The sequence below is a fragment of the Alteromonas infernus genome (genome assembly GCF_902705815.1).
Genome location: NZ_CACSIG010000033.1, coordinates 1 through 57,671, shown reverse-complemented (window position 1 = coordinate 57,671; position 57,671 = coordinate 1). Strand labels below are relative to the sequence as shown.

At 40.4% G+C, this 57,671-nt stretch carries 37 protein-coding genes and 1 pseudogene; 27 read left to right on the top strand and 11 right to left on the bottom strand.

Going from position 1 to position 57,671, the window contains the following annotated elements; all coding sequences use genetic code 11:
* Window positions 1-142: 142 nt before the first annotated feature.
* The 6 genes and pseudogenes from ACX5J7_RS09080 (at window position 143) to ACX5J7_RS09055 (ending at window position 8,936) form a co-directional block, all read left to right on the top strand.
* Window positions 143-1,607 (top strand): annotated as a pseudogene (locus ACX5J7_RS09080) (phosphohexomutase domain-containing protein).
* Window positions 1,608-1,785: 178 nt separating this feature from the next.
* Window positions 1,786-3,192, top strand: a complete 1,407-nt coding sequence (locus ACX5J7_RS09075; RefSeq protein WP_202941813.1) for a mannose-1-phosphate guanylyltransferase/mannose-6-phosphate isomerase — start codon at window positions 1,786-1,788, stop codon at window positions 3,190-3,192.
* Window positions 3,193-3,402: 210 nt separating this feature from the next.
* On the top strand, window positions 3,403-5,685 hold the full coding sequence (locus tag ACX5J7_RS09070; protein ID WP_498706912.1) for a glycosyltransferase family 2 protein: 2,283 nt from the start codon (window positions 3,403-3,405) through the stop codon (window positions 5,683-5,685).
* 22 nt (window positions 5,686-5,707) lie between these two features.
* On the top strand, window positions 5,708-6,670 hold the full coding sequence (locus tag ACX5J7_RS09065) for a hypothetical protein (protein WP_287150732.1): 963 nt from the start codon (window positions 5,708-5,710) through the stop codon (window positions 6,668-6,670).
* A gap of 45 nt (window positions 6,671-6,715) precedes the next feature.
* Window positions 6,716-8,011 carry a glycosyltransferase family 2 protein gene (locus ACX5J7_RS09060; protein WP_498706910.1) on the top strand — a complete coding sequence of 432 codons (1,296 nt, stop codon included), beginning with the start codon at window positions 6,716-6,718 and terminating at the stop codon, window positions 8,009-8,011.
* A 133-nt stretch (window positions 8,012-8,144) separates the two neighbouring features.
* Window positions 8,145-8,936: a hypothetical protein gene (locus ACX5J7_RS09055; RefSeq protein WP_498706908.1), complete on the top strand. Its 792-nt coding sequence runs from the start codon at window positions 8,145-8,147 to the stop codon at window positions 8,934-8,936.
* Between the two features lie 234 nt (window positions 8,937-9,170).
* On the opposite strand, the gene ACX5J7_RS09050 is transcribed toward ACX5J7_RS09055, so the two are convergent.
* From ACX5J7_RS09050 to ACX5J7_RS09010, 9 genes are all read right to left on the bottom strand, one after another.
* Entirely contained in the window at window positions 9,171-10,097 is a 927-nt protein-coding gene (locus ACX5J7_RS09050; RefSeq protein ID WP_024017070.1) for a GSCFA domain-containing protein, read from the bottom strand.
* A 71-nt stretch (window positions 10,098-10,168) separates the two neighbouring features.
* Window positions 10,169-10,816 (bottom strand): HAD family hydrolase, encoded by a 648-nt coding sequence (locus ACX5J7_RS09045; protein WP_024017069.1) that lies wholly within the window; start codon window positions 10,814-10,816, stop codon window positions 10,169-10,171.
* A complete protein-coding gene (locus ACX5J7_RS09040) occupies window positions 10,803-11,564 on the bottom strand; it encodes a 3-deoxy-manno-octulosonate cytidylyltransferase (protein ID WP_043960543.1) in 762 nt (253 codons plus the stop codon). The genes ACX5J7_RS09045 and ACX5J7_RS09040 overlap by 14 nt, the downstream gene beginning before the upstream one ends.
* A gap of 1 nt (window position 11,565) precedes the next feature.
* On the bottom strand, window positions 11,566-13,161 hold the full coding sequence (locus tag ACX5J7_RS09035; RefSeq protein ID WP_024017067.1) for an aldolase catalytic domain-containing protein: 1,596 nt from the start codon (window positions 13,159-13,161) through the stop codon (window positions 11,566-11,568).
* Window positions 13,162-13,198: 37 nt separating this feature from the next.
* Window positions 13,199-14,056, bottom strand: coding sequence for a hypothetical protein (locus tag ACX5J7_RS09030; protein WP_024017066.1), 858 nt, complete (start codon window positions 14,054-14,056; stop codon window positions 13,199-13,201).
* Between the two features lie 3 nt (window positions 14,057-14,059).
* Window positions 14,060-15,202 (bottom strand): polysaccharide pyruvyl transferase family protein, encoded by a 1,143-nt coding sequence (locus ACX5J7_RS09025; protein ID WP_024017065.1) that lies wholly within the window; start codon window positions 15,200-15,202, stop codon window positions 14,060-14,062.
* Between the two features lie 33 nt (window positions 15,203-15,235).
* Window positions 15,236-16,480 carry a glycosyltransferase family 4 protein gene (locus ACX5J7_RS09020; RefSeq protein WP_024017064.1) on the bottom strand — a complete coding sequence of 415 codons (1,245 nt, stop codon included), beginning with the start codon at window positions 16,478-16,480 and terminating at the stop codon, window positions 15,236-15,238.
* An 18-nt stretch (window positions 16,481-16,498) separates the two neighbouring features.
* The gene (locus tag ACX5J7_RS09015) at window positions 16,499-17,341 is read right to left on the bottom strand and encodes a glycosyltransferase family 2 protein (protein WP_498706901.1); all 843 of its coding nucleotides are present in this window, start codon (window positions 17,339-17,341) and stop codon (window positions 16,499-16,501) included.
* Window positions 17,342-17,354: 13 nt separating this feature from the next.
* Window positions 17,355-18,281, bottom strand: coding sequence for a hypothetical protein (locus tag ACX5J7_RS09010; protein WP_498706899.1), 927 nt, complete (start codon window positions 18,279-18,281; stop codon window positions 17,355-17,357).
* Between the two features lie 175 nt (window positions 18,282-18,456).
* Here ACX5J7_RS09010 and ACX5J7_RS09005 point away from each other — a divergent pair, with 175 nt between their 5' ends.
* The 4 genes from ACX5J7_RS09005 (at window position 18,457) to ACX5J7_RS08990 (ending at window position 29,716) form a co-directional block, all read left to right on the top strand.
* Complete coding sequence (locus tag ACX5J7_RS09005) at window positions 18,457-21,213, top strand: glycosyltransferase (RefSeq protein WP_232362879.1); 2,757 nt, start codon at window positions 18,457-18,459, stop codon at window positions 21,211-21,213.
* A 201-nt stretch (window positions 21,214-21,414) separates the two neighbouring features.
* Window positions 21,415-24,486 carry an FG-GAP repeat domain-containing protein gene (locus ACX5J7_RS09000; protein ID WP_024017061.1) on the top strand — a complete coding sequence of 1,024 codons (3,072 nt, stop codon included), beginning with the start codon at window positions 21,415-21,417 and terminating at the stop codon, window positions 24,484-24,486.
* 94 nt (window positions 24,487-24,580) lie between these two features.
* Window positions 24,581-25,312 carry a DUF7948 domain-containing protein gene (locus ACX5J7_RS08995; RefSeq protein WP_498706897.1) on the top strand — a complete coding sequence of 244 codons (732 nt, stop codon included), beginning with the start codon at window positions 24,581-24,583 and terminating at the stop codon, window positions 25,310-25,312.
* Window positions 25,313-25,327: 15 nt separating this feature from the next.
* The gene (locus ACX5J7_RS08990; RefSeq protein WP_498706895.1) at window positions 25,328-29,716 is read left to right on the top strand and encodes a VWA domain-containing protein; all 4,389 of its coding nucleotides are present in this window, start codon (window positions 25,328-25,330) and stop codon (window positions 29,714-29,716) included.
* A gap of 208 nt (window positions 29,717-29,924) precedes the next feature.
* On the opposite strand, the gene ACX5J7_RS08985 is transcribed toward ACX5J7_RS08990, so the two are convergent.
* A complete protein-coding gene (locus ACX5J7_RS08985) occupies window positions 29,925-32,030 on the bottom strand; it encodes a tetratricopeptide repeat protein (RefSeq protein ID WP_287150913.1) in 2,106 nt (701 codons plus the stop codon).
* Window positions 32,031-32,288: 258 nt separating this feature from the next.
* Here ACX5J7_RS08985 and ACX5J7_RS08980 point away from each other — a divergent pair, with 258 nt between their 5' ends.
* Both ACX5J7_RS08980 and ACX5J7_RS08975 read left to right on the top strand, forming a co-directional pair.
* Window positions 32,289-36,890 (top strand): FG-GAP-like repeat-containing protein, encoded by a 4,602-nt coding sequence (locus tag ACX5J7_RS08980; protein WP_498706892.1) that lies wholly within the window; start codon window positions 32,289-32,291, stop codon window positions 36,888-36,890.
* A 172-nt stretch (window positions 36,891-37,062) separates the two neighbouring features.
* Window positions 37,063-37,842 (top strand): CatB-related O-acetyltransferase, encoded by a 780-nt coding sequence (locus tag ACX5J7_RS08975; RefSeq protein ID WP_287150916.1) that lies wholly within the window; start codon window positions 37,063-37,065, stop codon window positions 37,840-37,842.
* An 8-nt stretch (window positions 37,843-37,850) separates the two neighbouring features.
* Here ACX5J7_RS08975 and ACX5J7_RS08970 read toward each other — a convergent pair whose 3' ends face one another.
* Window positions 37,851-39,032, bottom strand: coding sequence for a hypothetical protein (locus ACX5J7_RS08970; RefSeq protein WP_498706890.1), 1,182 nt, complete (start codon window positions 39,030-39,032; stop codon window positions 37,851-37,853).
* Window positions 39,033-39,135: 103 nt separating this feature from the next.
* Here ACX5J7_RS08970 and ACX5J7_RS08965 point away from each other — a divergent pair, with 103 nt between their 5' ends.
* From ACX5J7_RS08965 to gmd, 15 genes are all read left to right on the top strand, one after another.
* Window positions 39,136-39,615, top strand: a complete 480-nt coding sequence (locus tag ACX5J7_RS08965; protein WP_498706888.1) for a hypothetical protein — start codon at window positions 39,136-39,138, stop codon at window positions 39,613-39,615.
* A gap of 114 nt (window positions 39,616-39,729) precedes the next feature.
* Complete coding sequence (locus ACX5J7_RS08960; protein WP_498706885.1) at window positions 39,730-40,599, top strand: WcbI family polysaccharide biosynthesis putative acetyltransferase; 870 nt, start codon at window positions 39,730-39,732, stop codon at window positions 40,597-40,599.
* Window positions 40,589-42,112, top strand: coding sequence for a glycosyltransferase family 32 protein (locus tag ACX5J7_RS08955; RefSeq protein WP_498706883.1), 1,524 nt, complete (start codon window positions 40,589-40,591; stop codon window positions 42,110-42,112). The genes ACX5J7_RS08960 and ACX5J7_RS08955 overlap by 11 nt, the downstream gene beginning before the upstream one ends.
* A 58-nt stretch (window positions 42,113-42,170) precedes the next feature.
* Window positions 42,171-44,675, top strand: coding sequence for a hypothetical protein (locus ACX5J7_RS08950; RefSeq protein ID WP_498706881.1), 2,505 nt, complete (start codon window positions 42,171-42,173; stop codon window positions 44,673-44,675).
* Between the two features lie 19 nt (window positions 44,676-44,694).
* Complete coding sequence (locus tag ACX5J7_RS08945) at window positions 44,695-45,846, top strand: hypothetical protein (protein WP_498706879.1); 1,152 nt, start codon at window positions 44,695-44,697, stop codon at window positions 45,844-45,846.
* Window positions 45,847-46,065: 219 nt separating this feature from the next.
* Window positions 46,066-46,266, top strand: coding sequence for a hypothetical protein (locus tag ACX5J7_RS08940; protein ID WP_498706876.1), 201 nt, complete (start codon window positions 46,066-46,068; stop codon window positions 46,264-46,266).
* Window positions 46,266-47,192 carry a sulfotransferase family protein gene (locus ACX5J7_RS08935; protein ID WP_498706875.1) on the top strand — a complete coding sequence of 309 codons (927 nt, stop codon included), beginning with the start codon at window positions 46,266-46,268 and terminating at the stop codon, window positions 47,190-47,192. The genes ACX5J7_RS08940 and ACX5J7_RS08935 overlap by 1 nt, the downstream gene beginning before the upstream one ends.
* A gap of 13 nt (window positions 47,193-47,205) precedes the next feature.
* Entirely contained in the window at window positions 47,206-49,968 is a 2,763-nt protein-coding gene (locus ACX5J7_RS08930) for a glycosyltransferase (RefSeq protein ID WP_498706873.1), read from the top strand.
* Between the two features lie 219 nt (window positions 49,969-50,187).
* Window positions 50,188-51,099 carry a hypothetical protein gene (locus ACX5J7_RS08925; protein WP_498706870.1) on the top strand — a complete coding sequence of 304 codons (912 nt, stop codon included), beginning with the start codon at window positions 50,188-50,190 and terminating at the stop codon, window positions 51,097-51,099.
* A gap of 233 nt (window positions 51,100-51,332) precedes the next feature.
* Window positions 51,333-51,752 (top strand): hypothetical protein, encoded by a 420-nt coding sequence (locus tag ACX5J7_RS08920; RefSeq protein WP_498706868.1) that lies wholly within the window; start codon window positions 51,333-51,335, stop codon window positions 51,750-51,752.
* A gap of 26 nt (window positions 51,753-51,778) precedes the next feature.
* Window positions 51,779-52,807 carry a glycosyltransferase 61 family protein gene (locus ACX5J7_RS08915; protein ID WP_498706865.1) on the top strand — a complete coding sequence of 343 codons (1,029 nt, stop codon included), beginning with the start codon at window positions 51,779-51,781 and terminating at the stop codon, window positions 52,805-52,807.
* Window positions 52,808-52,809: 2 nt separating this feature from the next.
* Window positions 52,810-53,205 carry an HAD-IIIC family phosphatase gene (locus ACX5J7_RS08910; protein WP_498706863.1) on the top strand — a complete coding sequence of 132 codons (396 nt, stop codon included), beginning with the start codon at window positions 52,810-52,812 and terminating at the stop codon, window positions 53,203-53,205.
* Window positions 53,202-54,812, top strand: coding sequence for a hypothetical protein (locus ACX5J7_RS08905; protein ID WP_498706862.1), 1,611 nt, complete (start codon window positions 53,202-53,204; stop codon window positions 54,810-54,812). Before ACX5J7_RS08910 ends, ACX5J7_RS08905 begins: the two co-directional genes overlap by 4 nt.
* Before the next feature lie 6 nt (window positions 54,813-54,818).
* On the top strand, window positions 54,819-55,550 hold the full coding sequence (locus ACX5J7_RS08900) for a glycosyltransferase family protein (RefSeq protein ID WP_498706860.1): 732 nt from the start codon (window positions 54,819-54,821) through the stop codon (window positions 55,548-55,550).
* A gap of 544 nt (window positions 55,551-56,094) precedes the next feature.
* A complete protein-coding gene (gmd, locus tag ACX5J7_RS08895; RefSeq protein ID WP_498706858.1) occupies window positions 56,095-57,210 on the top strand; it encodes a GDP-mannose 4,6-dehydratase in 1,116 nt (371 codons plus the stop codon).
* Window positions 57,211-57,671: the final 461 nt, after the last annotated feature.

The following is a 57,671-nucleotide window of genomic DNA, read 5'->3' as shown; positions in this document are numbered from 1 at the left end:
GCGCAATTCATTTCGACAGAGCAGGCGTTATATACTTTACACTCGGGATTTATAGTAGAATCAATGTATGCTTTTCAACGTAAAAACGCGTTAAAAGCTTTGTAAATCTATCCACAATCAAAAACCAAGGAAAATACGAGAGATGGGAAGCCAGATTACGTGCTTTAAGGCCTATGACATTCGAGGTGAACTGAACACGCAACTTAATGAAGAAGTAGCATACAGAATTGGCTACGCGTTTGCTGCAGAATTGAGTGCAAAAACGGTAGTGGTTGGCAGTGACGTTCGTTTAACCTCTACACCCTTAAAGCTAGCGCTAAGCGCTGGTTTGATTGATGCCGGTGCTAAAGTGACTGACATTGGAATGGCTGGTACTGAAGAAATATATTTTGCAACTAAACATCTTGGTGTCGACGGTGGTATAGAAGTTACCGCAAGTCATAATCCAATAAACTACAATGGTATGAAGCTTGTAAAAGCCGGTTCTGTGCCTATAAGTGGTGATACAGGTTTAAAGGCGATTAAAGTTCGAGCCGAGGCATTAAGCGATGAGTTCGTTTCAGGTCGTCTATCTCATTATACTTCGGGGGCGGTTATAGATACAGATGCTTTTTTCAACGGCCAAGCGCACGTACAGCTAGAAAAGCTAGAAGAAACTGACCAGTACCTCAAACAATCGTGCATGAAAGAGTATGTTGATCACATGCTTTCTTACGTTGAGTTTAATAACTTTACCCCCCTGAAAATTGTGGTTAACGCAGGTAATGGTGCGGCTGGTCCAGCCCTCGATGCCATTGAGCATGAGATGCACAGACAAAACGTGCCTATAGAATTTGTTAAAGTTCACCACAACGCAGATGGCACCTTCCCAAATGGTATTCCTAATCCGCTGTTACCAGAAAACCGTGCCGACACTGCCGATGCAGTAAAAGCCTCAGGTGCCGATTTTGGTATAGCTTGGGATGGCGATTTCGACCGCTGCTTTCTATTCGATGCCGACGGCGAATTTATAGAGGGGTATTACATAGTTGGCCTTCTTGCTGAGGCGTTTATTGAAAAGAATAAAGATAGCAAAAAAAATCATTTACGACCCTCGCGTATACTGGAACACAGAAGACATTGTGGCAAACGCTGGCGGCACGCCAATTAAGTCTAAAACTGGCCATGCATTCATTAAAGAAAGAATGCGCAAGGAAGATGCTGTATACGGCGGCGAAATGAGTGCACATCATTACTTTCGCGACTTTGCCTACTGCGATTCAGGGATGATCCCATGGCTATTGATTGCAGAACTTGTGTGCGTGAAACAGCAAACTCTAGCCAGCATGGTGAAAGAGCGAATAAAAGCCTTTCCTTCTTCAGGCGAGATAAACAGTAAACTTAAAGACGCTGACGCAGCGCTGGACCGTGTGACTAAAAAATATCAACCCCTAGCTAACCTTGTTGATACTACTGATGGTCTAGGCCTAGAGTTTGAAAGTTGGCGCTTTAATCTACGTAAATCGAATACTGAGCCAGTAATTCGTCTTAATGTCGAAAGTAAGGGCGATATTTCATTAATGGAAGAAAAAACTAAAGAGGTGTTAGCCCTCATACGTGCTGAGTAAGTAGCTGCCTAACGCTAAAATATACGATAAAAATAGGGCAAAAGTGCGGAACTTGGCCCTATTTTTATTTCTTCCTAGTTTTTGCCATTTAATCGCAATATAAACCTTTGTATACTATTCGCTTAATATAAAACTATTAGGACGTGGGAACAGCACCCACACATCAAGGATATTTCAAATGAAACCAGTAGTATTAGCTGGCGGCTCAGGCAGTCGCTTATGGCCAAAGTCTCGTGCGGCACTTCCAAAGCAGTTTCTGTCTCTCACATCAGACAGCACCATGCTGCAAGACACAATAACTCGCTTAAAAGGCACACCAGCTCAAAACCCAATATTCATTTGTAATGATGCACACCGCTTCCTAGTAGCTGAACAGCTTCGTCAAAAAGATATCCAACATGGTGGTATTCTTCTTGAACCTGTTGGACGCAATACGGCACCGGCAATCGCTTTAGCAGCGCTACACGCCACAATTAATGGCGAAGACCCTGTTCTTCTTGTATTGGCCGCTGACCACCTTATTAAAGATGAGCAAGCATTTCACACTGCTATTGCTAAAGCCGAAAAGCTTGCAGAGCAGGGTAAACTTGTTACTTTCGGTATTGTTCCTGACCAGCCGCATACTGGGTATGGCTATATTAAAGCTGGTGAGCAAGCAGGCGATGGTTTTGAAGTAGCACAGTTTGTAGAAAAGCCTGCTTTAGAAACTGCAAAAGAGTATGTAGATTCTGGCAGCTACTACTGGAATAGCGGCATGTTTATGTTTAAAGCAAGCCGTTATTTGGAAGAACTAGAAAAACATAACCCTGAAATGCTAGACGTGTGTAAGCGTGCTATCGACACAGAAACACCAGACTTAGATTTTATCCGTGTTGACCATGATATTTTTGCGACTTGCCCCGACGATTCAATCGACTATGCAGTAATGGAAAAAACGGATAGCGCAGCTATGGTTCCACTAGACGCAGGTTGGAGCGATGTAGGTAGCTGGTCTTCACTGTGGGAAACTGCAGAGAAGGATGAAAACGGCAACGCTACTGTAGGCGATACTATCCTAGAAAACACAAAGAACAGTTACGTAAATGCTGAGCAGCGCCTGGTATCTGTAATTGGGCTAGAGGACGTTATCGTAGTAGAAACCAAAGATGCCGTTATGGTGGCACACAAGAACGATGCGCAAAGCATTAAAACGGTAGTGAACAAGCTTAAAGCAGAACACCGCCCAGAGTTTGAGTTCCACCGTGAAGTATTCCGCCCATGGGGGAGTTATGACTCTATCGATAGCGGCGCGCGCTTCCAAGTAAAACGCATTACGGTTAAGCCAGGTGAAAAACTATCGGTTCAAATGCACCATCATCGCGCCGAACACTGGATTGTGGTATCGGGTAGTGCAAACGTAACTATTGATGAAGAAACACAGCTAGTTACAGAAAACGAGTCGGTTTACATTCCAATCGGCGCCGTTCATGCACTAGAAAACCCAGGAAAGATTCCACTAGAGCTTATCGAAGTGCAGTCAGGCGCATATCTAGGTGAAGACGATATTGTGCGTTTTTCTGATAGATATGGGCGGGTTGCCAAATAATTTAGAATAAGATTTCAAAAAAGCACCGTAAGGTGCTTTTTTCTTATCCAAGGCTCTCTCTAGAAGCTAAAATGACGAATATCCTGTGTTGCCACTATTTGAAATAGGTTATTATTAGCGGCAATAGCTGGTTTGCATGCTCAGTAGCTGAACCATGCAATATTAAGGAAAGCAGTTTAGCATTGCATAGGAATAGGGTGTTTACGCATTTTGTTATCAAAAGTACTAAAGCCATCTAATCTAAAACGGTTAGCGTATCGGCTAGCCAAAAAGTTAATCATAGTCCCTCACCACCAGTTGACTGAAGCCACCTCTGAAAGTAATGGCTCAAGCTGGGTGACAACCGGTGATGACCCACAGTTTATTATTCATCCTGCCCGCCGAATACCTTCACGAAACTTTAAAAAAGGGTGGTATCTTCTGCGCGTAAAGATGACAGAGAAAAACCATCAGTCACACGTTGCCAAGTTATATTCAAATTTACAAAAAGGTGAGCTGACCACCGTTGACGTACCGTGGCATAGTACTAAATTTGTAAACCGCCTTTTCTACCTAGAAAGTAATAATGCTATCCTTCGGTTTGACCCTTGTGAAGCAGAAACTGAGTTTACTCTGGACACTTTCATGATTTCGAAAGTGCCATCTTTCATTGCCATGCGACACATGAAGCAAAGGCTATATAAGCTGCTCAGTCATGTCGATGATGTAGAAGAATATCTTGATACAAACCGCAAGCTTAACGGTGGAAAGTTAATAGAGACAGTATACGAAGAATATAACAAGACTTTTACCACAGGAGTCATGGAAAAAAGCTATCCGTTTTGGGTAGAGTTTGACGAGCCGCGCGCGTTACAGAAAATGCAGCAAACCTTCACCCCAGAACAGTTAGAAGTGAAATTTTCTATTATCCTTCCTACTTACAATACTGACCCTATTTATTTAAAAGAGTGTATCGATTCTGTTCTGCAGCAAACTCACAAAAATTGGGAACTATGTATTGCCGATGATGCGTCGACCAACGCCGATACTATCAGCACATTGAAGTCGTACGCACAAAAGCACGCCAACATAAAGTTGAATCTGTTGAGCGAAAACGGGCATATATCCAAATCAAGTAACGCCGCTTTAAGCATGGTGTCTAGCGACTACGTTTTACTGCTAGACCATGACGATACGTTGCCAGCTCACACGTTATCCTTCTTTGCGAAAGCTGTAACTGATAACGCAAACGCGAAAGTGCTATATGGGGACGAAGATAAAATAGACGAACAGGGCAATCGCCATCAGCCACACTTCAAGCCTGATTGGAACCCTGATTTACTATTAAGCCAAAACTACATATGTCACCCGGTAGTTTACAAAACAAGTGTGCTTAAAAAGATAGGCGGCTTTAGGGTAGGCGTTGAAGGTTCGCAAGACCACGACTTACTTTTGCGGGCAACTGCTGGCCTTAAGCATGATGAAGTTGTTCATCTACCTTTCATTCTTTATCACTGGCGTGTTATTGAGAACTCTACAGCCTCGAATGCTTCAGCTAAGTCATACACGACCGATGCGGGAATTGAAGCAATAAAGTTTTTCCTAGAGCAATCAGGTCAAAATGCCTCAGTTGACAAAGGCAAGTACCCAAACACATATAAAGTGAACTGGGCGCTGCCAGATGAGCAACCGCTCGTTAGCTTGGTCATTCCGACAAGAGATGGTTATGACATTTTAAAGCAGTGTTTAGAGTCTATTTATGACAAGACGTCATACAAAAACTTCGAAATTATTGTTGTGGATAACCAAACGACCTGTGATAAAACATTGGGCCTCTTCAGTGAGTACACCAATGCTAAAGCTAATTTCAGAGTTTTAAAATGGGATAAGCCATTTAACTATTCTGCTATTAACAACTTTGCAGTCTCGCAAGCCAATGGGGAAGTAGTTGGCTTAATAAACAATGATATTGAAGTTATTAATGAGGGCTGGTTAACAGAAATGGTGTCGCATGCCCTTAGGCCTGAAATCGGCTGTGTAGGTGCTAAGCTTTACTACCCTAATGATACAATCCAACACGCTGGCGTAATACTAGGTATTGGAGGGGTTGCCGGTCATTCTCACAAATATTTTCATAAGAGCGAACCGGGGTATTTCACCCGTTTGCATCTTGTTCAAAATATGTCTGCGGTTACAGCTGCATGCTTATTAGTTCGAAAGTCTGTATTTGAAGAAGTAGGCGGGTTAAACGAACAAGATCTAACAGTAGCTTTTAATGATGTAGATTTTTGCCTGAAGGTACATAGTGCAGGCTATAGAAACCTATTTACCCCGTGGGCTGAACTTTACCATCATGAGTCAATAAGCCGCGGTGAAGAAGATACGCCAGAGAAAGTGGCGCGATTTAATAAAGAAAGCGAGTATATGAAGGATAAGTGGAAAAAACTACTGTGCAATGACACCGCTTATAACCCTAATTTGTCCAATACACATGAAAACTTTTCGCTACGTTAGGCACTGAACAACTAGAAGTATTATGAACAACTTTCCTCTATTTTTTATCCATATCCCTAAAACCGCTGGTTCAAGCTTTCGTGTGGCGGCAGAACAATATTTTGGGTCGGAAGCTACTTATTTTGACTACGGTAAAGGCTCAAAAGAAACTCATCCTGATATTTTGAAGTTTGAATACGAGTCTAAAGACAGGTATCTGGTGGCAAAGAGCATAAAGAAAAATGCAAAGTTTTTGTCAGGGCATGTTATTTACCCCAAATACGCTCCCTTCTTTCCGGCAAAGAGTGTAGTAACGTTTGTTCGTGACCCAGCCCAACAAGTGCGTTCACACTATGAGCATTTTTCAAGACTTCACGGTTATAATGGTAGTTTCGAAGACTTTATAAAGGAAAACCGCTTTGCCAATATGCAGTCTAAAGCATTAAATGGCATCTGGACTGATGCTATTGGATTTATTGGTATTACAGAGCGCTATAATGAGTCTATAGCCCTGTTTAATAAATACTATGGAACTGATATTAAAGTACTAGATATAAACAAAAACACAGCCAAAGCATCTGGTACTTATACTTTCACAGAAAGTGAAAGTTCACTTATCAAAAAAATGAACGCGAAAGACTATGCGCTTTACGATTATGCGCTAATTCGATTTGAGCTACACAAAGAACTTTTAGAAAAAGAACTTCCTTTAGTTAGATTTGGACAGATGAATATTTTGCCGAAAGATAAAGGGAAGCAACTTAATATATGGGCGTGTTGCTACGAGCAAGAAGAAGCATTAGAAGCCGATATCATAGTCGACGGCCAAGTTGTCGAACATGTCAAGTTATCTGACTATCGGGCTTTGGCCTCAGAAAGAAATATTCATCGCGAAGGGTATATAGGGAAGTCTTACAAATATCCAGATACTTTTAGAGAAGGCCAGGCAGTTAAAGTTGTAGAAAAGCAAACGCAGATAGTGATTTTTGAAGATGTTGTTAGCTAAAAAGCAAGCTTCCGATACTGTTAGGCCTATTAAAATAGTCTCAAAATGAAAAAGAAATTACAGCAAAAACAACTTCAAAATCGGGCCGTTGCAACTAAGCAATACGCCAAACGTTACGTTAAAGCTATACGTAATAAGGTTACTGGCAAGAAGCCAACTCAAGGTCACGTTAAGGTAAACAGGTTTTGCTTAACCGATACTGAGTTGGCCTTCATCCAACAGGAAACAGAAAAAGGGAATAAAAAATTCGAGAAGCTTATCGGTTTTAAAAGTGATGAATTTAATAATCGCAGTGAATTAAGAGTTTCGCTAGATACTGCCAAGGCGTTAATTACGAATAGTTCGCCTTCTACAGATATAACCACGTTAGTTACTTTTATACTGAATCATGCAGACTTCCCTGTTAGCCAATTCATAATGAATGTAAGCCTGTCTCCAGAGGTTTTTAGGGATCTTGCAATACTTTTTAGAAAGGTTAGTAAAAGTACAAGCTTTTGGTTGATAGCCAGAGCCAAGATGATACGCCCTAATGGCCCTATAATCTCTAACCTTTTTGATTCGATAGCAGACGAATACATAGCTACTTTAAATGTAGGTATTGGAGTTATCACATACAACAGAAAAGACCACTTAGCAAAAACTGTCGAAGCCATCAAAGCGTTCACAACAGGTGATTATCAACTTGTTGTAGCTGACGATGGTAGTAACGACGATACAGTAGAATGGTGTGGACAAAATAAAGTACCTCATACTAACTGCCCGAATAAAGGCGTTGTGCGAAACAAAAACAGGGCTTTGTATTATCTCAACGAAGTCAAAAAAGTTGATGTTTTAATTCTGTTAGAGGACGACTGTCGACCAAACAAAGAAAGTTGGCAAAAAGAGTGGGTCATAGCGGCACTTTTATGGGGTCACATTAATTATGCGCATAAGCGAATAATTAAAAAAGAAGGTGCAGTGGTTTCTGGTACAGGGGCGAGTACTTTACCGTATCTTTGCAAGTTGGTTACAGGGCAATGTACAGCTTGCAGTAAAGATGCGATGGAGAATATAGGATACCTAGACCCAAGGTTTAGTGGTTACGGTGCAGGGCATGTTGAGTGGACTGAAAGATTCATTCGACAGGGATATAACGGCAGTACGGAAAAGCACTGGGTGTACCCTGCAATTAACACGGGCTTAAATTCTGATGATGCGCCTACGTTTAAAAACCCTGAGCAGTTAGAAAAAAATAGAGCGCTTAAAAAGAAAATAAGTAAAGATTCTCATAAGCGCGAAGCTTGGGTCGATACCAGAGATAAAAGTGAGTTTTTAAAAGAAGTTGAATCAATCAATACTTAGCATTATACCTGTGGGTGTTTGCAGCTAAACGGCTTTCATCATTGCGGTTGTCAGTAGAACTGCAAATGTTAATATGAGCCAGTAAAAAAAAACCTTGAATGCCCACCGAACTTTTTCTATTAGATAGGACAAAATGGAAGCAGCAAATTACCCATTATTTTTTATTCATATATCTAAAACTGCAGGTTCTAGTTTCCGTGTTGCCGCAGAGCGCTACTTTGGAAAAGAACATGTCTTTTATGATTATGGGCCTAAAGCTAATGAAACCAATCCAGACATACGAACGTTAGACTACGAACAACGTGACCGCTATGCCGCTGGAATGAAGATAGTAGAAAAAGCTAAGTTTCTTACAGGGCATATAAATCACCCTAAATATGCGCCATTTATTCCGGCTAAGAATGCAATTACTTTCGTTCGCGATCCCATCCAACAAGTTCGTTCTCATTACGAGCATTTTACCCGCCACCACCGTTATAAGCGTTCGTTCACCGAATTCGTAAATGAACCACGATTTAAAAACGTACAATACAAAGCGTTTCAAGGCACGTGGCCTGATGCTATTGGTTTTATAGGTTTGACAGAACGTTACAATGAATCATTAGCACTCATAAATACGATGTATTCCATTGATATTCAAGGGTTGGATATAAATAAAAATACAGAGAAAAAATCTTCAAGCTATGAATTATCAGACGAAGAGATTGCGCTGATCAAAAAGCACAATAAAGAAGATTTTAAGCTTTATGAATATGCACTTACACGTTTTGAACGGCAAAAGCTGGCTATAGAATCTGATGCTCCTTTTATTCGCTTTGGTAAGACAAATATGGCTAAAAGTGATGAAGGCAAAATGATGAAAGGTTGGGCTGCTGATTACGAAAGTCAGTCACCAGTAGTTTTAGAAGTGCGTGTTGGTAAGTAAAAAAATAGCTGAAATACTAGCCAGTGAATACAGAAGTACTGCTAATGAAAGAAATATTCATCGCAATGGTTTTGTTGGGTTTAGTTTTGTTTATCCTAAGAAGCTTACAGAATTTTTTAAAACTCGAAAGAAGTTCACGTTGAACGACGCAGAAATAAGTTTAAGCGCTCTACTATTCAGCTATCAACGTGAACTTAAATAATTAAGGTTTAATTCGGGTAGATATTATATAGCTTAGCTGAAATAGGATTTAAAAAAGCAATCCATTACCCTTGAAACCACTTCTCCTTTCACATGAATATTGTCGTCCTCAAATGCAAGTTTGCGCTCTGACAATGAAACTATTTCGTAACTAGGAAAATAATCAACGAAATCGTATTCCCGCCAGAGGTGTTGGGCTACACAGTGTAGCGTAGATTTAGAGCGTTGATTGGCTACTAATATATGCTCTTCTGTAAAAGTACTTCCAAGAGGTACAGGCGAAACGGTGAAGATAAATTGTAAAGAAGGATTGATTTTACGAAAGTTATCAATTGCCTCTTCTACAATAGCTAGCGTTTTTGTTTCATCTAAAACCTCGAAAGAAAATTCATCTGCTATTTTTCTTAACTTTGGATCAGCAGGCGATTGATTGACCCAAACACGCGATGGCTTGTGGTACCAAGCCTCAATGAAGCCTAAAGTTATGATAACTACATCGCTTTTTTCTAAATTTTTATATGTGTCGATTAAGCCTTGTCTGATATCTCTTGCTATTTCTGCCTCAAGACCTTTTAGACCATGGGTGAGTAAGTCGTAACTTAATCCACCAACCTCTGTTATTCCAACATAGGGATCATCCTGTAAGATGAGACGACTGGCTTCTAGGACAGCACCAGGGGTGTATACGTTCTGATATCCAGCGCGTGCACTGCCCCCCATCTTGAAATACTCACCATCAACTAAAGGTACTTGACTGAGATAAGGAATTTTTTTTCTGTTCATATAGAACTCTATATTTCGAGCGAAACAAGAGCCTATTGTAAAAAAGTTAGTGTTAGTAGTAAGTTTAAACTTGGGAGAGTGAGTAAGTGTGGCAAAACCGTCGTATTCTTTATAGTATTTACTCGTAGCACGATCTTTATTTATTTTCGCGTTATTAAGTGCTTCACTTGCGTCCATATTTAACTCCTGAGTATTTCCATATTGAATGTATAGCGCTTTAAATAACGCTTGCTTTGAATGAGTGTCTTTTAGCTAATCGATCTAAGAAAATCAATATGGTTTATGTTGTTGTCTTTACAAAATGATTTCCAGTCATTCACTTCAGTCCATTGGCTAAGGAATACGAAGTCTAATCCATGTTTATTTGAGGAAAAGTAGTCATATTTACTATCGCCAATAAATAATGCCGGAAGAGTTATATTGTCTCTGACGAGTTCTCGTTCAAAGATTACTTCTTTTGAATCAGGGCTTCCGTATATCCCACCCTCAAAAAGATTAGCCAAATCACGCTTTTCAAAGAGGGCTCGCAATTCACACTGTGAGCCGCCAGATACAATCAGCCAGTTAGTGTTAGGGGTTTTCTCCTTTAGCTCGTAAAGATCTTCATTAAATTCACAGTTCAATAGACCTTTTTCAACAATGTCTGCGTAACGCGTCAATAATTGCTCATAGGCTTCATTCCTTAGAGTCTGTTCAACAAAACTGTCTACAAACCATTGAAACTTTTTAAAGCGAGAGACTCCACCATTTTGCGTATGATAGTTTTTAAGCGCTTCAGCATTTTTTTCACCATAGGGTAATGCTGCGTCATAAAAAGCGTTTGTTTTGACCTTGTTTGAATTTAATATCACGCCATCACAATCAAAAGCGATAGTTGAATAATCAGAGAGTTTCATTCTTAAATCCTCTAGATTTCATAGCTTCTTCAACTATCGCAACGTCAGAAGGGGCGTCAACGGCATAGCTTCCTGGCTTGGTTTCAATCATCTTAATGGTTTTACCGAACTCCAGAAATCTCAGTATTTCTATGTCTTCTGAATGCTCTAATGAACTTTTTCTTCCGAAACTACCAAAAGCACTTAACTCTTGTTTGCTAAAAGCGTAAATACATACCTGCTTCTTGTATTTCTTTGGCGCGTTTTCCTGGTCCTTGAAACCTGGTATCTGGGCGCGAGACATATATACTAATTTGTCGTCTTCAGTTGTAATAACTTTTGGAATATTAACGTTTGAAGGGTTTTCATCTTCATTTAAATAGCTAAAGCCGTTAATAATAAATTCAGGGTGAATGCGTTTGTGCTCTAGAACTTTTAGAATATCTGAAGGGTCAGCTAAAGGCTCATCGCCCTGAACATTTACAAAAATCTCTGCGTCAATTTGTTCTGCTGCTTGAGCTAGCCTATCCGTGCCAGTCAACGCCGGCCCTGTCATGACTATATTAAACCCAGCATTTTCTACAACGTCCTTAATGCGGCAATCGTCTGTTGCAATGTATACGTTCTCTCGGCCTATTGCTTTTTCTGCGAGTTCCGCAACCCACAAGATCATCGGTTTGCCAAGAAGATTAACAAGTGGCTTTCCAGGGTACCTACTAGAAGCGAATCTAGCAGGTATTATCACTACAGCTCTTTCATTATGTGACATGTCAGACACCATAAACTGAAATAGATGGAATATCGTATTCTGTATAGGTAATAGAGGTAACGGGTAATTTTACTTGTTCAGCAAACGCATTTAACACTTTTTGCATTTCTTGAGTTCTGTTGTCGCCTGAGCCAAAACCATCAAACCCAGCTAAATAAATGTGTTTTGCAGAGCCTGCAGCAGCAACCGCCAGCGCATAGCTAATAGCCAGTGAATTTGGTATTGACGCGGAGGTTTCACCTATTGTGAAGTTGTTTTCTGTAACTTCCAGTGCAAAGTCATAAAGAACTTTGTCTTGTAGTGAATCAGTTACATCATCAGGTAATGCTGACGCAGGTGTAATCAACGGTTGAGGTAAGTTCAAGTGGTGCTGACAATCTGCAAGTAAACGAACAGGGTGGCTAGCAATTCTTAAGTCAACTAAATCTTCGACAAGAGAACTTTGTGCGTTCATTGCTATTACTACAGGTGAGTACTTTCTAATGAACGCCTGTACCGCAGCTTTGTGTTCTGTAAGCCCCGGGCCAGCGCCAAGTATAAGTACAGATTTTCCAAGAATTTGACTCTTAGGTGACCAATTGCCGGTGCCTTTTTCTTTAAAAAAGTTTCTCGTAGCATCTAACGTATTGAAACTAAATTTCGAACCACCTTCTACCCGCAGGTGTTCAATGGCGGCTAAAATATCTTCTTCGCTGTAACGAGGGTCACTCAGCATTTCCTGAATAAAAGTGGGATGAATTCCGTATTTACCAGAAAGGAAATAAAAAGGGTTTGAACCCCAACCACATTTATTCTTAAGAGGTTGGAAGTACGACCGAATTACTGCCATCAATGGAACAAGATTAACGCTTTTGTTCTGTAGAGCTGCAACTTCTATAACTAACTCTTCTGTTCTTGCGTTACCAGGACCACGCCCCATGCCGGTGACGGTGGCGTCTAACCATGTCACCCCTTCCTCAATGGCTGTAAGGGTATTCTGTAAAGCCTTACCCATATTATCATGGGTATGAATGCCGATAGCGCCATTCCAGTGTTTTTTAAACCATGTGATGATTTTTTTACACTGCTCAGGCCCCATACTTCCCATTGAATCTGCAAAATATAGCGCGTCAATATCATATTTTGAAGCTGCCAGTGCTAACGCTTCAACTTCGTCTCGAGAGCGTTCTGCTACCTGCATCAAGTTAAAACCGACTAAAAAGCCTCTGTCTTTTAACCATTTGCAAGAAGGCAACGCTTGCTCGAATTCATGTACGTGGCAGGCAATTCTAACTAAATCAACTTTTGATTCGTCAGCATTCTTCGGGAAAAGAGAAACGAGTGCTTCTTCGAGTGATGAAGCAGTGACTAACTCAGAAGCATTTACCATCACCCCAACCTTTAAAGAAGGTGGTAGAGGCAGCGTATCTAGGTATTCATCTGTAGTAAAACCGGCTGCGCCTTTAAACCCTTCGTTTTTTAAAGAGCGCATGCCTAATTCAACAATATCAACGTTAGCTGCATCCATTGCCTGTAAATATTGTTCCACTACGCGCTGTGGGAAATTCCAATTATTATAATATCCGCCATCACGTAGCGTACAATCTAATACTAACATTCTAATTCTCCATGTCCCTTATCTTACTTATCTGAAGCTAGGGATTTAACTTTTCGTTTGCAAACTTTGCCGCAGGGTCACTCAAATTCCGAGAAAACCATTTCATCGCGATACATGCGTCGTTTGAGCCGATGTCTAAAGTTTGCTTTATGTCTTCAATATTTACACAGTTTTCAGAAATATCCCGCGGATTTACACCCCTAGGGGCTGGCTTCAATGGTTTTGTGACTACAATATTTTTTACTTTAGGAGCAAAATCAGGGTAAGCATTACCTATTAACTTTGAAGCTATAGTAGGTACGATACCTTCTTCTATCGGCCATAAAAGGGCTTGGTTTGAAAAAAACTCTTCGTGATAGAACTTTTCAAAAAGTGCTGTCATTTCAGCCCACAGTTCAATAGGGAAAAATGAGCCTTCTTGCCGCCCAGTAATTATCTCTTCAGGCTTGATGCCTAAGTAGTCTCTTAATGCACTAAAGCATGGGTCTTCCATCATTTTTTTGTAATGCGGCCAGTTAACAGAAGGCTTTTGTTTTAAAAAACCACACTGATACTTATTTACATACTCAGCTAAATTGCCTTGAACTATAAGGTCGGCATCGGTGTGAATATAAACATAGTCAAATTGTTCTGCGCTAATAAGTAAGCGTTTACTGTTAGCAATTTGCCCACCGAAGTTACAGAGATTACTTGTACGATATGAAGAGGTGGCAGCGTCTACATCAATATTACCTAGGCTCAATAATTCTTGAGCATCAATATCGCCGTCTGAGGCCACATGCAAAAAGTGCTTAGCTTGATTGCCGTGGCTGGCTTGATAGTTAATCAATTGCCTTTTAACTAGTTGTGAATTAAAGCTGACGCAAGAAAGTACAGCAACACGTTTACTTGTCATTTATTACATTCCAGCAATTTGATCTAACCAATGATTGTATTTAACGCCATTGCCATCAAAGAAATTGCAGAACTTTGTAGCTAGCTTTGTTCTGTTTTCAGTGAACTCTTGCGCATCAAATTGGACTTTCGACCATAGCTGTTCCAATGAAAAACCCTTTATTACTTCCCCTGCCATAACGTACGGCACCTTCAATGTTTGGCATAATTCCAACGTTCTAGAGTCATGTACAATACATAAACTTGGAATTCCAACCTGAAGACCTAAGACTGCTCCGTGAATTCTAGGCCCTACAATGAAGTCATATTTTCTGTAATGTTCCATCCAGTTAGGAATGTCAAAGAAAAGGTTACCATGGCGGTTACACCAACGTATAAAATACTCGTCGCTGGCGAAAGGCATAATGTAGTTTTTACATTCTTTGAAGTGTTCAGCTTCAAGTTGAGTTACCTCGCCTCTAGTAAGCTTAAACATTTCAAATGGGCTTTGCCCTATGTAACTACCATCTGTTTCGGTAACAATGTGAGCTAAAGACTGTTCAATCCTAGCCAAATGGTGCCATTTCTGATGCCCACTGGGAACAGCTACTCTTTTTGGGAAAGTGGCCATCTTCTCTGCGATTTTAAAGCCTAAGTCTTTATCTGGGTTGAGGAATAATGTCGGGCAACCTAGAACTTCTACTTTTTCATCGACGCCATAATGTTCTAGAACTTTCTTTGTAAAATCACCTCTTACGCCAATATTGCTTTTCGAACCTAGTGATTTAGAACCCATTGCCTTAATCCAGTTCAGCGTTCCTTCTGGGACTTCTGGAATGTTCCCAGTTGTGCCAGATTGTGCACCTAGGCCCAAGGCTATTACATTGGATGGTAGCTTATCGACTTTATCAGATAGCCAACCATAATTAGCATGAGCGCCAACTTGGTTTGCACAGGGTAATATTGCAGTGCCAGACTTTGTTGCCAATTCTGATGGTTCGCTGCCCCAGCCAATAGAACTTTGGTTGGTATGTACCATTTGCTCAACGGCGAAATGAAATGCGAGGTTACCAGAATTTTGACCGGTAGCGTTATACAGTTTTTCTGTAGGAAGTAGAGAAGAGTTCTTGATACTAGAATCTAATCCGAAAATAAATGAATCTGTCATTTTAGTCCTGTCATGCTTTTTAAAAGCGCAAGGCTAGGCCTTGTTGAAAAATGTTAAGTGCAATCCTGCACTATCGGAATAAGTCAAAGGGGCGACGATGCCATTCAATAATGTTTGCCAAGTATTAGGGGAGATAGCGTTAAGCATAACTTTCGCCAACGACTGCGGGTTTCTAGCACTAAAGTGAAGACCATTCACCCCATCGTCTACTTTTTCTGCCATGCCACCAATGTTCGAAACAATTAAAGGTCTACCAGCAGTAAATGCTTCCTGAATCACCATAGGGGAATTTTCCCACCAAATAGAAGGTACTACAACCCAGTCAACTTCTTGAAGCCTATTTCGCTGTTCATCTGGCCTGTAAGGCCCTACCCAGCGTAAACAGCCCTCGGCAATCAGTTTTTTGGCCAGCTTTTTAATCTTCGTTTGAAACTCACCAGACTGTGCTTCTATATTCGCACCGTGTATCTCAACAAGAACCTGCTTTCTTTCTTCTTTTGTCATGCTGCGAAGCGCTTCTAAAAGAATGTCTATTCCTTTATACGGGTTAACTTGTCCAAAGAAACCGAAAACATTTCTGGTTTCGTCTTCTTGAATAGCGCGAGGTTCTAATGGAGGTAAATTGCTTTGACCATTTTCAATAACTACTATTTCGTTTTCGTTAATTCCCCAGTTTATATATCGCTGGCGTAGAAATTCAGATGGAGAAATAAAGCCATCGGCAAGGTCAAACGTAGATTTAAACGTGTGCTTGCGAAGCCAAAAGTCTTCGGCTGTATGTTCTGGAAAACAACCTCTGCACTCATCAAAACTTTCGCTGCTGCATAACTTCATCCCTTCACCTGTTTTAACCATTTGACCATTGTGCTTACAAATGGCCATATACTCATGAAGGGTTAAATAAACTTTAATGCTGCTATCGTATTTTTTAATAGCGCGTATGAACTCCAGTCCAATATGCGCGTAATGATGAATGTGCACAACAGTAGGCTTTAGCGACTTAAGTAAATCAACAAACCACGTTGTTATCGACTCTTGATGTGCCGACTTCATTAAATGCCAGTCAGCGATACCTTGTTCCCACAAGTATTCATTGTCTCGGCGTTTATGAATTTGACCCGTAACACCTCTTCCCCGGTCGGCGCGCGCTAAAAACCAGGTGTCTTCAACGTCGTCATTGTTTTTGAATGCTTCAAACAAGTTATAAGCTGCAATTTCAGCACCGCCCAAACTAAAGTCTGGGTGACCATGAGATACCACTAAAATTCTTTGTTTCATGTGCTTAGTTGCTTCCTTTTAACCTTTGCTAACGCTTTGTTGTAGTAGTGATGACCATTTATTTTGATGGCGGGTGGCATTGTATATTACCACTTTGGTTCTAAAATCGGGAGCGCCAGTTAAGTTAAACGATTGACGCTCTAGGTGCGTTAACTCAACAGTGGGAACGTATACACAATGCTTACCTTGCTCTCGTATCTTGAAGCACAAGTCAGAATCTTCGAAGTCGCCTATCAAGTAACCGTTATCCCAGCCCCTTACAGAATCAAACAGAGCTCGAGTCATAAGCATACATGCGCCCGTTACCGCAGGAACAATGGTTGCTTCAGAATGTGAGTCTAAACTCGGATCAGTGCCCATATTAGGGTGGTGGTTAGTCCAAATAGACAACTCATTTCTATATACGAATTCCATACCTGCGTGCTGAATAGAGCCGTCTGCGAACAATAGGCGAGGGGAGACCACGCCATAGTCAGAGTTACTGTTTAAAGCTTCCGTAAGCGCTTCAACCCAGCCAGGATTCGTTGGAAACGCATCGCTATTTAAAAATAGAAGATAATGGGCGGTAGCGTATTCAACGCCTAAATTATTTGCCCCTGAAAAACCTCTGTTCAATCCACCCCATACAACCTTAAACGGTATGCCGTAAAGTGCATAAATATCACTAGATAGTTTCTTAAAAGGTTCAACCAATGAAGGGTCGTCGATAACGTAAATCAACTCACAATGTTTTTGCACAAATACATCTTGCGAGAAACACTGCATTTGCGCTTCTACAAAATCTACTCTGCCGTATAACGGAATGACTATGCTAGCTTCTGGGCTATTACATTCACCAAAGCTATATACTTCGTGTGGCATAGCGGCGATGGCTTTATTTTTTTTGCGCTATAGCACTAGAAATCAAAGGTTCATCAATTTTGCTAATGCGCTTGGGTAGTTCTGATAGGGGCGTGTTTATAGTTGCTAAAAATTCAGCTATTTTCTTAGGGGTAGATTCAAGACGCTCGACTTCACCTTGCGCGATCTCGTGGGCCCCGTCTGAGGATAACGCGTAAATTTTGAGAACTGTCCCTGGGTTACATGCCGTCAATGCTTGAACAAAACCAGTGAGCGGTAGTGCCTCGGTCATTTCATCTTCAAACGCATTGTAAACATCTTGGCGATACTGAAAAAATGCAGAGCGCATTGGCAGAATTTGGCCTTGATTTGTCTCAAACCAGATAAATGAATTCTTCTTTCGTATAACCCAACCCGATGCGATTGCTTCATTTCCACTTCCTGTAGCTTTCACTGAGTCAATAAAAGCTTTAACGTGTGGGTGAGGGCTAGTTGCTTTGGGTACTACTTTTGTCCAGTTTGCAAAGCGTTCGAAATCGTTAGAATCAAATTCAGTGTCAGTGCCAAGTATGTCACATGCTTCTTTAAAATATTTAGAGTTTTCGTACTCTGAATCGTCGAAGTTATTTGTTCTGACTAGAGAGCGCAGGTCGTCATCACCTTTTGTGACTAGACCTCCATTGCGACCCTCGGCTTTTCCATAGTGCAGATAATGGAAAAATGGGTTGACTCCAGATGCTGCTACGTCAGGATAGGCGGTCAAGTATTGGCTTGTTGAAAACCAGTCACAGGGGTCTAGTCCCTCTTTCCAGCCTTCTTTTAAGAAGTGGGAAAGGTAGTCATCAGTCTGCAAAAATTTATATTTTTCTGCATAGAACTCAGCATCAAATTCATTTTCTATGAGGCTTTTAATTGTGGCTTCTGTAATGTTGCCTTTATTTTTTTTGAAAACGCTAAGCACCTACTTCTCCATGTGAGCATTGTCATCATTCGATAATTTGTATGAGATATTACTACAACCTCATTATCTGGTGCAAAGCTTAGCCAAACCAACATTGTTGATTCTGTTATTTGAAGTCTCAAAGTACTTTGATTGAGAACTTACAGATATCAGGTAATATTGGAATAAAATTAAAATGAATCGTATTCGATTGTGCTCAGAGGAAGTTGAGGAAAATATGTCGGACTTAGAATCGACCTTAAAAGGCCATATTGACCGTTTTGAAGGTGGCGTGATAGAGGGGTGGGCTGCGAGAGTAGGCGACGAATCTCCAGTCAAGTTAGCTGTATACGATGACCAAGGTATATTGTTAGGTGAAGGTGAAGCGGACCTTTATCGCAAAGACCTCGAATCTGGTGGAATTAACAAAGGGAATCATGCATTTTCTTTTGAAGTTAACACCTTACTCATGGAAGAAGGGCGCTCAATTATTATTAAGTGCAAGCAAACTAATAAAACAATAGCAAAATCGCGTTTTGAAATTGAACGCATAGCGCCTTCCGCAAGTGTTGTAATTGAAAATCTGTTGGGCAACAAGCTTTCGTTTTCAATATACAACCATAGCATTGCCGATGAGAGCAAAATCCTTACTTTTAGTGTAGGCAAAGAAAAAATTGCGACCTACGAGTTTAGCAGTAAAGAGAAAATGCACTCATCACACATTTGGGTGCCAGCGAAATTTCTTGATAATGCATATCACGTCATAAACGTTGGCGTACAAGGCGAAGTTGCAAGTTATGGGAAGTTGGAAATAAAAGGTGACCCAATCCTTACGCCTTGGGACTTTTTAAATCATAGTAGAAAAGAAGCAAACTACATTTCCAAACCTCCAAGTGCCGATGGTCGCTATGAGTCACTAACACTTCATCTAAGTGATACAAATCGAGTTGTCGATATCGAAGATTTGTCTATCGCTCATTCGGTGCTGGTTGAGGGTTATCAAGGAAGAAAAGTATACCCACCATTCTCTCTTCCGAAGTCTGAAAGTCCTGTAGTGTCTATAATAATTCCAGCGTATAACAAGTTCGAGCTTACTTATCATTGTATTGCTTCTGTTCTTCTTGCATACAACAAAACGTCTTTCGAAGTCATATTGGCCGATGATTGCTCTACTGATGAGACAGCAAAAGCTGAAGAAATGATAGGCAATCTTGTCGTATCTAGAAACGAGGAAAACTTACGTTTTCTCAAGAGTTGCAATAAAGCATCTGAGCTCGCAAAAGGCGATTATATTGTTTTCTTAAACAATGACACCGAGGTGAAAAGTTACTGGCTTGATGAGCTTGTTGCGCAACATAGATCAGATGAGCGAGTGGGGCTTACAGGTTCTAAGTTACTAAATCTAGACGGAACACTACAAGAAGCGGGCGGAATAGTATGGGCAACAGGAGAACCTTGGAACGCAGGCCGCGACGGAAATCCGTTTGACCCTGCTTGGAACTATGTGCGTCAAGTAGATTATGTTACTGGTGCAGCAATGTGTGTAACAAAATCAGTTTGGGAGAAAGTCGGCAGGTTCAGTGAAGAATATGCACCATGTTATTACGAAGATACTGACCTCTCATTTAAAGTACGAGACGCGGGTTATAAAGTGCTCTATGTACCACATTCTGAAGTTATCCATTTCGAAGGCCAGTCCCATGGTACAGATATAACGAAAGGCTTGAAGCATTATCAAGTAATAAACGAAACAACATTTAGGAGAAAATGGTTTAACACTTATAAAAAAGGTTCTAAGCCATCTCTTAGTACCATGCACCTAGAAAAGGATAGAAATATCGAACAGCGTGTAATGGTTATTGATTATGCCACACCTATGCAAGGCATGGATGCTGGCAGTCATGCGGCACTACAAGAAATGAAAATGATGCTAGCGTTGGGTTTTAAGGTGACTTTTGTGCCAGCGAATTTAGCACCTATGGGTAAATACACCAGTGCTTTGCAAAAAATGGGCGTAGAAGTCTTGTATGTGCCTTTTTATTATTCACTAGACGACGTACTTCAGCGCCGCTTAGGTGAGATGGATGCTGTTTATATCACCCGTTATGATGTCGCACAAAAGTATGTCGACGTAATAAAAGAATCAGGCAAACCAATCCTATTTAATAATGCTGACCTTCATTTCCTCAGAGAAATTCGTGCAGCTTTGGTTAAGAATGATGAGGAGGCAATGGACTTGGCTCTATTAACAAGAAATGAAGAGTTAGAGGTTTGTCAGAAGGTAGACGCTATCCTTACCTACAATACTACAGAGCAGGCAGTGATTTCGAGCCATATAGCGCAAGAAGCTAATATGCATATTACCCCCTGGATAGTCGAACCAAAAGATAGTGGACCCCACTTCCACGAGAGAGAAGGCATTGCATTTCTTGGTGGATACAACCATAAGCCGAACACGGAAGCCGTTGAATATATGGTTAAAGAGGTGATGCCGAAGCTGAAAGCTCAACGACCTGACATTACCTTTTTCATTTACGGCAGCAAAATGCCCGAACATTTCAAGGACTTTGAAAGTGAAAATGTAAAGGTAAAAGGGTTTGCAAAAACATTGGATGGCGTATACCACGACCACAAAATTTTTATAGCACCTTTACTATCAGGGGCGGGTATTAAAGGTAAGGTTTTAGATGCTTTAGCGTTTGCTACACCTACAATCCTTACTTCCATCGCTGCGGAAGGTACTGGTCTAACGAATGGAATTAATACATTAATTGCCGACGACGTGGACGAGTGGGTTGAGGCTATTATAAAACTTTACGATGATGAAAAATTATGGAAACAGTTTAGTGAAAATAGTGAAATACTGGCGAAGGAGAATTTTTCTTACCTAAATGGGGTTAAGAAAATGAGAAAAATTTTTGAATCAGTTGGTGTTTTTACTTCTCTACAATAAGGTTCGTAACAGCCAATAGCAGTTCCTAAAAAAGCCACTCACCGAAGTGGCTTTTCTATCATCTATGGGGGCAAAAAACGTTTGAAGTGAAATGTATATGAGAAATATATGAATTTTGGCTGTTGAAAAATCAGGCAGCGTGATCTAGTGTAATTGAGAAAGATGGCTTATTTACATTTTAAATATTGACAGGGACGCCTTATGAAGACCATACGCATGGCTCTTACTAGATGCTTTTTGCTAGCACTAGCTTTACTTTCTACCCACCTAAATGCATCAACCTACCAAACTTTTCAAGAGTTATTGGACAATGAGTCACTAATTCTCTCTGTTGACAAAACTTCGCTTGATGAATACGGAATTATAGTCGAAGGAATATTAGTTAAGTCAGGCTCTGGCGGATGGAGTTTTTCAGATAAAACACAAACTCAAATTGTTCCTTCCTACGATGTTATTTTCTCTGCTAGTGGTAATCAGCTCACTCAGACTTATCTAGACAAGTCCCATGGAAGCACCTCATTTCAAACTCACGATGTTTATACTGATACATACCGGGAGCGATGGGGAGATCAAGTTGCTGATCAGCTCATTGCCGCGTTCGAGCAAGGTTTAATAACTCAAACACCATCCTTACAATGGACAAGTGTGACTGACAATGTTGTTTATACTATAGCCACCGCATCTGATGGCTATTTAGACGTTACCGCCAGTGTTACAGTAGAGGATATACTTTACATCCCTGAAAATGTTGTTAACGGAATTGCGGGGGGCTGGCAAGGCGAAACGGAAGTTTCTGCGTTTTCAACAAACGTATATGACGGAGTACGTTTTGAGTTTGGGATAGAAGATAGAGGACTTACGTTTGACAGCTTAGAGGGTATGAGTGCTGCTATTCCAGTAGTCGATGAAATCGACTTCCACTTCGGTGATGAAGTAAATTCGATTGTGCATGACATTTTCGAGTTATCGAGCACGCCTGTAACATCAATAAGTCAAATTCTTGAAGACGCATACACAACTGAGCTCAAAAGTAACGAAATTTTGGTTAATATGAATGGAGTTCTGTTTGTCATCACCCCCATCCAGAAGGTTAATGAGTCGGTGTGGACTGTTCTCGTTGAAGTAAGCGCTGAGGGGGAAACGTATCGCTTTGCTCGTGAGTTGGTGGCGATTGATGGCTCGGCTAAAAATTTTGGTACTGGGTTAGTCTCAAACTTTCCCTTTGTTTATAACGCTAATATTAACGGTCGTATTGACGCTTGGGCGAATGACAAAGGTTGGCCTATTTGCGACATGTTATATGCTTACTCCTTCAGCAATGACGGTACTTTCAATCGAGGTGTTCACTGCACCAATGACACGATCCTAATGGGAACTTCAGGTTGGACATGGACAGTGTTAGATGGGAAGGTCTCGTTAAACTTCGACTCTAGTTATGCTATACGAGAGAGAAATTGGATTCCCCTAACGACCAACGATAATGGCTTAACGTTTGTATTGGAGTATAGTACATATGAAGACGTTTTTAGTGGCACAAGTGGTGTATTCATTGCTCCTCGTATTAATTACTTGGAACTAGTAGATCTTAGTCACTACAAAGATGAATACATCGCTGGAGGGTTTGACGGTGATAATGACGGTGATGGCATATCTGATTCTGATGACAACGATGATGACAACGATGGAATGGAAGACTATTTCGAGGAAAGCTACGGGTTAAATCACTTAGATAGTAATGATGCTAATCAAGATGCCGACAACGATGGATTAACAAACCTTGAAGAGTTCGTGCTAGGAACAGACCCAACAAATTCAGACAGCGATGGAGACAGAGTTCCAGACATAGCTGACGAGTTTCCTACAGACGCACTAAGAACGGATGCTTCAACTCAGCTCTTTTCATTTTCATACTCATTTGATGCCAATGCTCGAGGTACAGCAGGTCACGAACTGACCGCTATCATAGAGGGAATGTTACTTGCTGATAACGACACGGTTGTCATCTCAAATGTTGTAAGTGCCTCTTTATCAGGAATCGAGTACGACATCACTAGTGGCTTAGCAATAAGAGCCGCTGATCCTTCGCACGCCGCTAGGATGAGTATTTCTGGTAATACATTAGATTTTTGGGTCTGTGTACAAGGGTTTACATTTTTAGATAATGGGGGCGATTGTTCCTTTGGGCTAGAGGGCGGATTTTTGATTTCTCCTTACCTAGATTTTAATTCTTTAGACTGTATTACTTTTGACCAACAAGGTGACTGTATAACATGGGCGTGGGCTGGTATTCCGGAGTTGGGAGGTGATTACCGCGATGGGGACGTTCCTTTTAATCCCGCTAACTGGTCAGCACAAGAAATAAGAACCTACACGCCAGTGAATGATCTCAATGCAGATGGTAAATCTGACCTGCTATGGCGTAGTTTCAACAAAGGTTGGAACTTTCTGTGGACAATGGATGGGACTCAAACTTCTGCTGCTACCCCAATCAATGTTGTACAGGAGTATACATGGACAATGGATGGTCTTGGTGATTACGACGGTGATGGTAAGTCGGATATTCTGTGGAGAAATAGCGCGACAGGTATGAACTTCATGTATTTAATGGATGGAGCAAGTATTAAGAGTCGATATGCGCTAAATGTAGTAACCGCTGGTAGGTGGGAGTTAGTCGGTAACGGTGACTTCAATGGTGATGGAATTGGAGACGTAATGTGGCGCAATGTAGAACGAGGAGATACGTGGTTTTACATGATGAAAGACGGGCTTATTGAAACAAGTCGACCGGCTTTATGGGTCACAGATTTAGATTTCAAAGTGGCTGCGACAGGCGACGTAAATGGTGACGGTTCTGATGACATCATTTGGCGTCACAATGGCACTGGACGCAATTATATTTGGATAATGGAAAACGGTGCTATAGCTAGCAGATATACTCTTAACATCATCAATACAGACTGGTCTATTGTGGGGGCGGGAGATCTGGATGGTGATGGAACCGATGATATAGTTCTGCGCAATCAAGTTGACGGTAGAAATTGGGCATATTTAATGAAAGATGGCCAAATTGAAACCAGTACTCTTATTAACCAAGTTGCGGATTTAAACTGGGAAATAGGCAACATTGGGGATTATGACGGCGATGGCAAAGTAGATTTCATGTGGCGAAACGAAACGACAACTCGTAATCTTATCCACTTAATGAACGGAACTGCAATAAAAGATCGCGGAGTGTTACGACCAACAGATAATACATGGAAAGTAGCCAAGTAGGTTTACTGACTAAAAAGGCGGATCAAAAACCGCCTTTTTTTTATATAAGTTCTATGCTATTTTGAAAAAATAATTAAGGAAAGGAACTCCGTAAATGAAGCGTATTTCATTTATATCAGGGATGGTCGTCATAAGCGTTGCTAGTGGTGTACTGTACCTAAACACTATTAACGACGAAGAATTATCCCTTCAAAATACCCACACTCTCATCAAACACGATGAAAAAGAACTAGATATTGAATACGGCAACAGTGACTCGCCACAAGCACCTAGCAGTACATCAAAGAGTGTTTCTGAACCTGAAAAAATGAGGCTGAAAGAACAGCAGGTGGAGCAGGACGAACTCCTGACTACTGATGTTTTTTCATCTACCAGCCGTGACGGGAACAGCCAATCACGTATTAAAGTACAGTTACTAGATGCTAATAAAAACGCTCAAATAGTGACCACAGGCGATATCCATAAGCAACCAACTTCACTACTGAATTACGGCTTTAAAAGAACAAAAGACGTTTATTCTGGTATTGATGTTATTGAATATGTTGATGGAGGAAAAGTCGACTTTGATTTCCACGTTACACCCGAAGGTAACATATCTGATATAGAAATGCGCTTTTCGGAAACATCGACAGTTACCATGGATACTGAAGGAAATCTTCTTATTACGGCGAGCAACGGTACAACTCAGTACGTAAGTCGTCCCAGAGCGTGGCAAGAAAACGATGGTCAAAGACAAGTGCTTCAAAGCAACTATGTAGTCGATGGCAATCTCGTGTCCATAGATGTACCAAGTTACCGTTCAGATAAAACACTAGTTATTGATTAATATAAGGATATAGAGGTGAGGAAACTTTACAGTTACTTCTGCATTAGCTTATTAGCAACAGTTTTAATGCTGTCCAATGCCGTAAATGCTGCGCCGGGAGATATTAAATGGTCTGTCGATTTAAATGCTGGCGATGTTATAACCGTCCCAGCCGTTGCTGAAGATGGCACGATTTACATTGGTACTTACTATGATGGACTAATGGCATATTCTATCAACGGCTCACACCTTTGGACCTATAATTCTTATACAAATTACAGCTCTTCGCCTGTAATAGGTCAAGATGGCACAGTATATGTCGGGTCAACCGATAACTCTCTTTATGCAATTAATGCTGACGGTTCGTTGAAGTGGAAGTTTACCACAGGAGCTAATGTTTCATCGACGCCAGCGCTTGGCGCAGATGGAACTATATATGTGGGTTCTGACGATAATAAATTTTACGCAATAAATCCAGATGGTACACAGAAATGGGTTTTCCAAGGTAGCGGAGATTTCTCTTCAGGTGCTGCGATAGCTACAGACGGTACAGTATATGTTGTGTCTGAATATCGTGATATTTATGCGCTAAATCCGGACGGTTCTTTGAAGTGGCAAGCTGAAACAGAAGGATATAATTACGGTGCTCCGAGCATAGACGCCACAGGGACCGTTTACATTGGTTCAACTGACAACAAAATGTATGCGCTTAACTCTGACGGCACGCAGAAGTGGGTTTTTGAAACAGGCAATGACATCAGAGGTTCAGCAGCAATTGATAACACCGGAAATATTATCTTTGGTTCGGCAGACAACAATGTTTACTCGTTATCCCCAACCGGCAGTATCAATTGGGTCTACACCACAGGTGGTTACGTTTATAGTACCCCAGTAGTTGGAGCAGATGGAACTATCTACTTTGGTAGCAGGGACAATATTTTTTATGCTCTTAGCAATGCAGGTGATTTTTTATGGAGTTCGAACGAAACGGGTTTCTATGATTTCGATGCGTCTGCAACCTTAGTTTCAGACGGTACACTTTATGTCGGTAACGATAATGACGAGCTAATCGCTTTCGAAACATCGACCTCGCTCGCTGAGTCCGCGTGGCCTAAAGCATACGGAAATGTAAAAAACACGAGCTTAGCTGGCGACGCTTCTGGTCAGATTACAGCATCACTAGTGCCTTTGCTTACCAATATCAATACAACCGGTCAATGTCCTGAAATGGAAATGACGGTAACGGTACTAGATTCCTACAGAAACAACATATCAGGCCTTACGGCTGACGATTTTGATATTTTTATAAACGGTGACCCGGTGGAGGTCAATACCGTAAACTTAGTTTCCGACGTACGTTCATCAGTTTTAAATGTCGCCTTCACACTAGATTACAGTGGTTCAATGAATTCTACTGATATCATCTCGATGGAAGCTGCAGCTACACAATTCGTGTCTTACATGCAACCTGGCGACGAAGCTAGCATAATCAAATTTGCAAGTAGCGTAGACGTCATACAGCCATTCACTGATGATCTTGCTCTTGTTACAAGTTCTATACCTGAAGATTATGCTGGAAGGGGTGGTTCAACTGCATTGTACGATAGCGTATATCAGGCTTTATCGAATGTATCTGGCCAACCAGGTAGGCAGGTTGTGGTAGCAATGTCTGATGGCTCTGACAATAACTCATCGTTCAATATTGACGAAGTGGTCGATTATGCAAATCGTCTTGGTATTGTTGTTTATACAGTAACACTTGGTTCTGGTGATAGAGATGCCATGAACACTCTAGCACAACGAACTGGTGGCCTGAGCTATTATTCTCCAACGTCGACAGAGTTGGAAGACATCTATCAATCAATAGTTACAAGCATTCAAAGTCAGTATGTAGTCACATTTACAGACCCAACAAATGGTGGTTCAGATCACAACATTGAAGTCGACGTTACAAAGGACACTCAATTCGGTTCAGTGTCTTCTACTTATGATAGTTGCCGCGATTACAATACAGGCATTAACCAGATAGTGGAATATCAATGCCCGCTACTTGAAGCGGTGGTGAGTGTTTACGATCAAAATGGTGTGCCTTTAGATGGATTGGGTATAAATAGCTTCGACTTATACCTTGATGGTACCGCCTCTCCAATCAGTAGCGTCACTCAAGTACAGTCAGCCAATTCAAAAACGACTTTCGCGGTGGTGATGGACTACAGTGCTTCTATGTCGTCTTCTGATATAACTAGTATGCAAACGGCTGCTAAACTTATCATTGAAAATAAGTCGGATGCCGATGAGGGTATGGTTGTTAAATTTTCTGACCAGCCGAATGTCGTACAAGCCTTAACGACAGACACTGCTTTGCTTTCTGCTGCTATCGATTCTCATTTCGATAACTACGGTGCAACAGCAATGTACGATGCGATTGATGTAGCTTTAACTGATATCGCTAATACATCGGGCAGAAAAGCTATTATTGTTCTGACTGATGGTGACGATACAGCCAGTAGCGGAACACTCGATTCCGTAATTGCTAATTCTAATCAGTACGACATACCTGTATTTACAATAGGTTTAGGTCAAGCAGATGCTACCGTACTACAAGAATTGGCAAACAGAACTTATGGTATTTACTACTACGCGCCAGATAATTCGGAGTTGGCAAACATCTACGCAACCTTGTCTGACGTTTTACAAAGTCAGTACCTAATAACGTTTGCCGATATCTTTGCTGACCAAATGCAACATACTGCGGTTATTAACACTGTCGTTCAAGGTAGACCTATCGCAAGTTCACAACGTAGCTTTTTAAGCTGCGCTCCTCCAACAACTAGTGCACTAGATTTTGAGTCTGGTGACGCATCGCTAAGCCCCTTTGTTCTTACAGGTAACGAAAATTGGGAAGTAAGCGACATAGATCCTATAGACGGCTTATATAGTTTAAAAGTGCCAGATGCACTAATCGACGGTCAATCCGCAACAGCAGAGTTAACGCTTGAAACTGCTGCTGGTGATTTAAGCTTTGACATGAAAGTCGATTCAGAATCTGGTTATGACTTCTTAAAATTCTACATAGACAATGTACTGCAAGGTCAGTGGTCTGGTGTAAGTGCAATTGAAACCGTTGTGTTTCCAATTAGTGACGGCACTCACACCTTCAAGTGGGATTTCTCAAAGGATAGTTCGGTTTCTCACGGTCAAGATTCTGCTTGGATCGATAACATAGATATCCCAGGTGTAGACAATGGCAGTGGCACTGATAGTGATGGTGATGGCGTTATTGATAGCATTGACGCCTTCCCCAATGACAGATTCGAATGGGTAGATACTGATGGCGACGGCATAGGCAATAATAGCGATCCAGATGATGACAACGATGGTTGGCTAGATACGGTTGATGCGTTCCCTCAAAACCCTGCAGAGTGGCTTGATACCGATGGCGATGGTATTGGTAACAACGCCGATGACGATGACGATGGTGACGGCATTGTTGACCTTGCCGATCCCACTCCACTTGGCTATGCAGCGATAAACGATGTAAATGGCGACGGAAAGTCCGATCTACTATGGAGAAGCTTTGCGAAAGGTTGGAACTTTTTGTGGGCTATGGATGGTACTCAGCTGTCTTCAGCAACTCCTATCAACGTCGTGCAAGAATACACGTGGTCAATGGCTGGTCAGGGTGACTACGACGGTGATGGCAAATCAGATATATTTTGGCGAAATAGTGATACAGGCAAAAACTTTATTTACTTGATGGACGGCGCAAGTATTAAAGAACGCTACGCTTTAAACTATGTCACTGCTGGAGTGTGGGAGTTAGCAGGTAGTGGCGACTTTAACGGCGATGGTACGGGTGACGTATTGTGGCGGAATATAAACCGAGGTGATACATGGTTTTACATGATGAACAACGGTTATATCGGAACTAGCCAGCCGTCTCTTTGGGTAACTGACCTAAATTATAACATTGCTGCAACCGGTGATCTGGACGGTGATGGCGACGATGATGTTATTTGGCGTCACAGTACTACAGGCGTAAACTACGTCTGGTTAATGGAAAATGGTGTCATTGCTAATCAATATACGCTTAATACAGTGAATACAAATTGGAGTATTGCAGGTACTGGTGACCTCAATGGAGATGGTATTGACGACATTGTTATGAGAAACCAAGTTGATGGCCGTAACTGGGTTTACTTTATGCATGCTGGTTTAGTAAGTACAAGTACTCTTATTAATGAAGTTGCAGACCTAAACTGGCAAATTGCTAACATTGGCGACTATGACGGCGATGGAAAAGTCGATTTTCTCTGGAGAAATGAAGTGACTTCAAGAAATATCATCCATCTGATGGACGGTACCACTATAAAAGATCGCGGAGTCTTAAGGCCAACCGACAACAACTGGCAAGTGGCCAAGTAAATTAAAAAAAGAGAGCGTTTGCTCTCTTTTTTTTTCAGTAGGCTTGCGCTTTAGTTGAGCGCAAAGTCTACTTCGTTAAATAGCCGTTTACTTACACAATGTAACTATAGATATTGAGGTGCTTTGCCTTAAGCTTGGTAAATCAGTAAAAAGCAATTTAAATAAGTTTGTTTATTGCGTTTTTGTAGTCACATAGGTTCTTATTTAATCAGATTAAGATGCTCTCGACACCTGGATATTTGGCCAGACCTTTACACTGCGATGTAAGTACTTTTTGAATACTGCGCGCCTTCTCTTTGTTCCCTAAATAGGCCCAGATGACCATTGAACGAAACTTCGCGCCAGGGTCAGAAATTTGGCTTTCAATGCTAATTAGCTCGTCACGAATTCCGGCTTTTACTGACTCTGTTTCAAACGTATCGTTAATTCTGGAAATGTGCAGATAAGCATATAACTGATCAACTTTTACCGTTGTGTTTTGACTAGATTTTTGTGAAATTTTTACTGCATTTTCGTAAGCTTCCATTGCCTCTTGTTTCATGCTTTTAGCCAAATATGAATCTCCCAAATTTATCCAAATAGGATAAAGGCCATTACTATTTGTATCAGCCATGGAATCAAGGCTTTTCAAATTGTACCCAATGGCGTCGTCGTATTTCTGCATATAGAAGCTAGCGGTTGCTAGTAGGTGATCTGAAATGTTGGAGGCACCAAACTCGTGTTCCATTGCTTTATAGTTTTGAAAGGCTGCCTCAATGTTCCCATCGCAAAAATAGATACTACCCAAGTTAGCTAAAACGTTTTGAGTAACCTCAATCTTTTTACTCTCTTCAAACTTTTTCAATGCAAGCGAAGTGTTGCCTTCGTAATAATGTAGGCGGGCTTCAATAAAGGGAATCATCCAATCGTTAGGCGCTAACTCACCTGCTTTAACGATGCTTCCTTTAGCTAACGACATGGCTTCAGAGCTTTTTGTCATTAAAAACTGTTTTAAATAGCCCTCTGTCAAACCTACGTAGGCGGAATAATAATTAGGACTTACTTTCAACACATCCAAGTAATAAGCGATGGCTTCATCAATGTTATTTTCTCGACGACTTTTCTGGGCCAATGAAAATAATACTTCCGGTTTACCTTCAGCTAGTTCGTTCGCTCGGTTGCAAGCATTGTTAGCGTGAGACAAGTAGTTTTTATCCGCCGTTAAATACATTTTCTGCGCATACAAATTACAAAGTTGAGCTAGGGCCATTGGGTTTGTTGGCACAGACGCTAAAATTAAATGGGTCTTTTCAAGGGCAGCGTTAACGTTATCTTCGTTTAGGCCTTTATGAAGCAATGCTTGGCTAGAAATATAATTTTTCGCGTTGGTCTCGTTCAACCCCTTATAAGTGTATTCAGGTGAAGCTAAATACTGTTTTAAAGCGCTTTCTAGTTTAGCAGAAGATTCACCTATAGTTTTCTCGGTTGCAACAGTTTCACTGTCTACTAGAGATGCGAGCAAAGTCTTGCTTGTATTGGTGTATGCGAAGCCCAACAATGCTTTATAGATACCTTTTTCAACTAACTCTAATGATATGACTGCATCAACGTTATAGTTTTCCGTTAACGAATAGGGCGATTCATTTGCTGCAATGTCAGAAATAGAAACGGAAGATATAGTGAAATCTTTTTTTAACTTTAGGGTCAGGCTTCTAGCCAGCTCTTTTTCTAACTCGCTAGTACCTTTTATAATCATCAATGATTTTACGGTAGGTATAGCCGTTGGGTTTGAATCAACAGTATTTTCGTCTGTATTCCATAATAAGGTTAGCGAAACCAAAGCGACAGAAATAACAAAGAAAGCCACAATGTAACTATGTCGTAGCGTTCCGGCGTTTCTTTGAGGTTTGACTGCGGTTGCTCGTGGAGTTAAAGCAGGTTCGCGATTTATGAAGCTATCTTGTTCGTTATCCTCAGAAGCCTCAAAGCCCTCTTCTAAGATTTTACTTTGAGGTTCTAATGTTTCGTCACAATTAATCTTTTCGGTTACCGTTACTGGGTTAAGTTCCTCTTCTTCTGCCAACTCATCCTGGGTAAGAAAAAGCGAATGAGGGGGGACATCCAAAACAGTGGCAATACGAGTAATAGTTTGATGAGAAACCCTTGTTTGACGAAAAGTTCTATTAATTAGGTCTCGAGGAGGGGAGTTGATGCCTTCTTTTTCAGCAATAAGCTTGGCCAGTTCAGACTGAGAACGAATACCTGCATTGAGCATTGCTACTTCAAGCTTATTTCGTGACGCGATAACACCTCTAACCCGCTTTCTTGTAGCCATTTTTCAAATCCTTTTCTTTGGCGTTACAAATAATTCTTAAATGTCTTTATTTACGGTTAAGTACTGCTAACTACGTATTCCTTAAGTTACCAAAAACTGTATTGTTTGAAAAGTGAGCAGGTGTGTTTTTGGTAGTTACCCGCTCATTTTATAGAGAGGGAAATCTTCCAAGTGAGAGAGCTAGCTCAGCTCAATTCTAAGTTTTCCTAAAATTCCGATTAATAATCAAATTCAATGCAATATTAAGGCGGGTGACACATGGACTGCGGTAACTACAAACCTAAAATAAACATAGCAATATTATTGTATAGCACTTTCTTAATGATGGTGTCGTCAATGGCAAATGCCATGACATTAAGCGTTACAAAAACAACTGACAAAGCTTCAAGTGGTGGTTATGTCTACCACAAAGTAATTGTTTCAAATGATTCAAGCTCTACAAAAAGTGACGTTACTCTTTACGTAAACGTTGGTGAAAACACATTTTTTGTTGACGCGTTACCCTACCAATCTGGAGGGTGTAGCGGCGCTTGTGGCTACAGTGAAACTGCTAGATGGGAGTTCGGTGACCTAGCGCCAGGCGCTTTTAAAGTAATTACGCTCCCTGTCTACTCTTCTAACCTATCAACTGGCGATGAACGCACCTTAACAGCCAATGTAACCTATTCAGGGCAGTCCAATACGCTCGAAGTGCTAAAACCTTCAACAATTAATAACTCTCCATCTGTCGCTTTGCACGTAGCTGCAAAATCACAAGTTGCTTCCGCAAGTGAGAACGTAGATTTCGAGATTACTTATGGGAATGTGGGTAGTACGGGTATTGCTACTCCTTCTATGGAAGTGAACATTCCTGCGGGAATGAGTTTTGTTTCTGCTTCTCACAACGGAACGGTTTCAAACAATAAAATTGTATGGAACTTGCCTGCATTGAACCCTGATATTGGTAAGAAATATCTATTTACGTTGAAAAAGTCTAACTCATCTTCAAATGGTAAAGTGGATGAAGTGATTGCGCAGTTTTTCAATGCTTCTAATGCGATTGTCACTTCGGAAGAGGCGGTAGTAACAAGTAACTTACCGCAATTAAGCTTAACGGTAAGTGCTAATAATGACTATTGGCAAGAGGGGTCTTACAGTGTAATGCGCTATATTATTAGCAATAACAGCGGTGTGGCTGTGCCCGAGGTAAGCCTTTTTTCCATGGTCGCTCCGGGAACTGCACATACTCTGGCTAGGCCCTCCATAAACGGTGGTTGCAGTGGTGCATGTGACTCGTCTGAGTGGGGCCGGTGGGAATTAGGAACCATTGGTGCTGGCGAGTCGAAAGTAATAACTGTGCCCATTTATAACACCAATGCCGATTCTGGAGAGCCAATTGAAAGCTTAGTTCAAGTGACAACGGGCAGCGGAGACTACTTTCTAGGAACGCGCCCTACGGTTATTCGTGCAAACGAATCAACAGTCGATTTAATTATCTCTCCAAGTAAAGGTATTGTTGCTAACAACGAACCTATTAAGTATCAAATTACTTATGGAAACCAAGCCACTAGTGCTTACACGCCTATGAAGTTGCTTTTTTCTATTCCTGAAGGATTTGATTACGTTTCAAGTAGTGACGGTGGAGCGGTAGTCGGCTCAAACGTAGAGTGGAATTTAGGCACTATCAACCCAGCAGTCGGTGGAACACGGTTCGTAGAAATCAAGCCTTCTTCATCTTTGACCAACGGTCACATCGTTAAAACAGAGGCAATACTTCAAAATGACAACTGGATTCAGCGTTCTACAGACTCTGTTGTAATCAATGGAACGTTAAACCTAGACGTTATTGCCACTATACAAAATGACATGAGCCAAGAAACAGAGTTAACGTTTATAAAAGTGCTAGTTGCTAACAAAGGAGCACTAGACATCAGCGAGCTCAACTTATCTATGATGGTGCCGTCAAGAACAGCCTTTACACTACCTATGCCAGGTATTACAGGCGGTTGTTCAGGGGCTTGCGATTCTGGTGAGTGGGCAAGGTGGACATTCCCTGTAATTGGTGCTGGCGAGTCACGCTTTGTTGTGGTTCCTATCTACTACAATCAAATTACAAAGGGTGAGCCTTTAGAAATCCAGCTTCATGTAGACGATGCTACAAAGTCATATAACCTAACGCTACAACCTACGTTTGTTGCTAAGAGTGATAATGACATGCAGTTATCGCTTGTTTCAGATAAACAGCAAGTCGCTGCGGGCGAGCGTGTACGCTACGAAATGACCTATGGCCAACTAGGTAGCGATGCATACACCGACGTTATGTTGAAGTTACCTATACCAGAAAACCTGACTTTTGTTTCGGGAAGCGACGGTGCATTTATAGAGAACGGTCAACTACAATGGAATTTAGGAACAGTAAACCCTGGTGATGGAGGTATGCACTACGCCTATTTTGACGTGGATACAGAGCTTAGTGAAGGCTCACCTATCACACTAGAAGCTGCGGTTTATAACAGTACTGAACGTGTTCAACGCTCTGCAGATAGCATAGTAATTAAAGAAGACGTGAAACTAACTGTTACAGCGTCACGAGCAAGCACATTACACCAGCAAGATTTTTATAGTTACCAAAAGTTTGTGGTTGCAAACGAAGGCGCTTTGGACATTTCAGATGTGCAGTTACATGTTCAAACTGGCACGCGTTTACACCATTCACGCCCCTCTCCTGGAATTTCAGCGGGCTGCAGTGGGGCGTGTGACTATCATGAAAGGGGGCGCTGGATTTTAGACACCTTAAAAGCAGGCGAGTCTAGAACTATATCTATTCCTTTTTACACAACTAATGCAGTATCGGGTGAACCATTAGACATAATCGCATATGCGACTGAAGCTTCTGGTAACCTACAAGTAGCAGCGAGACAATCTTTGTTAACCTCAGCTGTGCTGCCGTTAGAAATGGTGCTTTCCTCGCAACGAAGTGTAATAAAAGCGAATGATATTCAAAGCTTTCAAGTCAGTTTTGGCAATTCAAGCGCAACCGCATATCCTAATGCACTGTTAAAGGTAACCATTCCTGAAGGATACAGTTACCAAAGTGCCACTGGGGTACATGAAAAGGTAGGCAATGTATTGTACTGGCCCTTAGGTACGATAGAAGCCAGTCATTCAGGTGCGGTAGCTTTTAGCTTGAAAGCGAACTCTGCGTTAACTAATGGCCAAACAATGAAGGTAGAGGCGGAAATAGTTAGCGAGGACGATGCTAATAGTGTTAGCAGAAGTAGTCTCGTTACCGCCGTAAACAATCAAGTGCCTTTCGTGTTAGACGTCGAGAACGTATATACCACGCCGGTAACCAGTGCATCGACAGCTACGGTAAATCTTGACTTAGAAGTCACTAGCCCTACCCAAATTGCAGAAGTCAGAGTTACCTCTAATGCTCCGCAATATAGTACTTATCCGAACAGCACGACTGATGGTGGATGTTCTGGCACCTGCGATGGTGGAGAATGGGGAAGATGGGAGTTAGGAAGCTTAAATAGCGGCGCTATATCACCTTTAAGCTACGTGCTTTCCATGGGTTACAATCTTCCTCCAGGTAAGTTACTTATTGGTAATTATGTGGCTAGTTCTACCTCATCTCCTGTATTAATGCAGGCCATCTCGACAGTAATTCCAACAGGCACTACCGTTGTTACATCTCCTAATCACGATAGTGACGGCGACAACATTCCTGATTGGTGGGAAATTAGATATTTAGGCGCAATGAACTGGCTGCTAAGTGATAGCGACGGGGATGCTGACGGTGACGGCTACACAAATTGGGATGAGTTTAGAAATAACACAGACCCGTCAGATAGCGAAAGTACACCACCGGATAACGATGGAGATTTTATCTCTGACCTACTTGATCCAGATGACGATAATGATGGGGTGAACGATGAGGATGATGCGTTCCCATTCGATCCATCACGTTATAAGCCTACTAAGTTCGACGTAGATGGCGATGGCAATGCAGATCTACTATGGCGCAGTTTCAATAAAGGTTGGAACTTCTTGTGGGCAATGGGTGGCACGCAAATATCAGAAGCAACGCCAATTAATGTTGTCCAGGAATATACATGGACAATGGATGGTCTTGGCGATTATGACGGTGACGGAAAATCAGATATCTTCTGGCGCAACAGCGATACAGGTAAAAACTTTATCTATCTTATGGATGGCGCTGATATTAAAGATCGTTATGTACTTAATTACGTTACCGCTGGTACATGGCAGTTGGTAGGCAATGGTGACTTCAATGCTGACGGTGTTGGCGATGTAATGTGGCGCAATGTTGAACGTGGAGATACGTGGTTCTACCTAATGGAGAACGGGCTTATTGGTGAAAGTAAACCTTCACTTTGGGTCACTGACCTAAACTACGAAGTGGTCGCAACAGGCGATATTGATGGCGACGGTGACGAAGACATTATATGGCGCAGATCTACCACGGGCTTAGTTTATATCTGGTTAATGGAAGACGGCGAAATCTCAAGCCAGTACAGCTTAATTACCGCTAACACAAATTGGCAAATTGCTGGAACAGGGGATATAGATGGTGATGGGACTGCGGATATTATCCTAAGAAACCAAGCAGATGGAAGAAACTGGGTTTACTTAATGAAAGATGGTCAAATAGACACCAGCACGCTTATCAATGAAGTTGCAGATCTTAACTGGCAAATTGGAAACATTGGTGATTATGACGGTGACGGAAAAGCAGACTTAATGTGGAGAAATGAAGTAACTACTCGAAATATCGTTCATTTAATGGATGGTACTACAGTAAAAAGTCGCGGAGTATTAAGGCCAACGGATAATACTTGGCAGGTGGCTAAGTAATACGGCGAAACTTTACTACAAACTTTGTAGGTAAACACAAAAGCCACTTCTAACGGAAGTGGCTTTTTATTTTGTGTACTTGAACTCTATCTTATATGCATAATATTCATTAATATTCTATTAGACACTCGGCTTTACATTCCATAAAAATAAAGCAAAAAAGGAAAGAGAAGTGATCCATAGAATTACCGTAAGCGATGAATTACTGGCCTATTTGAATGAGCATCGCGTTTACTTCACACCATTTGGTAACTGCAAAGTACAAGGAAGGTTTCGGCCTACTGACCAACTCGTATTCCCTTCTAACGGCCGTATTGAGCCTTATAGCAACTATATAAATGGTAGTTTCTTATTTTCTATGGGGTCGTTTTCATTTACGCGAAGTGTGTTTCCAATAAACACAGTCATCGGTCGGTATTGTTCTATAGGAGCAAGAGTATCTGTAATGGGGGTAGACCACCCTATAAGTCGGTTTACAACGGCAAATATCACTTATGACCGTCAGGCTATTACCAACGCACAGTTTTTCAAAGACCATCCCGAAATAGAAAACTTCCAAGTAAATAATCAAGAGCCTAAAAATGCCCTTAGTGCGACTATTGGCAACGATGTGTGGATTGGAGAAGATGTAACAATTGCACGTGGAGTTACCATTGGCGACGGGGCAATATTGGCATCAAAAGCTTTAGTTACGAAAGATGTTCCTCCTTACGCTATCGTAGGGGGCGTCCCCGCTAAAATAATTCGTTTTCGTTTCCCTCAAAATATAATTGATAGGCTTGTTCAACTGAAGTGGTGGAATTACGAAGTTCAAAGTATTCTATCTGCATCTGCCGATATACCCATCGAAGAATTTGTTGAGATGGCCGAAAACGCTGTAGAAAGGGGTAATACGAGGCCTTATGTTCCTAAGGTGGTAGACGAATCTGTATTAGCCCCTTTCATTAAATAAAAAACTTTTTATCTAATATCTATTAACTTATCACAATAAGATGAAGTAGTATTGAACAACGCTACTTCATCCCATGCTGGTGTAGTGATAGGTTTATTATTTTCATAACCACTAAATAAGCCGAAAGGCGTTCTGTTTGTATCTTTGTCAGGGAATGAAACGTGACGATCATTACCCGCTGTCCATATAAAATATGCAGCAGTTATAGCGTTCTCGCACGACAATGCATGATAAAATCCTTTCAAATAAGCAACTCTGTCGGCTTCCGTATACTGAATGCTCTCTGATTCGTTGCTTAACCTAAAACCATACTCATCTATCCATAACGGAAGTTCTGCTTGCTTATAGATAGCTATAAACTCCGCGAGCGCAATTGAGTAATCACGCCAGTTACTAGAAGGCGGAAGGGTGCGGTTGTATAGGTTTACCGGTAAATAACCTAGCTGTGGGAAGTGTTTTTTTACCCATTCAACATAAGCCAAAGCTTGGTCTTTGTGGCGGTAAGTTACCGTATCGAATAAGTAGTTTTGGGAAGCTAAATCTGCATTTTTATGGTTTAAAAAATGGGGTAAGACCTGAAGAAGCCAATCAGCTTGGTATTTTGCGTTAGAAGGTTGAACATCTCCGCCTAGTATAACCATGTCAACATGCTTAATCGGTATGCCAAGTAAAATAGATTCAAAGAATTCTATATCATTATTGGGGTCTGCAAACCATTTAGTACCAGAGAGTACGATTTCAATTTTAAGGCCGGTTGCAGCAACACTTTTAATGAGCTGAGAGAGCACAGCTAAATGTTTCTCAGCTAACTTAGGGTAAATTTCTTCCATCTTAAACCCGCATCTAGGGGCATAAATATGAAAGAAATCTTTGCTAACAAGTAATCGAACCCATTCAAAGCCAGCGGCTTTAATTGCTTTTAGTGAATTGTCAAAACGTTCAGTTACGTCGTTCCGAACGCCTTTACAAGCGTTATCACTATAAAAAAGTTTTTCAGCTACTTGAACAAAATCTTCCTGGTCTCTACCGTTCAAATAGAAAAAGTTAACCCCTTTTGCGGGCTGAGTTACTGAAGGCAGAACATTTACTTCCTTAGACTGAACAGCAAAAGCACACAATAAGAACATGCATAGTGTAAGAGAACAGCGGTTTATTGATTTTTTATAAAAAAGAACGAATATTTTTTTCATATCGCCTCTGTTTAAGCAAACGTAGGGTGTTATACCTGTTGTTTAGTGGTAGTATAAGTTGCATCAATTGATTGATTTTAGCTCGGCCAAAAAGGAATTAGCGATGAAGACATTAAGCGTTATAACAGGTTTTGTTGTAATTGTAGTTTTTTTCGTTTTGTTTTTTGATTTATTTCCAAATGACAGTGTCGAGCAGCCACTGGAAAACAAAGATAATTCCTCGGTTCCGCTAATTGAAAATACCAAAAGCGAAAGCGTCCCGCTAACGCAACAGTCAAATCTCGACGACTTAAATCCCGTAAATAATAATTCTGATGCCGCTAAACTAGGCTTAGAAACCGATCCTGAGCTTATTGCTGAAATAGAGCGCGAGATGCAGTTTTCGGAAGCACCAGAAGGTGACTTGTCTTATATGTCTCCTGAATCTGAAACGCTCCAGTTAGACGAAGAGTTTCCAAGTTTAGCACCAGACCCACAAATGACCATGCCTGGAAATCTCGCTACACAAGATGATATTTCATCAAAAGATATTGGAAAACCGTTAGAAAAAAATACGAAAATGGATGATCTACCGCTTAACTAATTGGTAAGGTACAGGGTTACAAAGTTAGAACGGTTTATATAGTGTTATCAATCAAATTTTTTCAACGAATAAAGTCGTGTGGGTGTAGTAAGGTGGTAGAAAGGTGACAGTGGCATGAAATTAGTTGTTATTGGCAATTGCCAAGCTAGGCCCCTTGCTAACTATATCGAGAAGCTTGTACCAACCATAAGCGTAACAGCTACGCCAATTGTGCATTTATTGAAAGACAGCGATGAGGCGGAATACCGCGACGCGCTAAACGATGCCGATGTTATAGTTACGCAAATGATTTCAGACGCTTACCCATGCAAGTTTATTCGAACCAGTGAAATAAAGCGTTTATATGGCGATAAAACTCATACTATTTTAAACCTTTATTTTAGCGGTTTTACCCCCGATTTGATGTACATTCGCCACCCTGAAGTAACCACACTGAGAGGACCGCTGGGTGAGTACCATAACAAAACTATTTTAGATGGCTGGCTGCTAGGTATAAGTCAACAGCAGGTCGTTGGCTGGCTATCAGATCCTTTTTACAACAAACAAGAATATGGCAAAGAAGATAAAGCGTCTCTTGATGAACTGAAAGCTAGAGATGCAGCCGTAGATATAAAAATTGCAGATTTCATAGAATCGACCCGCAAAGAGTCCAGAACTTTCTTTACATTCAATCACCCTGCTTCTGTTTTGTTGATCGAATATGCAAAACGAATTTGCGAACGCATTGCGGGCGAAAGGGGAAGTGATGACGCTATAAACGCGCAGTTAGAACCTCTAAATCAGCTAATTCCTCTTGTTCCTCCTGGTATACAATGTATCGAAACTGGCAGAAGTGAGTCTAAAGGTACCAGCGTGTTATCAATAAATGGCCCTAATGTAGAGTTAGGTGGAGTGGCAACGTTTACCAATAAAGAGTTAGTCGCCCAGTTTTACGCTATTTATGAACAAAATGCAGAATTTTTAAGATCGAAGTATGACGCCTAATACCATTGTTCAGTACTGGAATACCCCGGAATTACCGAAAGATATTGCAGAATTAGTAGAAACATGGAAGGTTCATAATCCTTCAATGGAACACAAGCTGTTTGGGTATGAAGAAGCCTGTGCGTTTATAGGCCAGCATTACAACAACGATGTACAAAACTTGTTTAAAGTAGCGGCACTCCCTGCCATGCAGTCTGACATATTTCGCGTGGCGTATTGCCTTAAGATGGGCGGATTTTATGTGGATTGCGGTATTAAATGTAAGGCGCCCATACAACCCTTACTGTCTAGCGACTTACTGCTTTTAGTAAGAAAGTGGCATGGCGGTATTATGAACGGTGCTATCGGATGTCGGGCCGGTCATCCAGCACTTGAATGGATTTGGAATCGCATTCTACAAAATTTAAAAGAGCGCAATAGCAATGATGTATGGCGATTAACTGGGCCATTGTCATTTAATCAGATGGTAGATAGTGGTGAGTTTGAAAGTAGCCTGAGCATTGTAGAGCAAGCGAATACCAAACCCTTTTTTGACATCGTTAATGAACTTGAACATAAAAAAAAGCACTGGTCTAAAGAGCAAGAAAAGCAAAGCGTGTTTTCAGATGAAACCGTAAGCGAAGAAACGCATGTTTCGAAAAAAAACGATTCAATACGGGAAAATAAGACATCATTTGCCAACTCAGAAGTTAAATCGTTTACCGCTAAAAACAGTGATAGCGTTTCAAACTGCCAAGTGATTATAAGTGGTGGTTTTGTTAAGGAAAACGTTAGCCGTTTAATTATGAATGTAAGCGGAATTGTGCTTACTTCAGGCGAGGCTAAGCAGTTTCCTATCATATTAAACAAGCGCGGAAATAGAACGGAAGTTGAGTTCTATGGGCCATTGCCTCATCGCCATTTTCCGTTACATCAGTTTGTCATAAGCGGGAATAATGGCGTTACCGACTATATGTTAGTAATGCCTGAAAGCAATGAAAATAACGCTTTTTACAAACTTTCAGCCACCGACCAAGGCGACTTGATAACGATACTAATGCAACTGCATATGGCATTTTCTAAGCAACAGGTTTCGTTTGAAAGCAACGCAACAGAAGCGAATACTGGCGGCATAGAAATGTGGTGCCAAGCTATAGAGAAGCTTATAGCTGGGTTGTCAGAGGTAAAGACAAAAGAAGTTTTAAACAGTGCCTCTTTAATTGCAAACATAAGTATTGCAGTTAAGAAGTTAGCTACTGATGCTAGCACTACATCAAATAACGAATTGGCGCTAAGTGGTGCGGCAAAACTTAAAGGGGCTGCACAACCTGTAGCCTTCACAGTATTTTTTTCGGCAGACAGTACAGTAAGCAAAGTATTGTCTGTTAAGGTAGACAGCCCAGAATTAAGGCCATACACAACAGAATTAGCTCGAGCAATTGCAAACAAATTACACAAAACGGATTGCAAAAACAAAGTACCTCATTATTCGCTAGAGCGTTGGTACTATGCAATACAGAGCTTTGTAAATTAAAGTGGCTGATTACACGGGTTTAAGTTTGCTTTTACTGAGCATAGTTAAGGAATTTTAAGTGGATCAAACGTTAGTTATTGCACCTGATGAAAGCTTGTTCACTTATGCAGGTATTCAGGGTGACGAAAAAGACCAACACAAGCAAATAGGGGCGCTCGCCGAAAGCTTAGATTGGTCTGGAGAGTTGGAAGCGCACAACAGCAATGACGGCTTCATTCAAAACGTAGTTAGTGCGCCAGCACCAAACCTAAGTATTGCCATTAAGTATGCGGGTGAAGATATAGCTAAGGCGAAGGCCATTACAGCATTGTTAATGTCACCAGAAGCTTACGTGGTAGCATTATTTGCAGGAAAACCTGTAAAAAACACGGAATTAACGAACGCGTTAGAAAACTGGAACAATTACTTCAAAGCAGTACAACAACACCAGTATTCAATGGGTGAGCAATTTTCTATCAAGCTACTAAGTAACTCGGCGTTGTCGAAAGAACAGTTGGCATTAACCCAAGCTGTGCGTTGTGCGCTAAAGGGTAGTGCTGAAACAAATGAACTACTGCAGCAGTTTGAAAGTTTTATCGTGGGAGAAACGCCAGAGTCTTGGGTTCAAGTGGCAAGCTTCAGTTTGCAGCAGTTTTACAGCCTTAATAATGCAAAAAATGAAATCGCGAAGAGAGATTCGCTATTAAGTAAGAGTAATAGCGAAAAAGAAGACATTGAAAACGCACTTAAAAAACAGCGCGAAGAAGTAGAATTAAGCAAACAACAAACTCAGCAACTTCAAAGCGAATTAGAAAAAAAATTAGCTGAAGCTAAAAAACACCAAGGTGCTATTGCAGAATTAACACAGCAGAACAACGACATTAGTTCACAGCTAGCGCAAGCTAAAGGCGAAAACAAAGCTCTCGTAGCTGAACATAGTGAGCAAAAAAGTGAAAACGAGCTTTTAGTGCTTCAAACGCAGCAACTGCAAGAAGAGCTAGAGGCGGTTTTTGCTGATGCCGAAAATAGCAAAGTTACAATTGCTGACTTAGAAGTTAAGCATAGCGACATAAGCCGCAAGTTGTCTGAGGCTGATTCTGAAAAGCAAAAACTGGTAAAAGAAAACAAAGCGGACGCAGAAGAAAGTGCGCTATTACAGCTTCAAATTCAACAGCTTCAAGACGAGCTAGAAACAACCTTTTCAAAGCTAACAGAAGTGCAGCAGCAACTGATAAACGCTGAAACAGCGAATGAACAATTAAAAGATGCTGCTAAGGCAAAACAGCCAGACCCTGTGGTGGTTAAATCACTAAATGAAAAACTTCTGGCTGCAGAAGATGAAAACGCGCTATTAGTATTGCAAATAAGCCAATTGCAAGAAGAACTAGAAAGTATTTACGTACAATTCGAAGAACATAAAAATACAAGTGCAGACGTAGTTAAAAAGCTAGAAGCAAAATTATTAAATTCAGAAGAAGATGCGCCGGCATTAAAGAAAGAGTTAGAAAACGCCATGAGTGAACAGGAACTATTACAGTTACAAATAATGCAGCTTCAAGAAGAGCTAGAGTTTTATTTTACTGAATACCAAAAACTAAAGGGTGAGTCAACCGATAATAAAGCCCTTAGTGAGTTTAAGAGCAAAATAGAGGAGCGCTTCCCGCATCTGGTACTGAGTAAAGGCGTAACCTTAACCGGTGGGGCAAACCAAAAAGATTTGCAGCGCATAACGGCTCGTTTCACTCAAGTAGAGCACGCCGATAAACACTGGAATGCGTTTTCTGTAATTGTAAACGACAGAAAAGGCGTGCTAGAAGTTGAGTTTCATGCTCCGGATAAAAAACGTGTTTACCCATTGTCAAAATTTGTTAAAACGGGCAGCAATAAAGTATGCGACTTTTCGCTACTTAGCCCATTTACGGATGCTGGTAAAAGAACGTTGGCAGAATTACCTGCAGAAGACCATTTATTGCTAATAGGCATTATTGAAGAACTACAAACCAAAATTCAGCAAGGTGACGTGCAGCGCACTGAAGCAACCGCAGGTTTAGACGTAGCTCCATGGCCGGAAAAGTTATTAAAACTTTCAAGTGCACTAAAACAGCTAGCGCCCAAGCCATCGCCAAAGCCGCTTAATTTTAAGAAGCTTAGCTTAAAGCAAAATATGGTAGGGGCTACAAACGAGCATTTACTTATTTGTATCGAAAACTTACAAGCAAATGGCATTAGCTACCCTGCGTTCGATATAAAAGTTGGTGCTAAGCAAATAAAAGACAATACATTTACCGAATACGGAAGCCTAGAATTTAGAGAGCTAGCAAACAACCAAGCGCCGCTTGCTACCTGGCCGCCAGAAACTAAAGACAAGTGGGGACTTAAATTAGTACTAGATTTGCCAGCACAGCTTAATGAAGAGCAGCAAAACGCTATAAGTAGCTTAAAAGAAGAGGACCAACTGTTTATTAAAGAGCTGCTTGCAAAGCTTGCAGATAGGCTCCATACACTAGACCGTAAAAAGCTTAAAGTAAACCAGCCCCTTGAAAATTGGCAGAAGTTAATAACAGGTATGGTTGCAAAGTTCTAAAAGAACATTAGGAGGGGCTATGAGTGATTTATTACACATTGTAAAAGGGCTGTCAGCGCAACCAAAGTGTGTGCTAGTGCTTGGCGCGCGAACTGAAGCCACGCTTAATTGGCTGTTTTCTTTAACAGCTTCACGAGTACTATTGGTAGAGCCAGAGCCTACAATGTTTGAAAAAGCCAAAGCGATGCATAATGCTAAAGGCAAGCCTGAAAACGTAACCATACTGCATGGTGTGCCAGCATTTGAGTTGGAGCAGAAAACAGTTTCTTATTTCGCATCAAATGTGCCCGAGTTTTCGTCAACACTTCCTCCAAATGTTATTAAAAGTATACGACCTGCACTGGAATTCACTGAACAGGAAGTTCCGGTAATTAAGCTAAAGCCTTTGCTTCAGCAATTTGATATTTCAGAGAGCCGCCATTGCTTACTTATTTCGCAGCTTAATGGTGGCGAGCAGCAATGCTTGAACAAACAAATAGTAAATGCCTTCACCCAGGTGGTAATTCAAAGTGCATTAAAGCCAATTTTTGGTGAGAGTAAACCAGCAGAAAATCTTAAAAAAGAGCTTACAGAATGCGGGCGGGATTATCTTTTATTAGCCGAATCTATGCCACCATTTTCTAACTTTGTGGCAACCAAAAAAGTAAATGCTGAGCAAGCACTAAACTACTTTAGCCAGAGGCAGCAGCATCGAGAAATTAAGGCAGATCTGGAAAACCGACTGAGTGCCTCTCATGTAGAAGCTAAAAAGGTTACTGAAGAATTACAGCACGCTAAGCAGCAAGTACGAACAGGTGAAAAGCAAGCTGAATTACAGTTGGCTAAGCTTAAAACTCAGTTGACAAAAGCCCAAGAGCAATATGCTAGCGAAAAAGAGGAGTTTCAAAGTCAAATCGTCGAATTTGGCAAAAAGTATGAGGAAACAAGTTCTCAGTTAGCGCAGAAAAGTCAGGGACTATCAGAGCTTACAGATGAGAAGTTAAAATTAAACAGCGAATTAGAACAAATCAGGCAAAGATTTGCCGCTCAAGAAACAGATAGAAACGCTCACAAAGAGCATGCGATGGCAGAAGTAAGTCAACTCAAATCGCAATTAGCGCAAAGCCAAGAGTCACTTACTAAAAAGAAAAAACGCAGCAGGAAGCGCTACAAGAGCAAATATCACAACTAAAAAAAAGATGCTGCCTCTCAGCTAGAGCGGGCAAAACACACTGAAGCAGAATTCACTCAACAAAAAGAAAAACTGGCCGAGCAGTTAGTTAAGCTCAAGCAAGAGTCAGATCAAACAATTGCCGAAAATAGAAACTGGGCTGAGTCACTTCAAAAGCAGTTAGAGCAAGTTAAGAGTGAGATCTCTGAGAAAATTCGCAGCGCTAATCTTGGCCAAAAAATGCTCGCAAAGACGCAGGTCGACCTGGATGATTTACGAAACAAGTATAGCGAAAAGGTTGAGTCTGAAAAAGAGTTGGTCGAACTAGTTAAAGAGCTTCGAGAAAAGTTGACCTTAGCATCTAAATACTACTTCAAACTACAACAAGAGCATCCAGAATTACTTAGCGCCAATACTGATGATAAAGAGGGCCTAAGCTAATGCTTTCCAGTTTTGAATTGTTTAAAAAGCAGCTCGACGATGTTGTAGGGGTCATTGAGAGTTCTGGTCTAACAGAACAAACCAAAGTTAGCTTACCCTCAACAACTAGCGAGTTGGTTGACACACAATCGCTTGTTGCGCGTTGCGAGAGCGCGTGTAAAAAGCATGAGTCTAAAAAACCCGTAATTAGAATCATTCATCATTTAGCTTGCAGCGGTGGTACACTAATTTCTAAGTGCATATCGGCTATGCCGAATGTGTATTTACTCAGTGAGGTGCACCCGTATACTGATTTAGCAATAGGTAAAGACAAACCTAAATATGCGCCATCAGATATTATATCACTGACCAAATATGCGGGTGTGCCGAAGCAAAAGGAGCTTGCAGCTCAATTGTTTAAAAATGCCATTGACGAAGTATACCAGCATGTAACCAAGCAGGGTGGCATATTAGTTCTGCGCGACCACACTCATGCGGATTTTAATACCACAGCGCCTATCCCTGAAAAAAGTGCACTGATAGAACTGCTTGAAGAAGACTATGAGATAAAGTCGGTATTAACTCTGCGAAACCCAATCGACTCATATGCATCGCTAGTAAAAAACGGCTGGGTACACTTTGAACCGCAGAAATTTGATGAGTACTGTAGGCGTTTATTGCTATTAATAGGGCAATTTAAGCTTGAACAAATAGTAAAATACGAAGAGTTCATAAAAGAACCTCAAGAACAAATGCAAGCAATAACACAATTACTAGCTTTGCCATTTAATGAAACCTTTGAAGATCTTTTTGGCATTTTCAAGGTTACAGGTGATAGTGGGCGAAGCGACGACGTTATTAAAGAGCGATCGAGAATTGCGCCTGAATCGATTTTTAAAGAATCCGAAGAATCAGGCTTTTACCAAGAGTTTCTAAAAAGAATCTGAGTTATAAAAAATTATGGAAAAAGATTTAAGTTTTATCGTTATTGGAACACATTGGAATAATCAATTATTGACAAGAACTCTTGATTCAATAATGACGATTAAGCAAACCACTAATTTCAATGTCGAATGTTTACTAGTTGAAGGATTGTCTAGAAACGTTGATGTTAACAAGTTAAGCTTTGAAACTGTAAAAAAACTTCCTTCAGTCGTTACAGATTACCTAGAATACGAAGACTTTAATTATTATGTAGATCATTTCGCTGTAGGTGATTTTCTAAAACGTGTTTTGAGAGTAACCCAAGGTAAATTTGTAATTTTGCTACGTGAAGGCGATGAAATTGGTTCAAGTAAAACATTAGAACCAATAGAGTTTGATAGCCCTATTTACCTTTTTCCACAAATAAACAATCCTGACTTGTTCTCTATGTTTAATAGCACTGTCGAGAGGCAAAATAGCGACGAGCTTATCGCAAAAGAAGTCTTAGCTCTTAACTTTTTATCTTATGATGGTGCGTTTGCAATCAATAAAGAAGTAGCCCTCAAGCACATTAACAAAATCTCGCTGCCAAAGAATGAATGTTTATTTTCAACAATTAACCAGCTTGTATGGTTTCTAAGTTTAACTCAATCTTCTCAGATTAAGCTTTCTCGCTCTATCGCTATTTCACCTGCAACTAACAACTTCGAACAGCATTGGGGCGCTATTCAAATGTTTGAAGTGGAAAACCTCAGCTTTCTAGTCAATGAACAGCGCATCGAAGCCGAAAGCAAGATAATAACGCTAAACTATATTTGTCAAATTCACGAGAAAGTTAAAAAAGCTATCAAAAACTATATGGAGAGCGATAAGCATCCTGCTGAGCGCGAGCTATATTTCTCGCTTAGAGGTTTAATAGAAGAAATAAACGCAATTCGAGTCGACTTTCCCTGCAATAGGCTGAGTGATTTAAGCAAAAAAATTAGAGTAAGTTTGGTTTCATCTCTGTTCAGGGGTCAAAAGTATGTTTATTCCTTCCTGCTAAATTTGCTTGAGTTAGAAAAAGGTGAAGAACATGAGTTGTTAATTGTTTCTCCAGGGTTGAACTTGCTGCAAGATCTCGTACTTACATCTGCAAGTAATAAATTTAAGAAAGTAAACGTTTTTGCATTAAGTAAAGACCCCGGTATATATAACTGCTGGAATTTTGCTATAAAGCAGGCTCAGGGCGAGTATATTTCAAACGCAAATTTGGACGATAGAAGACACAGGAGCCATGTTGCTGAGCTCACCAAGCTGCTGGACGAAACTGCTGCCAAAGTTGCAGGGAGCGGGATTGCAGTTACAGAAGACGCTAATCAACTATATCCGACCGATTACACGGTTACTGATTTGATAGATCACTTTTCCGGCGAAGTTTGGTATTCAGAAGCTGGTGATACACCATTTACCTATAAAAACCTTGATGATTTTTTTGTAATAGAAGATAGTGAGTTAAAACAATGTATGAATTATGCGCACTGCATGCCGATGTGGCGCAAAGAAATACATGAAAGTTTTGACTATTTTGATGAAGAACGATTTGGTACTTATGCAGATTTCGCTTTATGGCTAAAGTTACTAGCAGCGGGCGAAAAATATGTTCATCTCAACAAAAATTTAGGCTTGTACTTAATAGACCCTAATTCTCATAACCGCAGAAATAATAACTCCGAGCAGTGGCTATCAATGGTGAAACCACATTTATCTGAAGGAGTAAAACACGGTGTACCAGAACATGTTGGCAAGGGCGAATTTGAACTATCAATTGAGCATTATAACGGTAAGTTAAATTTTGGTACGCAGTTTGAGAAAAATTATGGCAACCATCGCTCTGGCTGGAGCTATGCAATAGCCGGTTTGGTAAAGTATCACGATGCTAGCGCGCCTGTGTATGTAGATACATTTATCGAGAGAAAGTTTGTATGGGGAGGGGATCATGGTGAAGCATGTAGCAATGAACCTAAACCATACGATAAGCCCTGGATCGGTTTCATTCATGTACCACCGTTTGTACCGTCTTGGTTTCAGTTTGAACAGAGTAATCAGCAAATATTCTCAACAGACATGTGGAAAAAAAGTCTGCCATATTGTAAAGGCTTAATTTGCCTAACGAAATACCATAAGCAGGCCCTTGAAGATTACTTAAAACCCGAATTCCCAATTAGTGTACTAAAACACCCAACAGAGTTTCCTGAAAATTCATTTAGTATCGATAAATATCGAGCAAATACGACCAAACGAATTGTTCAAATTGGCTGGTGGTTAAGAAAACTAAATGCAATTGGTTATATTGACGTAGAAGATCATACACCAACTCTGCTAGGATCTTCAGATTGGTCTAAAAACATCATTCAGTATGCTGAGCGACGCTACTTTGGTTTAGAAGAGCCTATTACGAGTAAAAATGTTGATATTATTGACTTTTTAGACAATGACGAATATGACGAGCTTTTAACTGAGAATATAGTCTTTATCGATTTCTACGATACTTCAGCCAATAACGCAGTTATTGAATGTATAGCAAGGGCTACACCAATTGTGGTTTGTCGGCACCCTGCGGTTGAAGAGTACTTAGGTGAAGATTATCCGCTTTTTTACGATTCACCAAATGAAATTTCGGGTTTAGTTACTGAAAAGCTAGTAATTGCAGCTCACGAGCATATGAAAAATAATCCAATTAAAGAAAAGTTAAATTTGGATTCTTTTGTTGAAGATTTTAGAGAGTGTGAGGTTGTAAAAAATGCAGTTAGCGAATGATAAAAGTAGGTTGCAAAAATTAAGAACAGACAGAGTGAATAACTTAAGAAAGTTGTATTTTAGTAATAATGAGAAAAGCCTGATTACAGAGAAAACTCACTCTAGTCTAACAAAGATAAAGTGGGGTTATTCTAAGTAATGGTCTGTAAAAAAATTACTCTGCATATAGGGTTGTCTAAAACAGGGACAAGCTCTATTCAAAATTACATGCGAGATGATGTGACCAAATTAAATTCGCTTGATATAAACGTATATTTAAGTAGCGACTGGCCTCATGGTTTAGCTAAAGCAATTATTTCGGATGATGAGCAGTTCCTCTATGAATTTAAGAGATTGTTAAAAAAAGAGCAAAAGTCACATGTGATTATTTCTTCTGAATATTTTGAGTTTTTTTCACCTGAAAAAATATCAAAGCTAAAAGAATTTCTACTTGATTACAAAGTGACAGTTGTAGCTTATTTAAAGCGCCAAGATCAAGCAATTGTGAGCATGTACAACGAGGAAGTAAAGAAAGGGGTAACACTTCTCAACTTTAAAAACTATTGCGATGAAAATTGGCAACGGTTCGATTACTCTAACTTACTTAGTAATTGGTCAGAATTTTTTGGTGAGGACAATATCTTGATACGTCCTTTTCAAAAAAGTGTATTTCTTAATGAAAATTTAATAGATGATTTTTTTGGGATAATTGGAGTAAACCTAGAAAGTGATAGCATTCCCCCTAGTGTAAATGTCTCCGTATCTCGGCTAGCCCTAGAATTAACTAGAGTTTTTTATCTAGCTGGTCAGCAAAGGTACGATCATCAGACTGAGTACGCAAAGGCCATTGAACTATCTTATCAGATAGATAGCATATTACTCGAAAAACTAACACCTTCAGAATTAGAAAATAGTTATTTCGATAATCAGGCCGACTTGATTGAATATTACCAGCATTTTGAAAAGTCAAATGCAGAATTAAACACTTACAGCGAAGGGTTTAATAGCTATTTTGAGTTGGTAGACATTGAAATTAAAAAAGGTTTGAATAAAGCGTTGTTATTTAAAGCGCTAGAAGCCGTTGAAGTAGCAGAACTTGTTAGTTTAGCAGTTATTGCCAAAGCTAAAGAAATCATAGCTGAAAGCTATTAAGGTAAGCATATGAGAATTTCCCATAAAAATAAATTTATTTGGATTAGTAAGCCGAAAACGGGGTCGACTTCATTTCGAAATTTATTGGATGAGTTTAGCGATGTTAATTCGACAGATTCTGGCCTATTTCACCACCATATTAAATTGAATGACTTGATGAAAGTCTTTGAAGAAAAAAATGGGATTTCGATAAATACTATTCGATAGTACCCGCAAGAAACCCCTGGAGCTTGTTGATTTCAATATACAACTATTACAAAGTCGATAGTGAAGGAAGGTTTAAAAAAAATGATGGGTATGATCCTAATTCTCCCATGGATTTATATAGCTTTTTAACCAATCAACCTATCAAGAATTGGATTGCGAAGGAACATACTTTGGAGGCATATTCCACTCTAGATAATGGAGTTAATGCAGATCTTGTGTTTGCAGTAGATGTGCCTAGTAGTGTTAAAAATTTTGAACGCAGTGTTAGAGAAAACTTGGGTATAGATATCAACATTAATGAACTCAAAACGTTGAATAAAAGCAAGTCTAACGTTGAGGTTACAGAGATAATAAGAGTGTTTTTGGTGGATGAGATATCTCAATGGGTAGCGCATACATTTAAAAAAGAGATTGAATTATTTGGGTATAAAAACCCTTATAATTAAACGTCGTCTCTCTAAGGTTTTATATTATGAAAAGAAATATCGCTAGTGTGGTTTCCGGTCAAAAATTCGAATGCAATGATATTTCGACAAAAGCGCCTTTACTGTATGAATATTTCTACTTGAGGACGGAGCGTTGTTGCTCCGTTACCAAACTAGGATCTATTTATGACGATCAGCTGATTCAGGAAAGCAGTTATATCAATGGTTACCCTAAAAGATTATCAGAAAGCTCTATTATTGAGAAGGAAGTAATCGATAAAGCAAAGAGTAATGACAAAGGGTTAGAATTAGAAAATGCAGTTGTTATAACGTCACTACATGATAAAAATTACCAACATTTTTTAATTGAAACTTTAAGCCGAATATATGTGGTATTGGAGAGCTTTTATTTAGATTGTCCAATTGTTTTGCTCGACTATCCGCATATTAGAGAGACTGTTGATATTACTTTCCCAAACAATGATTTTATTTTCATAGGTGAAAAGGATGTGATTAATGTGATGGAACAATGTTATTTTCCATCCTTTGTAAGCAAAAATATGTGTGCGCTTTCACAAGCTACGTTTGAAAGTTTGCGCCTATTTATCAAAAACGTAGCAAATAATTCTGATGTTCAAAAATGTGGTAAAAGCCATGTTTATATCGGGAGAAAGCAGAGTGTTCAAAATGCTGGTAACGGACGGTTTTGTATAAATGAAGAACAGCTGCAACTGAGAATTGCTGATTACGGGTATTCTACCGCCTCTTTTGACGGTTTGACGTTGCAAGAAAAATCAAAATTAATAAGTAATGCGCAAATAGTAATATCTCCCGTTGGGGCGAATGTTATGAACCTTATTTTTGCACAGAATGCTGAAAGAATAATTCTGTTTACCCACAATAAAGCGTTTCCAAATCCCAATTGGTTTGTGAAGTTACTAAAAGCTTGCTGCCCCAAGTTAAAGCAAGTGGTTTTATTTGATGGAATCGACATTGTCGATAATGATAAATCAGTCAACGTGCCATATAAAGTAGATGTTCTGGAGCTATCAATTCTATTAAATGGAGGTTGTTAAAAATGAAAAATATTGTCATAGATTTAGACGGCACGTTAACTATCGATTCAGATTCCGCATACGCTGACAAACCAGTGAATGAAGAAGTAAAGAAATCGCTGTTACAGTACAAAAAACAGGGGTTTCAGATAACTATATTAACAGCGAGAAACATGCGGACCTACGAGGGAAATGTTGGCAGGATAAATGTTCATACACTCCCAACAATAATGACATGGCTAGAAAAGCATGGAATTCCTTATGATGAAATTCACGTGGGGAAGCCTTGGTGTGGCTTTGACGGTTTTTATGTAGACGATAAAGCAATTCGTCCATCTGAATTTGCTTCTATGTCATATGGTGAAATTCAAGATTTGCTTGCCAAAGAGAACCCCTACCAAGATGGTGGCAACAAATGATTCTGATCACATCTGGCGCCTATATCAGCCAGGAGTTCGCATCGGAGGTCGGAATTCTTCCTCCGAGTTTCTTACCCGTTTCTAATAAACGTTTGTTTGAACATCAAATAGATTTACTTAGCCAATATGGTCAAGATATCTACATATCTATTCCTGACTCTTATCAAATATTACCGGCGGACCAAGAAAATATCGAATCTCGAGGCGCAAAAATCATCAACGTTCCTGAGAATATCTCTTTGGGCGAGTCGATACTTTATTGCTGGAATGCAACAGGTGTTACTTACGGCAGTTTGTCGGTACTGCACGGTGATACTCTTTTCACGGAGTTGCCCCCAAAAAAAAGTGATAGTGTTACTCTGCACATGAATACTGGCTACTATCAGCGAGCAAGAGTCGATGCAAATCAGCTTTTTGCTGAGCATTTTGAAGATGTTTGGGCAACAGATGATGAGCTTGTTGTTTCTGGTTTTTTCTCATTCCAAAACCCACAGCGTTTTATGCAGGGGATTGTAAAATCTAAAGGGTGTTTTGTTGACGCTTTAGAGCATTACAGTAAGCATGAGGGGCTATCACCATTTACACAAGGGCAGTGGTACGATTTTGGTCACTTGAATAGTTTTTTTCGGTCGCGAACGGAGATGACGACTCAGCGCGCTTTTAACGAAATGAAGATCACGCCACGAGTAGTTGAGAAAGCCAGCAAGAATGTTGACAAAATGGCCGCTGAAGCCAATTGGTTTGAATGTTTGCCTCCCTCAATGTCGATTAATACCCCTAAACTAATTTCTAAATTGACTAAGGGTGAAATTGTCACTGGGTATAGTCTCGAATACTTGTATCTATTGCCATTGAGCGATTTGTTTGTCTTTGGTGAGATTAGTGTTGGAGCTTGGAAACAAATTTTTAGCTCTTCCGCAAATGTGCTTACAGACTTTGCCGATCATTATTCAGATTCAGTCTGCACAACCAATCTGAACAAACTTTATTTGGTTAAGACACTACATCGTTTAGGGGAGTTTGCTAAAAACTCTGGCTTTGATATTCATCGTCCATTAATGGCAAAGGGCTCAGAATTGCCTGCGACTTCGTTACACGACATGGCGCAACAGGCGAGTCATTTTATAAACGCTCCCACTAACTCTGATGTCGGGATTGTACATGGAGATTTTTGTTTTAGTAACATTCTGTATGATAGCCGTGTGCAGTGTATTAAGGTGATTGATCCTCGTGGGATTGACCAAGATGGAAACCTTTCGATTTATGGTGACCGTCGTTATGACTTTGCTAAAATTTACCACTCAGTAGTGGGGTTGTATGATTTTATCATTGCGGGTCGTTATGAGCTTAGTTGTTCTGATGCCAAGGATGTTTTCGATTTTAAGGTACTAACTGGTAGTCATCAAACACAATTAGAAAAGGTGTTTAAAGAGCACTTGTTACAAGATTCAGGTTATTCTGAAGTGGAAATTTTAGCGATCAATGTTCAATTGTTTATTTCAATGCTCCCTCTTCATGCTGATAGACCAGATCGTCAAGAGGCAATGATAGCCAACGCCATTCGGCTATATGGTAAGCTTATGCATTTAACCACAATTTCAAGGTAATATTAGATGATTGTAATCCCTATGGCAGGTTTGTCTAGTCGCTTTAAACGCGCTGGTTTTGATCTGCCCAAGTATATGCTAGAGGCTCAAGGTTATACGCTGTTTGAACATTCAGTGTTGAGTTTTAAACGCTTTTTTGAATCTGAAAAGTTTTTATTCATTTGTTTGGATGTTCACAATACGGTTGAATTTGTGAAAGTTAAATCCGAGAAGCTGGGCATCAAAAAATTTGAAATCGTTTGCCTAAGCCACCCTACTTCTGGGCAGGCTGAAACTGTTGCATTAGGACTAGAAGAATCAGAAATAACAGATGATGAGAGACTTATTATCTTCAACATTGACACGTTTAGACCAGGTTACCAGCTACCTTTAAATTTTGATACCAACAAGGTCGATGGATATTTAGAAACCTTTATTGGAAGCGGGGCTAATTGGAGTAATGTTGTTCCGGAATCGCCAGGAAGTTCCAAAGTATCACTTACCGCTGAAAAGAAAGAGCTATCAGAGTTCTGCTGCACTGGTCTTTATATGTGGAAGAACTTCCGTCTTTTTTTTTCTGAAGCTTTCAATAAAATGAAATGCAAATCTTTGAACGAACTTGATGGTAATGAGTATTACATCGCTCCGATGTACAACTATATAATAGAAACGGGTGGAGATGTCCGGTTTTCAGTTGTGGATCGTTCAGATGTTGTATTTTGTGGAGTGCCTGAAGAATATGAGCAATTTAGATCTTAAAATCACAACACTTATTGCTGGTCTACTTAAGAATATTGAAATGGCCTCAAATGGTTAAATACTTGCCTGAAAATATCAATATGTTTTTTATAAATCGAGAACAGAATTTAAATTTTTAATACCGAAGAAATTAGAATTTTAGAGCGCATATTTGACATTTTTTTGTCTGAACTTATTTGGGAGCAATGACTGGTTGCTAAAATAGGTTGGAGAAATACTTAAAAATTGATTACTAATTGATGTTTTAATTTGCTTCTTCTACGTGGGTTCTAAATAAGTTACAAATACCCTTGTAATCTTTTTTGTGAGGCAAGCTCTATTAAATATATACTAAACACAGTAGTGACTAAAATTATTGTAGGTCAAGTTCCGGTAGAAAAAACGTCACTCTATCAGTTTTCTGACTTTGATGTTAAATTTTTTCAAACGATGCAGCATTTGATTATTATGTCAACTGCTTAGTGCTTAAGCCATGTGGAATCACAAAAGTCGTATTAGTCAGGACATAAAGCCGCTTATAATATCTCAACATAGTGTAATTAAAATGAAAAAAGCATTAATCACCGGTGTAACCGGTCAGGACGGCTCTTATTTAGCCGAGTTTTTATTAGAAAAAGGATACGAAGTACACGGTATTAAGCGTCGTGCTTCACTGTTTAACACTGAACGTGTTGATCATATTTATGAAGATCCACATGTAGAAAATGCAAACTTTATTCTGCATTATGGTGACTTGACGGATTCGTCGAATTTGATCCGTATAATGCAAGAAGTACAGCCAGACGAAGTTTACAACCTTGGAGCACAGTCGCACGTTGCGGTATCTTTTGAAGCACCCGAGTATACTGCAGATGTAGATGCTATGGGTACACTACGTTTGCTAGAAGCCATTCGCTTTTTAGGCCTTGAAAAGAAAACTAAGTTCTACCAAGCGTCTACTTCAGAGCTTTACGGTGAAGTTCAAGAAATTCCACAGAAAGAGACTACGCCATTTCATCCTCGCTCGCCTTACGCAGTAGCAAAAATGTACGCATATTGGATTGCGGTTAACTACCGCGAGTCTTATGGCATTTATGCCTGTAACGGTATTTTGTTTAACCATGAATCACCACGCCGTGGTGAGACATTTGTTACCCGCAAAATTACACGTGGTATCGCTAACATTGCTCAAGGGTTAGAGTCTAAGCTTTACCTCGGTAACATGGATGCACTTCGTGACTGGGGCCATGCAAAAGACTATGTACGTATGCAATGGATGATGTTGCAGCAAGATAAACCTGAAGATTTTGTTATTGCCACAGGCAAGCAAATTTCGGTTCGCGAATTCGTACGTATGTCAGCAAAAGAAGCAGGTATTACTGTTGAATTTACGGGCGAAGGCGTGAAAGAAATTGCTACGGTAACGGCAGTAGATAATGAAACTGCATCAGGTGTGAAAGTGGATGATGTTATTGTAGAGGTAGACCCACGTTACTTCCGCCCTGCAGAAGTAGAAACGCTTCTAGGCGACCCGACTAAGGCAAAAGAAAAGCTGGGATGGGTACCAGAAATTACCGTTGAGGAAATGTGCGCGGAAATGGTTGCACACGACCTTGGTAAAGCGAAGCAGCATGCTCTATTGAAAAAGCATGGCTACGCGGTCGCGGTTGCTAAAGAATAATTATCTGTTTTGTTGAAATTTAAGGGTGATTAAAAAGTCGCCCTTAACATCAACTCATTCTAGTAATAGTGTTTTAGTCCCACATCACTTTTTTATTCAATACCGCCTCATATTCCAGTGGCACGCCACAAAAAATAACATCATTAACATCTATGATTGTGAATTCTACATATTTGTTTTTATCTATGAAATAGTTGTACAACGGCGCCACATAGAGTTCCTCATTAACTAGTCCACTAAGTAGACTTTTAAAGTAATATTCAAAAGCTTCTTTGAAATATGAGTACTTAGCCCAAAAATATAACCCAGTACAGCAATATTGAGAGAGCTCTTTTTTTTCAGCAGTTAGCTTAACTCTATTTTGGTCTTTGTCATCAGGAACTACATTACTCCAGTTTTTTCCAGAGCCAATGTGACGTGGTCAACCAAAATTGACCAACCCAGTTAAGCTACTTTTTTCA

Coding starts and splice junctions, on each gene's coding strand:
- ACX5J7_RS08940 (WP_498706876.1), top strand. CDS start 46,066: ATGCTCGCAAAGACGCAGGTCGACCTGGATGATTTACGAAACAAGTAT.
- ACX5J7_RS09005 (WP_232362879.1), top strand. CDS start 18,457: ATGAATCGTATTCGATTGTGCTCAGAGGAAGTTGAGGAAAATATGTCG.
- ACX5J7_RS08980 (WP_498706892.1), top strand. CDS start 32,289: ATGGACTGCGGTAACTACAAACCTAAAATAAACATAGCAATATTATTG.
- ACX5J7_RS08905 (WP_498706862.1), top strand. CDS start 53,202: ATGATTCTGATCACATCTGGCGCCTATATCAGCCAGGAGTTCGCATCG.
- ACX5J7_RS09065 (WP_287150732.1), top strand. CDS start 5,708: ATGAACAACTTTCCTCTATTTTTTATCCATATCCCTAAAACCGCTGGT.
- ACX5J7_RS09045 (WP_024017069.1), bottom strand. CDS start 10,816: ATGAAACTCTCTGATTATTCAACTATCGCTTTTGATTGTGATGGCGTG.
- ACX5J7_RS09035 (WP_024017067.1), bottom strand. CDS start 13,161: ATGTTAGTATTAGATTGTACGCTACGTGATGGCGGATATTATAATAAT.
- ACX5J7_RS08945 (WP_498706879.1), top strand. CDS start 44,695: ATGAGTGATTTATTACACATTGTAAAAGGGCTGTCAGCGCAACCAAAG.
- ACX5J7_RS08995 (WP_498706897.1), top strand. CDS start 24,581: ATGAAGCGTATTTCATTTATATCAGGGATGGTCGTCATAAGCGTTGCT.
- ACX5J7_RS08955 (WP_498706883.1), top strand. CDS start 40,589: ATGACGCCTAATACCATTGTTCAGTACTGGAATACCCCGGAATTACCG.
- gmd (WP_498706858.1), top strand. CDS start 56,095: ATGAAAAAAGCATTAATCACCGGTGTAACCGGTCAGGACGGCTCTTAT.
- ACX5J7_RS08910 (WP_498706863.1), top strand. CDS start 52,810: ATGAAAAATATTGTCATAGATTTAGACGGCACGTTAACTATCGATTCA.
- ACX5J7_RS09075 (WP_202941813.1), top strand. CDS start 1,786: ATGAAACCAGTAGTATTAGCTGGCGGCTCAGGCAGTCGCTTATGGCCA.
- ACX5J7_RS08900 (WP_498706860.1), top strand. CDS start 54,819: ATGATTGTAATCCCTATGGCAGGTTTGTCTAGTCGCTTTAAACGCGCT.
- ACX5J7_RS09025 (WP_024017065.1), bottom strand. CDS start 15,202: ATGACAGATTCATTTATTTTCGGATTAGATTCTAGTATCAAGAACTCT.
- ACX5J7_RS09040 (WP_043960543.1), bottom strand. CDS start 11,564: ATGTCACATAATGAAAGAGCTGTAGTGATAATACCTGCTAGATTCGCT.
- ACX5J7_RS09020 (WP_024017064.1), bottom strand. CDS start 16,480: ATGAAACAAAGAATTTTAGTGGTATCTCATGGTCACCCAGACTTTAGT.
- ACX5J7_RS08960 (WP_498706885.1), top strand. CDS start 39,730: ATGAAATTAGTTGTTATTGGCAATTGCCAAGCTAGGCCCCTTGCTAAC.
- ACX5J7_RS08930 (WP_498706873.1), top strand. CDS start 47,206: ATGGAAAAAGATTTAAGTTTTATCGTTATTGGAACACATTGGAATAAT.
- ACX5J7_RS08915 (WP_498706865.1), top strand. CDS start 51,779: ATGAAAAGAAATATCGCTAGTGTGGTTTCCGGTCAAAAATTCGAATGC.
- ACX5J7_RS09055 (WP_498706908.1), top strand. CDS start 8,145: ATGGAAGCAGCAAATTACCCATTATTTTTTATTCATATATCTAAAACT.
- ACX5J7_RS09000 (WP_024017061.1), top strand. CDS start 21,415: ATGAAGACCATACGCATGGCTCTTACTAGATGCTTTTTGCTAGCACTA.
- ACX5J7_RS08965 (WP_498706888.1), top strand. CDS start 39,136: ATGAAGACATTAAGCGTTATAACAGGTTTTGTTGTAATTGTAGTTTTT.
- ACX5J7_RS09015 (WP_498706901.1), bottom strand. CDS start 17,341: ATGCCACACGAAGTATATAGCTTTGGTGAATGTAATAGCCCAGAAGCT.
- ACX5J7_RS09050 (WP_024017070.1), bottom strand. CDS start 10,097: ATGGACGCAAGTGAAGCACTTAATAACGCGAAAATAAATAAAGATCGT.
- ACX5J7_RS09060 (WP_498706910.1), top strand. CDS start 6,716: ATGAAAAAGAAATTACAGCAAAAACAACTTCAAAATCGGGCCGTTGCA.
- ACX5J7_RS08970 (WP_498706890.1), bottom strand. CDS start 39,032: ATGAAAAAAATATTCGTTCTTTTTTATAAAAAATCAATAAACCGCTGT.
- ACX5J7_RS09030 (WP_024017066.1), bottom strand. CDS start 14,056: ATGACAAGTAAACGTGTTGCTGTACTTTCTTGCGTCAGCTTTAATTCA.
- ACX5J7_RS08985 (WP_287150913.1), bottom strand. CDS start 32,030: ATGGCTACAAGAAAGCGGGTTAGAGGTGTTATCGCGTCACGAAATAAG.
- ACX5J7_RS08935 (WP_498706875.1), top strand. CDS start 46,266: ATGCTTTCCAGTTTTGAATTGTTTAAAAAGCAGCTCGACGATGTTGTA.